Annotated in this window: 57 protein-coding genes (2 of these 57 cut by a window edge); 24 read left to right on the top strand and 33 right to left on the bottom strand. The window is 73.0% G+C overall.

Annotated features, from left to right (window positions below; translation table 11 throughout):
- The 8 genes from serS to ACLWS4_RS27385 form a co-directional block, all read right to left on the bottom strand.
- Positions 1-239: the 5' portion of a serine--tRNA ligase gene (gene serS, locus ACLWS4_RS27420; RefSeq protein ID WP_074002021.1), read on the bottom strand. It extends 1,036 nt beyond the left edge of the window; the window shows 239 of its 1,275 coding nt (coding positions 1-239); it begins with the start codon at positions 237-239; the stop codon falls past the left edge of the window.
- 507 nt (positions 240-746) lie between these two features.
- Positions 747-1,682: a prephenate dehydratase gene (gene pheA / locus ACLWS4_RS27415; RefSeq protein WP_049652857.1), complete on the bottom strand. Its 936-nt coding sequence runs from the start codon at positions 1,680-1,682 to the stop codon at positions 747-749.
- Positions 1,683-1,842: 160 nt separating this feature from the next.
- Positions 1,843-3,159: an iron uptake transporter deferrochelatase/peroxidase subunit gene (efeB, locus tag ACLWS4_RS27410; RefSeq protein ID WP_416875493.1), complete on the bottom strand. Its 1,317-nt coding sequence runs from the start codon at positions 3,157-3,159 to the stop codon at positions 1,843-1,845.
- A gap of 14 nt (positions 3,160-3,173) precedes the next feature.
- On the bottom strand, positions 3,174-5,210 hold the full coding sequence (locus ACLWS4_RS27405) for a FixH family protein (protein ID WP_416875492.1): 2,037 nt from the start codon (positions 5,208-5,210) through the stop codon (positions 3,174-3,176).
- A 13-nt stretch (positions 5,211-5,223) separates the two neighbouring features.
- Entirely contained in the window at positions 5,224-5,739 is a 516-nt protein-coding gene (locus ACLWS4_RS27400; protein ID WP_053112532.1) for a copper chaperone PCu(A)C, read from the bottom strand.
- On the bottom strand, positions 5,736-6,395 hold the full coding sequence (locus ACLWS4_RS27395) for an SCO family protein (RefSeq protein ID WP_049660017.1): 660 nt from the start codon (positions 6,393-6,395) through the stop codon (positions 5,736-5,738). Before ACLWS4_RS27395 ends, ACLWS4_RS27400 begins: the two co-directional genes overlap by 4 nt.
- A 78-nt stretch (positions 6,396-6,473) precedes the next feature.
- On the bottom strand, positions 6,474-7,223 hold the full coding sequence (locus ACLWS4_RS27390) for a YcnI family protein (RefSeq protein WP_387828206.1): 750 nt from the start codon (positions 7,221-7,223) through the stop codon (positions 6,474-6,476).
- A 185-nt stretch (positions 7,224-7,408) separates the two neighbouring features.
- Entirely contained in the window at positions 7,409-8,233 is an 825-nt protein-coding gene (locus ACLWS4_RS27385; RefSeq protein ID WP_079272020.1) for a hypothetical protein, read from the bottom strand.
- A 229-nt stretch (positions 8,234-8,462) separates the two neighbouring features.
- Here ACLWS4_RS27385 and ACLWS4_RS27380 point away from each other — a divergent pair, with 229 nt between their 5' ends.
- On the top strand, positions 8,463-9,113 hold the full coding sequence (locus tag ACLWS4_RS27380) for an ATP-binding protein (RefSeq protein WP_416875491.1): 651 nt from the start codon (positions 8,463-8,465) through the stop codon (positions 9,111-9,113).
- A 211-nt stretch (positions 9,114-9,324) separates the two neighbouring features.
- On the opposite strand, the gene ACLWS4_RS27375 is transcribed toward ACLWS4_RS27380, so the two are convergent.
- From ACLWS4_RS27375 to ACLWS4_RS27365, 3 genes are all read right to left on the bottom strand, one after another.
- Positions 9,325-9,723 carry a hypothetical protein gene (locus tag ACLWS4_RS27375; protein ID WP_147409137.1) on the bottom strand — a complete coding sequence of 133 codons (399 nt, stop codon included), beginning with the start codon at positions 9,721-9,723 and terminating at the stop codon, positions 9,325-9,327.
- A gap of 68 nt (positions 9,724-9,791) precedes the next feature.
- Positions 9,792-10,097, bottom strand: coding sequence for a hypothetical protein (locus tag ACLWS4_RS27370; RefSeq protein WP_380777657.1), 306 nt, complete (start codon positions 10,095-10,097; stop codon positions 9,792-9,794).
- Positions 10,098-10,417: 320 nt separating this feature from the next.
- Positions 10,418-11,782, bottom strand: coding sequence for a hypothetical protein (locus tag ACLWS4_RS27365; RefSeq protein WP_380777658.1), 1,365 nt, complete (start codon positions 11,780-11,782; stop codon positions 10,418-10,420).
- A 224-nt stretch (positions 11,783-12,006) separates the two neighbouring features.
- Between ACLWS4_RS27365 and ACLWS4_RS27360 the strand changes: the two genes are divergently transcribed.
- The 7 genes from ACLWS4_RS27360 to ACLWS4_RS27330 all read left to right on the top strand — a co-directional run bounded on the left by ACLWS4_RS27360 (position 12,007) and on the right by ACLWS4_RS27330 (position 18,486).
- Positions 12,007-12,435 carry an ATP-binding protein gene (locus ACLWS4_RS27360; RefSeq protein WP_380777659.1) on the top strand — a complete coding sequence of 143 codons (429 nt, stop codon included), beginning with the start codon at positions 12,007-12,009 and terminating at the stop codon, positions 12,433-12,435.
- Complete coding sequence (locus ACLWS4_RS27355) at positions 12,432-12,617, top strand: hypothetical protein (RefSeq protein ID WP_380777660.1); 186 nt, start codon at positions 12,432-12,434, stop codon at positions 12,615-12,617. The genes ACLWS4_RS27360 and ACLWS4_RS27355 overlap by 4 nt, the downstream gene beginning before the upstream one ends.
- A 368-nt stretch (positions 12,618-12,985) precedes the next feature.
- Positions 12,986-14,908, top strand: coding sequence for a nucleotidyltransferase domain-containing protein (locus tag ACLWS4_RS27350; protein ID WP_416875490.1), 1,923 nt, complete (start codon positions 12,986-12,988; stop codon positions 14,906-14,908).
- Positions 14,905-16,038, top strand: coding sequence for a hypothetical protein (locus ACLWS4_RS27345; RefSeq protein ID WP_416875489.1), 1,134 nt, complete (start codon positions 14,905-14,907; stop codon positions 16,036-16,038). The genes ACLWS4_RS27350 and ACLWS4_RS27345 overlap by 4 nt, the downstream gene beginning before the upstream one ends.
- Positions 16,016-16,810 carry an SDR family NAD(P)-dependent oxidoreductase gene (locus ACLWS4_RS27340; RefSeq protein ID WP_380777663.1) on the top strand — a complete coding sequence of 265 codons (795 nt, stop codon included), beginning with the start codon at positions 16,016-16,018 and terminating at the stop codon, positions 16,808-16,810. The genes ACLWS4_RS27345 and ACLWS4_RS27340 overlap by 23 nt, the downstream gene beginning before the upstream one ends.
- Positions 16,811-16,854: 44 nt before the next feature.
- Positions 16,855-17,286, top strand: coding sequence for an NUDIX hydrolase (locus tag ACLWS4_RS27335; RefSeq protein WP_416875488.1), 432 nt, complete (start codon positions 16,855-16,857; stop codon positions 17,284-17,286).
- Positions 17,287-17,517: 231 nt separating this feature from the next.
- On the top strand, positions 17,518-18,486 hold the full coding sequence (locus ACLWS4_RS27330; RefSeq protein ID WP_416875487.1) for a hypothetical protein: 969 nt from the start codon (positions 17,518-17,520) through the stop codon (positions 18,484-18,486).
- A gap of 16 nt (positions 18,487-18,502) precedes the next feature.
- On the opposite strand, the gene ACLWS4_RS27325 is transcribed toward ACLWS4_RS27330, so the two are convergent.
- The 9 genes from ACLWS4_RS27325 to ACLWS4_RS27285 all read right to left on the bottom strand — a co-directional run bounded on the left by ACLWS4_RS27325 (position 18,503) and on the right by ACLWS4_RS27285 (position 27,458).
- Complete coding sequence (locus ACLWS4_RS27325; protein ID WP_416875486.1) at positions 18,503-19,063, bottom strand: hypothetical protein; 561 nt, start codon at positions 19,061-19,063, stop codon at positions 18,503-18,505.
- Positions 19,064-19,136: 73 nt separating this feature from the next.
- The gene (locus ACLWS4_RS27320; RefSeq protein ID WP_416875485.1) at positions 19,137-20,990 is read right to left on the bottom strand and encodes a DEAD/DEAH box helicase family protein; all 1,854 of its coding nucleotides are present in this window, start codon (positions 20,988-20,990) and stop codon (positions 19,137-19,139) included.
- A gap of 630 nt (positions 20,991-21,620) precedes the next feature.
- A complete protein-coding gene (locus ACLWS4_RS27315; RefSeq protein WP_416875484.1) occupies positions 21,621-22,880 on the bottom strand; it encodes an ABC transporter permease in 1,260 nt (419 codons plus the stop codon).
- Positions 22,877-23,605 (bottom strand): ABC transporter ATP-binding protein, encoded by a 729-nt coding sequence (locus ACLWS4_RS27310; protein ID WP_049657146.1) that lies wholly within the window; start codon positions 23,603-23,605, stop codon positions 22,877-22,879. Before ACLWS4_RS27310 ends, ACLWS4_RS27315 begins: the two co-directional genes overlap by 4 nt.
- On the bottom strand, positions 23,602-25,176 hold the full coding sequence (locus ACLWS4_RS27305; RefSeq protein ID WP_416875483.1) for a peptidoglycan-binding protein: 1,575 nt from the start codon (positions 25,174-25,176) through the stop codon (positions 23,602-23,604). The genes ACLWS4_RS27310 and ACLWS4_RS27305 overlap by 4 nt, the downstream gene beginning before the upstream one ends.
- Positions 25,177-25,215: 39 nt before the next feature.
- The gene (locus ACLWS4_RS27300; RefSeq protein ID WP_416875482.1) at positions 25,216-25,791 is read right to left on the bottom strand and encodes a hypothetical protein; all 576 of its coding nucleotides are present in this window, start codon (positions 25,789-25,791) and stop codon (positions 25,216-25,218) included.
- Complete coding sequence (locus tag ACLWS4_RS27295) at positions 25,788-26,711, bottom strand: hypothetical protein (RefSeq protein ID WP_416875481.1); 924 nt, start codon at positions 26,709-26,711, stop codon at positions 25,788-25,790. The genes ACLWS4_RS27300 and ACLWS4_RS27295 overlap by 4 nt, the downstream gene beginning before the upstream one ends.
- A gap of 99 nt (positions 26,712-26,810) precedes the next feature.
- On the bottom strand, positions 26,811-27,149 hold the full coding sequence (locus tag ACLWS4_RS27290) for a hypothetical protein (protein ID WP_416875480.1): 339 nt from the start codon (positions 27,147-27,149) through the stop codon (positions 26,811-26,813).
- 84 nt (positions 27,150-27,233) lie between these two features.
- Positions 27,234-27,458: a response regulator transcription factor gene (locus ACLWS4_RS27285; protein ID WP_049657156.1), complete on the bottom strand. Its 225-nt coding sequence runs from the start codon at positions 27,456-27,458 to the stop codon at positions 27,234-27,236.
- Between the two features lie 239 nt (positions 27,459-27,697).
- Here ACLWS4_RS27285 and ACLWS4_RS27280 point away from each other — a divergent pair, with 239 nt between their 5' ends.
- Positions 27,698-27,928, top strand: coding sequence for a hypothetical protein (locus ACLWS4_RS27280; RefSeq protein ID WP_049657159.1), 231 nt, complete (start codon positions 27,698-27,700; stop codon positions 27,926-27,928).
- 20 nt (positions 27,929-27,948) lie between these two features.
- Positions 27,949-29,289, top strand: coding sequence for an amidase (locus ACLWS4_RS27275; protein WP_416875479.1), 1,341 nt, complete (start codon positions 27,949-27,951; stop codon positions 29,287-29,289).
- On the opposite strand, the gene ACLWS4_RS27270 is transcribed toward ACLWS4_RS27275, so the two are convergent.
- Complete coding sequence (locus ACLWS4_RS27270) at positions 29,286-29,927, bottom strand: TetR/AcrR family transcriptional regulator (RefSeq protein WP_416875478.1); 642 nt, start codon at positions 29,925-29,927, stop codon at positions 29,286-29,288. The genes ACLWS4_RS27275 and ACLWS4_RS27270 overlap by 4 nt on opposite strands.
- A 165-nt stretch (positions 29,928-30,092) precedes the next feature.
- On the opposite strand from ACLWS4_RS27270, the gene ACLWS4_RS27265 reads away from it, so the two are divergent.
- Both ACLWS4_RS27265 and ACLWS4_RS27260 read left to right on the top strand, forming a co-directional pair.
- On the top strand, positions 30,093-30,959 hold the full coding sequence (locus tag ACLWS4_RS27265; RefSeq protein WP_117488906.1) for an alpha/beta hydrolase: 867 nt from the start codon (positions 30,093-30,095) through the stop codon (positions 30,957-30,959).
- Positions 30,956-31,564 (top strand): TIGR03086 family metal-binding protein, encoded by a 609-nt coding sequence (locus ACLWS4_RS27260; RefSeq protein WP_074002032.1) that lies wholly within the window; start codon positions 30,956-30,958, stop codon positions 31,562-31,564. The genes ACLWS4_RS27265 and ACLWS4_RS27260 overlap by 4 nt, the downstream gene beginning before the upstream one ends.
- A gap of 90 nt (positions 31,565-31,654) precedes the next feature.
- Here ACLWS4_RS27260 and ACLWS4_RS27255 read toward each other — a convergent pair whose 3' ends face one another.
- The gene (locus ACLWS4_RS27255) at positions 31,655-31,798 is read right to left on the bottom strand and encodes a hypothetical protein (protein WP_158077691.1); all 144 of its coding nucleotides are present in this window, start codon (positions 31,796-31,798) and stop codon (positions 31,655-31,657) included.
- A gap of 203 nt (positions 31,799-32,001) precedes the next feature.
- Between ACLWS4_RS27255 and ACLWS4_RS27250 the strand changes: the two genes are divergently transcribed.
- Positions 32,002-32,823 carry a protein phosphatase 2C domain-containing protein gene (locus tag ACLWS4_RS27250; protein WP_063780134.1) on the top strand — a complete coding sequence of 274 codons (822 nt, stop codon included), beginning with the start codon at positions 32,002-32,004 and terminating at the stop codon, positions 32,821-32,823.
- 59 nt (positions 32,824-32,882) lie between these two features.
- Here the strand turns inward: ACLWS4_RS27250 and ACLWS4_RS27245 are convergent, their stop codons facing one another.
- The gene (locus ACLWS4_RS27245) at positions 32,883-33,842 is read right to left on the bottom strand and encodes a pirin family protein (RefSeq protein ID WP_049651061.1); all 960 of its coding nucleotides are present in this window, start codon (positions 33,840-33,842) and stop codon (positions 32,883-32,885) included.
- Positions 33,843-33,965: 123 nt separating this feature from the next.
- Positions 33,966-34,469 carry an SseB family protein gene (locus ACLWS4_RS27240; protein ID WP_049651062.1) on the bottom strand — a complete coding sequence of 168 codons (504 nt, stop codon included), beginning with the start codon at positions 34,467-34,469 and terminating at the stop codon, positions 33,966-33,968.
- Between the two features lie 213 nt (positions 34,470-34,682).
- Between ACLWS4_RS27240 and ACLWS4_RS27235 the strand changes: the two genes are divergently transcribed.
- Both ACLWS4_RS27235 and ACLWS4_RS27230 read left to right on the top strand, forming a co-directional pair.
- Positions 34,683-36,512, top strand: a complete 1,830-nt coding sequence (locus tag ACLWS4_RS27235; protein ID WP_380782591.1) for an acyl-CoA dehydrogenase — start codon at positions 34,683-34,685, stop codon at positions 36,510-36,512.
- A 326-nt stretch (positions 36,513-36,838) separates the two neighbouring features.
- Positions 36,839-38,146, top strand: coding sequence for a M18 family aminopeptidase (locus ACLWS4_RS27230; RefSeq protein WP_074002034.1), 1,308 nt, complete (start codon positions 36,839-36,841; stop codon positions 38,144-38,146).
- 72 nt (positions 38,147-38,218) lie between these two features.
- Here ACLWS4_RS27230 and ACLWS4_RS27225 read toward each other — a convergent pair whose 3' ends face one another.
- The gene (locus tag ACLWS4_RS27225) at positions 38,219-40,048 is read right to left on the bottom strand and encodes an NHL domain-containing thioredoxin family protein (RefSeq protein WP_416875477.1); all 1,830 of its coding nucleotides are present in this window, start codon (positions 40,046-40,048) and stop codon (positions 38,219-38,221) included.
- A gap of 55 nt (positions 40,049-40,103) precedes the next feature.
- Positions 40,104-40,616 carry a GNAT family N-acetyltransferase gene (locus tag ACLWS4_RS27220; RefSeq protein ID WP_416875476.1) on the bottom strand — a complete coding sequence of 171 codons (513 nt, stop codon included), beginning with the start codon at positions 40,614-40,616 and terminating at the stop codon, positions 40,104-40,106.
- Between the two features lie 128 nt (positions 40,617-40,744).
- On the opposite strand from ACLWS4_RS27220, the gene ACLWS4_RS27215 reads away from it, so the two are divergent.
- A complete protein-coding gene (locus ACLWS4_RS27215; protein WP_416875475.1) occupies positions 40,745-41,233 on the top strand; it encodes an LURP-one-related/scramblase family protein in 489 nt (162 codons plus the stop codon).
- Positions 41,234-41,369: 136 nt separating this feature from the next.
- A complete protein-coding gene (locus ACLWS4_RS27210) occupies positions 41,370-41,792 on the top strand; it encodes a DUF350 domain-containing protein (protein ID WP_074002038.1) in 423 nt (140 codons plus the stop codon).
- A 40-nt stretch (positions 41,793-41,832) separates the two neighbouring features.
- On the opposite strand, the gene ACLWS4_RS27205 is transcribed toward ACLWS4_RS27210, so the two are convergent.
- A complete protein-coding gene (locus ACLWS4_RS27205) occupies positions 41,833-42,180 on the bottom strand; it encodes a winged helix-turn-helix transcriptional regulator (RefSeq protein ID WP_416875474.1) in 348 nt (115 codons plus the stop codon).
- 105 nt (positions 42,181-42,285) lie between these two features.
- On the opposite strand from ACLWS4_RS27205, the gene ACLWS4_RS27200 reads away from it, so the two are divergent.
- Together ACLWS4_RS27200 and ACLWS4_RS27195 are read left to right on the top strand one after the other, a co-directional pair.
- Positions 42,286-43,203, top strand: coding sequence for an NAD(P)-dependent oxidoreductase (locus ACLWS4_RS27200; protein WP_416875473.1), 918 nt, complete (start codon positions 42,286-42,288; stop codon positions 43,201-43,203).
- 23 nt (positions 43,204-43,226) lie between these two features.
- On the top strand, positions 43,227-43,796 hold the full coding sequence (locus tag ACLWS4_RS27195; protein ID WP_079272023.1) for a GNAT family N-acetyltransferase: 570 nt from the start codon (positions 43,227-43,229) through the stop codon (positions 43,794-43,796).
- 53 nt (positions 43,797-43,849) lie between these two features.
- Here ACLWS4_RS27195 and ACLWS4_RS27190 read toward each other — a convergent pair whose 3' ends face one another.
- Together ACLWS4_RS27190 and ACLWS4_RS27185 are read right to left on the bottom strand one after the other, a co-directional pair.
- Positions 43,850-44,254 carry a type II toxin-antitoxin system VapC family toxin gene (locus ACLWS4_RS27190; RefSeq protein ID WP_049651072.1) on the bottom strand — a complete coding sequence of 135 codons (405 nt, stop codon included), beginning with the start codon at positions 44,252-44,254 and terminating at the stop codon, positions 43,850-43,852.
- Positions 44,251-44,529, bottom strand: a complete 279-nt coding sequence (locus ACLWS4_RS27185; protein ID WP_416875472.1) for a type II toxin-antitoxin system Phd/YefM family antitoxin — start codon at positions 44,527-44,529, stop codon at positions 44,251-44,253. Before ACLWS4_RS27185 ends, ACLWS4_RS27190 begins: the two co-directional genes overlap by 4 nt.
- A gap of 364 nt (positions 44,530-44,893) precedes the next feature.
- Here ACLWS4_RS27185 and ACLWS4_RS27180 point away from each other — a divergent pair, with 364 nt between their 5' ends.
- The 3 genes from ACLWS4_RS27180 (at position 44,894) to ACLWS4_RS27170 (ending at position 47,942) form a co-directional block, all read left to right on the top strand.
- A complete protein-coding gene (locus ACLWS4_RS27180; protein WP_416875471.1) occupies positions 44,894-45,853 on the top strand; it encodes a hypothetical protein in 960 nt (319 codons plus the stop codon).
- A gap of 96 nt (positions 45,854-45,949) precedes the next feature.
- Entirely contained in the window at positions 45,950-46,987 is a 1,038-nt protein-coding gene (locus ACLWS4_RS27175) for an NAD(P)/FAD-dependent oxidoreductase (RefSeq protein ID WP_416875470.1), read from the top strand.
- A 40-nt stretch (positions 46,988-47,027) separates the two neighbouring features.
- A complete protein-coding gene (locus ACLWS4_RS27170; RefSeq protein WP_416875469.1) occupies positions 47,028-47,942 on the top strand; it encodes a class I SAM-dependent methyltransferase in 915 nt (304 codons plus the stop codon).
- A gap of 54 nt (positions 47,943-47,996) precedes the next feature.
- Here the strand turns inward: ACLWS4_RS27170 and ACLWS4_RS27165 are convergent, their stop codons facing one another.
- A complete protein-coding gene (locus tag ACLWS4_RS27165) occupies positions 47,997-48,836 on the bottom strand; it encodes an alpha/beta fold hydrolase (RefSeq protein ID WP_416875468.1) in 840 nt (279 codons plus the stop codon).
- Between the two features lie 75 nt (positions 48,837-48,911).
- Between ACLWS4_RS27165 and cutA the strand changes: the two genes are divergently transcribed.
- Positions 48,912-49,280: a divalent-cation tolerance protein CutA gene (gene cutA / locus ACLWS4_RS27160; RefSeq protein ID WP_416875467.1), complete on the top strand. Its 369-nt coding sequence runs from the start codon at positions 48,912-48,914 to the stop codon at positions 49,278-49,280.
- 7 nt (positions 49,281-49,287) lie between these two features.
- Here the strand turns inward: cutA and ACLWS4_RS27155 are convergent, their stop codons facing one another.
- A complete protein-coding gene (locus ACLWS4_RS27155; protein ID WP_049651080.1) occupies positions 49,288-49,938 on the bottom strand; it encodes a response regulator in 651 nt (216 codons plus the stop codon).
- Positions 49,902-51,242, bottom strand: a complete 1,341-nt coding sequence (locus tag ACLWS4_RS27150; protein WP_241852822.1) for a sensor histidine kinase — start codon at positions 51,240-51,242, stop codon at positions 49,902-49,904. The genes ACLWS4_RS27155 and ACLWS4_RS27150 overlap by 37 nt, the downstream gene beginning before the upstream one ends.
- A 267-nt stretch (positions 51,243-51,509) precedes the next feature.
- Between ACLWS4_RS27150 and ACLWS4_RS27145 the strand changes: the two genes are divergently transcribed.
- Positions 51,510-53,561, top strand: a complete 2,052-nt coding sequence (locus ACLWS4_RS27145) for a serine hydrolase domain-containing protein (protein ID WP_416875466.1) — start codon at positions 51,510-51,512, stop codon at positions 53,559-53,561.
- 114 nt (positions 53,562-53,675) lie between these two features.
- Here ACLWS4_RS27145 and metG read toward each other — a convergent pair whose 3' ends face one another.
- Positions 53,676-54,228: the end of a methionine--tRNA ligase gene (gene metG, locus ACLWS4_RS27140; RefSeq protein ID WP_416875465.1), read on the bottom strand. 1,181 nt of this gene lie beyond the right edge of the window; the window shows 553 of its 1,734 coding nt (coding positions 1,182-1,734); its start codon lies beyond the right edge, outside the window; it ends in the stop codon at positions 53,676-53,678.

Here is a 54,228-nt window from a genome sequence, read left to right as displayed (position 1 = left end):
TCGGCGGCCAGGTCCTTGGTGCGCTGGAGCAGGGCGGCCTTCTCGTCGCCCTTGGCCTGGGCGACCTGCTTGCCGAGCACCCGCTGCTCGCTGCGCAGTTCGTCGAAGCGGCTGCCCGAGGACCGGCGCCGCTCATCGGCGGAGAGGAGGGCGTCGACCAGGTCGACGTCCTCGCCACGGACGCGCTGCGAGGCGCGCACTCGGTCAGGGTCCTCACGGAGCAGGCGAAGGTCAATCACAGGCCCAAGCGTACCGGGAGACCGTTCCTCCACCGGTACGGCTTTTTCCCTGGGGATAACTCGTCCGCGCCTGTGGATAACTCCTGTGGGGAACTTCCCGTCGCCGGGTTATCCACAGGCCGGGCCCCGGACCTGTGGATCAAAGGGGAGGATTGCCTTCCGCGTGAACGAACCAGGGAATTGAGGTTTCAAACCTCAATCAACCTTCTCGGGTGAGGGAATTGAAGCACTCGGACGGGTGATTTGCTGGCAACCGGGTGACTCTGGTCCGATTGGTCATCTCTGCGACGCAAACCGATGGTCCGACCGGGTCTGGGCAATGGCTATACCGGTTTGTCGACTCGTCCCCAGGCCTGTGGATAACTCCGGGCTGTGGACAGCGGGGAGCCCTGTGGACAGTGGTCTCCGGCCCCGACGGCCCCTGTGGACGACGGTGCGGTCACCCGCCCGGGCCGCCCGGGCCGGGCGAAAACAGTCGGAAAAGTCCGGAAGGACTCGAGGAGAAGCTCAGATGTCCCCGCGGCCGTCGAGCGCGCGGGAGAGCCAGTCCGCCGCCGAGGTGAAATCCCCGTCCGAGGTCCCCGGCCGGCGGTGGGTGGACTCCTGCCGGTCGGCGCGCGGATAGGAGCCGAGGTACCGCACCTGCGGGCAGATCCGCTTGAGCCCCATCATCGCCTCGCCGACCCGGCGCTCGGACAGGTGCCCCTCGCAGTCGATCAGGAAGCAGTAGCTGCCCATGCCCTCGCCGGTCGGGCGGGACTCGATCCGCATCAGGTTGACCCCGCGCACCGCGAACTCCTGGAGCAGTTCCAGCAGCGCGCCCGGGTGGTCGTCCGGCAGCCAGACCACCATCGAGGTCTTGTCCGCGCCGGTCGGCGAGGAGACCCGCCCCGGGCGGCCGACCAGGACGAACCGGGTGGCCGCGCTCTTCGCGTCCGCGATCTCCTTGACCAGCGGCTCCAGCCCGTAGATCGGCGCCGCGAACTCGCCCGCGAACGCGCCGTCGTAGCGGCCCTCGGCGACCAGCCGGGCGCCGTCCGCGTTGGAGGCCGCCGACTCCCAGTCCGCCTCCGGCAGATTGGCCGCCAGCCAGCGCCGCACCTGCGGCTGGGCCACCGGGTGGCTGGTCACCGTCTTGATCCCGGACAGCTCGGTGCCCGGCCGCACCAGCAGCGCGAAGGTGATCGGCAGCAGCACCTCACGGTAGATCATCAGCGGTGTGCCGGAGGCGAGTTCGTCGTTGGTCGCGGTGACCGCGCCCTCCACCGAGTTCTCGATCGGGACGAACGCCCCGGCCGCCTCCCCGCCGCGCACCGCGTCCAGCGCCAGCGCCACCGAGGACAGCGGCACCAGCTCCCGGGTCGCCGCCTCGGGCAGGGTGTGCAGGGCCGCCTCGGTGAACGTGCCGGCCGGTCCGAGGTAGGTGTAGCGGGTGGCCGACATGACGCCTCCGTGGGGTTCCGGGGTACTGCGCGGGCAGGGTGTGCCGAAGCAGTCACCCTAACGATTCAACGGCCCCGGCGGCCAAGCGTTCCAGTGGCCGGGACCGCGGCGGTGGATCCCGGGGGTCCGCCGTCGGACCCCCGGGGAACCGTCCGGGGAACTACCCCTCCAGCAGCTGCCGGCCGAGGTAGCCGCCGGGCGGCGCGCCCGGCGGCAGCGCGTACAGGCCGCTCGCCTCGTGCCGCAGGAAGCGGGAGAGGCCGTCGCCCCGGGAGAGCTTGCGCTGCACCGGGGTGAAGCCCTTGCCCGGGTCGTTCTGGAAGGCGAGGAAGAGCAGCCCGGCGTCCGGTGATCCGTCCGGCAGCAGCCCGTCGTGGTACGAGAAGCCGCGCCGCAGCATCGCCGCCCCGCCGTTGGCCGCCGGGGCGGCGACCCGGATGTGCGCGTCGGCGGGGATCGCCAGGGTGCCGTCCGGGCCCTGCGCTGCGAGGTCGACCGGGGAGCGCTCGCCGGCCCCGGCGGGCGCGCCGAGCGGGGCGCCGTCCGACTTGCGCCGCCCGATCACCCGTTCCTGCCGGTCGACCGGCAGCGCCTCCCAGTTGTCCAGCAGCATCCGGATCCGCCGGAACACCAGGTACGAGCCGCCGGCCAGCCAGGCCGGCTGGTCGCCACCGGCGGCGCAGAACACCTTGGCGGCGAAGCCGTCCTCGTCCGGCCGGGGGTTGTTGGTGCCGTCGATCTGGCCCATCAGGTTGCGCCCGGTCACCGGCTGGGCGGCGGCGCCGGGGGTGCGGGCGAAGCCGGCCGACTGCCAGCGCAGCGCCGCCGTACCGGCCGCCAGCCGCTGGAGCACCCGCAGGGCGTGCACCGCGACCAGGGCGTCGTCCGCGCCGATCTGGACGAACAGGTCGCCGTCGCCGCGGGCCGGGTCGAGCGCGTCGCCGGGGAAGGCGGGCAGCGGTGCGAGCCCGGGCGGGCGGCGGTCGGCCAGCCCGGCCTTGTCGAACAGCGCGGCGCCGAAGCCGACCGTGACGGTGAGCGAGCAGGGTCCGGCGTCCAGCGCGACCTGGTTGTCGAACTCCTCGGACGGCTCCCCGGCGGTCAGCCGGTCGGCCGCCTTGGTCCAGCGCTGGAGCAGGGTGCGCAGCCCGTCCCGGCCGACGCCCTCGGCCAGGTCGAAGGCGGCCAGCTGGACCCTGGCCTGCGGCGGGTCGGTGATCCCGGCCTGGTGCTCGCCGCGGAACGGCACCCGGGCCGCGCCCAGCGCGCCGCCCGGGCCGGCCTCGGCCCGGCCGCTCCGGTCGGGACGGTCGTAGGCGACCGCCCCGGCGACGCCCGCGCCGGCCCCGACCAGCAGCCCGGCCCCGGCGGTGCCGAGCAGCGCCCGCCGGGTGAAGCCCGCGGGCCCCGCCGAAGCGTGGTCCGCCGGGCCGTGGCCCGCCGGGGTGCGGCCCGTCGAAGCGTGGTCCGTCGACATGTCGGTCACCCCGCTCACCCGATCTTGAACTGCTGGGTCGGGGTGGTCTGGTCGATGTCGGAGGAGCGGATCTGCACCGACACCACCCAGGTGCCCGCCAGCGGCAGCTGCGCGGTGCCGCTCCAGCGGCCGGTGCCCTCCGGGGTGAGCGCGACCGGCAGCGGGCCGAGGTCGCGGTCCGGCAGGGTGAAGGCGAGCTCCACCTCGGGGACGTCCACCGGCTGCCCGTCCGCGCCGTCCAGCGCGAGCTTCACCTCGTTCGGCCCGGTCCGGGCCGGGTTGAGGGTGACGGTCGCGGTGCCCTTGGCGTTCGGCGTCCGGCCCTTGGTGTCGTACGGGAGCTTGAGGTCGACGGTGCGGCCCGGCTCGGTCTGCGGCGCCGCGGCGGCCCCGCCGGCGGCCGGAGCGGCGGCCGCCCCGGCCTTGACCTCGCCCGCCACCCGCCCGGGCGGGGAGTTGGTGAGCATCGTGGTGACCACCAGCACCGCCACCGCGACCAGCGCCTCGACCAGCACCGAGCGGCGCAGCCCGGCCCGGGTCGGGGTCAGCCCGCGGTCGCGTCCGGCGCTCCGCAGCGCGGCCCGCTGGCGCTCCAGCTGCGCCTGCCGGGCCGGGTCCTCGCTGTGCGCCGCCACGGCGACCGGCTCCGGCAGCTCGGCCGGTGCGACCTCGACCGCCTCGGCCGGGGCCGAGCGCAGCCTGGCCAGCCAGGAGCGGGAGATCCAGGCGACGCCCAGCATCGCGGCCACGCAGCCGCTCTTCACCAGCAGCAGCCGCCCGTACTCGGTGCCGGTCAGCGCGCCCCAGCTGCCCAGGCCCCGCCAGGACTGGTAGATCCCGGTCCCGGCCAGGACGGCCACCGAGCCGAAGGCGATCTTCGAGAAGCGGTCCACCACCTCGGCGCCGACGCCCTCGCGGAGCGCGACCAGCAGCGCGGCCAGCCCGCCCAGCCAGAGCGCCATCGCGATCAGGTGCAGGATGCCGAGCGGCAGCGCCAGCCAGACCTGGATGCCCACCGAGGCGTGGTCGGCGCCGACCCAGGTCGCCGAGAGGGCGACGGCCAGCACCAGTCCGGCCACGCCGAGGCCGAGCCGGGCCTCGCGCTGCGGCCGTTCGGCGACCCGCCGCTCCAGCGCGCGCAGCTCGGCGGCCTCGGCGTCGTCCTCCGAGGGCGCAGCGCCCGCGAGGCCGTCGGTGCCGGCCTCCTCCTCGTCCCGCGGCTTCGGCACGACCGGCCGCGGCGGCTGCCCCAGCTGCCCGACCAGCAGCGACAGGAACACCCCGCCCGCCGCGAGCAGCAGAAGCCGGGCGGCCAGCGCGGTGCCGATCCGCTCGTCCAGCGTGGCGCGCACCAGCGACAGGTCGAAGGCCTGCCCGATCCCGGAGCCGCGCTCGTACGGGCCGCGCAGCATCAGTACCGCGACGGTGGAGACCAGCAGCGCCGTCCAGCCGGTCATCAGCAGCCGCTGCACCCGGCGCCGGGCGGTGCCGGCCGGCCAGCAGAGCAGCACGAAGGCGGCGACGCCGACCAGCAGCGCGAAGGCGGCGTACGCGACGGTGCGCCCGGTGCCGTACAGGGCGGCGACCAGGCCGTCGGCCTCGGCGCCCTGGAGCGCGGTGGCCGACACCGAGGTGTCCGAGGGCGCGCCGATGGAGAAGGTGAACGCCCCTCCGACCGGGTGGGAGTCGTCCGAGACGGCCCGCCAGGCCACCGTGTAGGTGCCGTTGGCGAGTCCGTCGCGCAGCCCGACCCGGGCGGTGTTGCCCTTGCCGTCGGCGTGCGCCGGGTTGCCGGTGTCCACGGCCTTGCCGGCCGGGTCGAGCACCCGGACGGAGTCGCCGGAGAGCGAGACGGACTCGCTGAAGGTCAGCGTCACCGCCTGCGGGGCGGTGGCGACCACCGAGTTCTGCCGGGGGTCGGTGGAATCCAGGGTGGCGTGCGCGGAGGCCGGCCCGGCGCCCGCGAGCATCAGCGCGAGCAACGCGCCGAGCACTCCGAGCACCCCGGCGATCCGGCGGTGGGTGGCCTTCTCCAGGCCGGCCGACTGCATGGTGGCGGTCCCCTTAACTCTGGCCGGGGCGGTAGGTGAGCTCCTTGACCGGCACCTTGACCGAGATGGTGCCGGACTTGGCGAAGGTGAGGTCCAGCTCCAGCTCGTCGCCGAGGACCGGGGCCTTCTGCCATCCCATGATCATGAGGTGGTTGCCGCCCCGGGCGAGCTGCAGCGCGCCGTGCGCGGGGACGTCGAGGCTGTCCACCTGCTCCATGGTCGACGCGCTCGAGCGGTGCATGGTGACCGACTCGGCGGCCGGGCTGCTCACCTTGAGCAGCTGGTCCTGCCCGCCGTCGTTGCGGACGGTCAGGTAGCCGGCCGCCATGCCGCCGGCCGGGGGGAGCGGGATGTAGGAGTCGGCGACGCTGAGCCGGGCCGGTCCGGCGGCGGCACCGTCCTGGCCGCCCGCGCCGCCGCCCGTCCCGCAGGCGGCCAGGATGGCGCCGCCGCCCAGGGCCGTGGCGACGACGGCGCCGAGCAGGGCGCTGCGGCGGAAGCGGCCGGTCCCGGTCTGCGCCGGGGTCACGCCGCGACCCCCTTGGCGAGCAGCGGCAGGTCGTGCTCGTAGGTCTTCTCCTCGGTGCCGCTCATGTAGAGCACGTGCGCCTTGTCGTCCGAGGGGAGGAAGGCCAGCACCTGCGCGCCGTGGGTGGAGGTGACCGTGCCGTCCGCGTTGACGACCGGGTCCTCGATCATGATGCCGAGCGACCTGGCGGCGGTCTTCACCTTGGCCAGGTCCCCGGTGAGGCCTATGAAGTCGCTGCCCATCGAGTCCAGCCAGGTGCGCAGCACCTGGGGGGTGTCGCGCTGCGGGTCGGTGGAGACGAAGACGACGTTGACCTTCTGCCGCTCCTCCGCGGGGAGCGCCTTCATCGCGACACCGATGTCGCCCATGGTGGTCGGGCAGACGTCCGGGCAGCTGGTGTACCCGAAGAACAGCAGGGTGGCCTTGCCGTTGGTCTGCTGGCGCAGGTCGAAGGGCTGGCCGGCGGTGTCGGTCAGCTGGAGGTCCGGCTTCTCGAAGTTCTTGGCGAGCTTGGTGCCCTGGTACGGGGTGTCCTCCTTCTGCCGGGTGACCTTGGCGGCGGTGGAGCCGCCGCCGGAGGAGCCGCAGGCGGAGAGGGTCAGGGCGGCGGCCAGCGCGAGGGCGGCCGCGCCGGCCAGGCGGGTGGTGCGGGGCATGGGAGTTCCGATCGTGCGGGGTGGGCCACCGGTGGGGCCCGTACCCGTGGTCCGGGTACGGGCCCCACCGGCGTGGGGTCAGGAGGCGGTGTTGCCGCTCTTGCGGCGCAGGCCGAGCACACCGACGGCGGTGCCGATCACACCGACGACGATGCCGACCACGCCCAGGGTGCGGGCGGTGGAGTCGCTGGACTTGGCGTCGCCGGCGGCGGCGGCCTGGTCGGAGCTGCCCCCGTGGGCGCCCGCGGCCGGGGAGGCGGTGACGCCGTGGCCGTCACCCTCGGCGGCCTTGGTGAGCTTCAGGACGGGCGCGGGCTTGGCCGGCTCGGGCTGGCCGTCCTTGGTCTCGTCGATCCAGCGGGCGATGTCGCCGTTGTCGTAGGTCTGGAGGGTCTTGAAGACCAGGTTGTCGGTGTCGGTCGGCAGCGGGCCGAGCGAGACCCGGAACTCCTGGAACTGGCCGGGGGCGATCTTGGTGCCGGCGTCGGCGGTCCAGGTGATCTTGGAGACGGCCTCGGTGACGTCGTTGCCGTGCACCTTGATCGGCTTGTCGAGCTTGGCCTTCTCGACCGCGGCGGTCCAGCCCGGCAGCGGCAGGGTCCGGACCGAGGCCAGCGGGTGGTCCAGCGGGAGGTTGACCTCCAGCTTCACCGTGCCCGCCGTGTCGCTCTCGTTCGGCACCCGGAAGTCGACGGCCGTGTAGCCGCCCTGGGCGGCCGCACCCGGGTTCACGGTGACGTGCGCGAAGGCGGGGCCGGCCAGCGCCACCACGGACGCGGCGGCGGTGAGGGCGACGGCGGCGAGACGGCGGGCGGGAAGGGAACGCATGATGCGGGTCTCCGATCGGAGCTCGGCGGCAGCCGGAACCGGCGACGGACGGGAGCCGTGCCGCGGGGGCCGCGGGGGTGGGGACGCGGGGGTGGAGCCTCGGGCCGCCCCGGTGGTCGGGGGAACGGCCGGACGGTACGCACGCCGGGCACCCGGGACGGCCGAGGGCCGCCAGGAAACGCCGGTCAGTACGCGAGGGCCCCGCACGGCGGGCCGCGCCGCACCACGCTGTGCCGCAGCACGGCACCCGCCGGGAGCGGGCTCTCCCCGCCCCGGGCACCGAACCGGCGGGCCGGGCCGGCCGTCCCGAACAGACCGCGCAGCAACGCGGCCACCAGCGCGAACGCCGTACGCAGCGGCGCCGCCCAGTGCTCCCGGGCGGCCGTGGCGGCCACCCGCAGCAGCTGCCACAGGGCCGCCTCGCCGCGCCGCAGCCACCAGCCCGCGACCAGCGCGGCGCCGAGGTGCCCGGCCAGCATCGACGGCGTCATGCCGAAGACCCCGGCCTGCCACCAGGGAGCGGCGGCGAACGCGTGCGGGTCCAGGCCAGCGGAGGAGACCAGCTGCTCCGGGGACGGGCTGCCCGGCAGGCCGAGCAGCGTGCCGGGGCGGGCCTCGTTGCAGATCAGCCGGCCGGCCACCTGCGGCACCGTCAGCGGACCGGAGCCCCCGTGGTGCATGCCGGCCATGGAGCCGCCGAAACCGTTGAAACCGTGGAAGAGGCAGTGCAGTCCGAGCTGCCCGGCGCCGAGCGCCCCGGCGATGGCCGCCAGCGAACGCTCCCGCCCGCCGCAGACCACCGCGAACGCCAGCACCGCGGCGAAGCCCAGCGCCAGCGCGGTCGGCGGCACGTTCCCGCCACCCGCCAGGGCGTGCCCGGCGGCGGCTATCAGGGTGCACACCAGCGCGAACGGGACCGCCCGGGCAAGCCGCAGGTCCCAGGCGGCGGACCCCACCGGCTGGGCCGGTCCGGGGGCGCCCGGGAGCGGGGCGGCGGCGAGGGCAGTCATGGCCGGGCCATCCTCTCATTGCGTACGCCGCCGACACGGGCAGGGTGGGAAATCCCTACGAATGCCCCTTTCGGCGGCGCGTGCGAGGGGGCGTACGCGTCGCCCGGCACAGACCCCGGCCCCCGGTCCATCCGCCGAACGGGCGGTAGCGGCCCCCGGGCACGGTTCGCCGGGGAATCGCCCGGAGATACCTAGTTGTATGTGGAGCCGCAGCCAGGAGGGACCTCCCGTGGACATCTGGTGGACTCTGCACCTCAAGCGCGACCCGGCCAGCGTTCCGCTGGCCCGGCGCATCCTGCTCGGTGCGATGGCGACCGCGGGCGTCGACCCGCAGATCGCGGACGACCTCGGCGTCGCCCTCACCGAGGCCTGCGCCAACGCCGTCGAGCACGGCGCCACCGGGCGGCCCGACGACGGCTTCCAGGTCACCGCCTCGATCTGCGGCGACCGGCTGCGGATCGAGGTCACCGACTCGGGCCCCGGCCTGCCGGCTCCCGCCCCCGCCGGGGCCGCTGCCGCCGTCCGCCGCACCCCCGCCCTGGACCAGGCCCGTCCGGCGGCGGCCGGCCGGGCGCCCCGCCGCACCCGCCGCGGCCGCGCCACCGTCCCGGCCCGCGTCCTCGCTGCCTACGGCCCCCGCCGTGACGGCCACCCGTACGACACCCACGTCCTGCCCTGTCGCCCCAGCGTCCCCACCCTGCGCCCGGTCGACCTGGACACCCTCCCCGACCTCACCGCCGAGTCCGGCCGCGGCCTCTTCCTCATCCACGCCCTCACCGACCACGTCCAGCTGCGCAACCACCCGCTGCGCGGGGCGATCGTCAGCTTCGACAAGATCCTCAAGTGGCAGGACGGGGCCCTGCTCCAGGCGGCCTCGTAACGCTACTGTGGCCCTGAACTGCGAAAACGGCACGAGCCTGACCTCACCCGCGCCTACTTCGACGAGCACTTCACTGCACCGGAGCGCGAGTGGGAGAGCTTCGACGCGGCAATGCTGAGCTTGGGCTTCGACTGGCTTCTTATGGGTTCGACATGGGACTGGTCCCAGTGGGCCTCGGGCCGTTGCTGCCCAGCAACGGCCCGAGGCCAGGTCAGTTCTCGCTCGTTCCCTGGGGAGGTGCCGCCAGCCCCTGGTTTGCGGGCTCTCGGCGTGCACGGTAGGCAGCCTGTCGGCAGGCGTCGGAGCAGTACTTCCTGGGCCTGCCGCCGACTGGACCAGCGGGGGGCAGCACGTTGCGTTGGCAGGTGGCGCATTCGCGTAGAAGGGCACGTTCGAGCTTTTCGAGCTGGCTCACCAGGGCGGGCGGTACGCCGTCTGCCAGCTCGGCTACGAGCTGGTAGCCGGCGGGGTGCCGGAGGATCGAGATTCGCTTGTGGATCTCCCGTTCCATGTCCCGCCAGGCCCTGCCGCCAGTGGCCCGGGCGATCTCGGCGTCGGACCAGAGGGCGGACGCGAAGGCGAGCAGCGCTTGTTCGACGTGCTGGCTCACGCCGCTGTCCAGAGCGGTGGTGAACGCTTCGACCTGGTCCTGAACGGGGTCGCGATGGGGGCGGCGCCTCACTGAGCGTCCGTGGCGGAAGTGGATCGAGTCAGCTCCCCGGCGATGATGGCGGCTTGTACAGGTGTAGGGGTCTCGGTCCGTTGGATCGGGATGGCCGGGGTAGGGCTGATGGGGCGGTTCCGGGGCACCAAGTCCTGGAATGCCCTGACGACGGACGCGAGTGCGGTGAGGACCTTCGGGACGTCGGTCGGTGGGGCTTTCCTGATCGCCACGCAGCCGAGGATACCGATCACAGCAACGGCGAGGGCCAGGCCGATCGGGGTGGCCGCGAGTGCGATCCACATGCCGGTTTCGAAGGTCACGCTTTCCTCCTGGAAACGCGTGAAGGCCCCTGGGGGACCAGGGGCCTTCATGGTGATTGCGACGGTGCGCGGGAAGCAAAAAAGCCCCGCCGGGGCGGGGCCGATCCAACGGCAGTATGCCGTCTGGGCACAGTTGTACCGCTGGCATCAGCGTGGCAGAAAGGGTGACTGATCGTCAAGTCGCGGCTTCTCGCTGGTCAGAGGCCGATTTCTCGATGCATTCTTCATGGTAGCGGTTTCGTAACGCAGGGTTGAGGGCTTCTGGCCGGAACGATCTGAAAGCCCTTCACCGGTCCTGCGGGAGGGTGGCGTCAGGCTGATCACGTCAGGAAAGAGGCTGCCCGTTCGTCGAGTTCCTGAGCTGCCGAGACGCCGCGGCTCTTGAACTGGGCGAGGCTCTTGCGCATCTCCATCACCGAACGTCGGGTGCGGACGGACTGCACGCCGGCCATGGCGTCGAGCGCCCTGTTCCAGGTCCCGCATGCCTGCTCGATACCGCCGTCAGCGAGTTCCATCTTGGCCTGGTCCACCAGGTCGAGCGCGAGGATCCTCGCGTACGTCGAAGCCGGGCGGTTGGCCGCTGCCGCCGCGTAGTTCTCTGCGGCGCCCTTCCGGTCGCCGAGCCGGGAGAAGACCTTGGCACTGCGGGAGTTGACCGTGGCGCGAGCCGGGCCCCAGGAGAGCGCCCAGTATGGCATCGCGTCGCCGCCTGCGGCCTCCAGCAGGTCCCGGGCCCGCTGGACGGCTTGGACAGCGGGGCGACGCTGGTTGGTGGCCGCCAGGCCGTGGGCGTGGGTGATGGTGAACAGGGCCTCCGTCGAGGCGTCCACGCGGCCGACGACGCGCGACAGAGCCGTCTCCGACAGCGCGAAGGTCTTGGAGGGGTGGCGGAGCTTCATGCCCTGCTGGGCGAGGGTGCGCAGGACGAAGGCGTCGTGGCCGACGATCCCGGACTCGACGGCGAGGGCGTAGGACTGGTGGTAGTAGCGCTGGGCGAGGCCCTGCTCGCCGGCGTCGTACGCCTTCCATCCGGCCAGGTGCACGCCGACCGCTGCGGCGGAGAGCATCTGCTGACGGTCCTCGTGGGTGCGGAAGGTGCCCCGGCACAGGGCCGCAACGTCGGATCGAAGGTACTGGATCAGGGCGGAGCGGCCGTGCTGGCCGCCGTGGCGCTCGTCGATCTCGGTGAACATGCTGATCATGTCGCGGACCGCAGCGACCTCGGCGGCTCCGGCGACGGCGCCGCCTCGGACGGCCGCGGTGCGTTCCGCGCTCTCACGGACGTAGTCCAGCGGCAGGTGCATCGCGGCGACGGAGTACGCCGAGGCGGCCAGGAACTTGCGTCGGTCCAAGTCAGCTCTCCACACCCGTGCGAGGACGCCCACCGGGTCGGGGCCGATGGACAGCCCGAGGCCCGGATCGGATTCTTCCACCGACCGTAGCCCGAGTTCGGCTGGGGTGTAGAGCCGTCCCGTCTTGCGGAACAGCGCCTCACAGATGAAAGCGGGAGTGTCGCCCTCCGGATCGGCGCCACGCAGCCACTTGTGGACCGTGGACGGGTTCGTCCGCAGGTGGACACCGACCTCGGCCGCCACTCGGACGACGCCCCGGGCGAGGGCGTCGAAGGTCATGTCAGCGTCGTTGATGGCCGCTTCGAGCTGGTGATTCGTCACAGGCTGTGCCATGACCACTCCCTTCCTCGGCGCCGGGTGGCAGTAAACACGGTAAAGACAACCGGCCCTCCGAGGCAGGGACTTGGATGAAGGAACGCCGGTTGACTTGGTGTCAGCCGCTTGGGTCGAGAGTCGATACCGGCTCCGGGGAAGCACCGGGCGGCTGACTCCGACCGCTGCCGCCCGGACAGCCCCCGCTGTCCGGAGCAGACAGCCCTGGCGACCAGGAGCGGACCGTGACTACTGAGATCCTGACCAGAACGGGACCACTCGCACGGCCCACGACGGTCGAGCTGCCGTACGCGCCGCAGTCTGCCTCCGCGGCACGTCGGCTGGTCCGCGACGCGCTCGCGGACTGGGCACTGGGCTACGTGGCCGCCGACGCCGAGTTGGTCGTCACGGAGCTGGTCTCCAACGCGGCCAAGACCGGCTGCCTGACCGCTATGCAGGTCGGCGTCGCCCTGGTGGTCAACCGCGCCGGCCAGGCCGTGCGGATCTCCGTACGGGACGGGTCCTGTGTCCTGCCGGTCCTGATCGGCGCCGCCCACGACGCGGAGTCCGGACGCGGCCTGGCCCTGGTCGATTGCTTGGCCGTTGTCTGGGGCGTCGACCTGGAGCCGCACGGCAAGACGACGTGGGCGGACATCGACGTGGAGCGGGCGTGAGCGGCCGACACCGCAGCGCGGACCGCGGCCCGGTAAGCCACGTACTCGCCGGGCTGTGGGTGCTCGGCCACGCCGTCGTCCTCGGGCTGCTGTCCATTCCGATCCAGCATGCCGTCGAGGCGGACGCCATGGACCGCGCTGGTTCCTCGGCGTCGGTGCCGGACACGCCGCCGCCCGCCTGACCCCAAGACCCCCGCCTCGGCATCCGCCGCACACCGGCCCGAGGCGGGACCGGCGGCTCCGGGTGAACCCCCGCAGTCGGAGCCGCCCACCTTCGCCGGCCTCGGCGACCTGCCAGGCCGGAAACCCTCACACCGAAGGGAGATTCGCCGTGCCGCAAACCGCCGCTCCGATCTTGGAGGCCCCCCAGCCTCCGCCGCCCCAGCCTCCGCCGCCCCCGCCGCCTCCGCCCCCGGCCCCGCCGACCCCGCAACCGCCGTACCCGGGCCGGTAGCCCGATCCGGCCCTCGGCCGGGCGCCCCTGCGGCGTCCGGCCGAGAGCCGCCCACCGCCCCACAGACATTGCGCAGCCCAGCCCTCGGAGGAAATCGTGTCCATCTCCCCTGAGCAGGACCCCACGCCTTCCCGGCCCGTGACGATCGCGATCAGCGGTCCCGACAACGTCGGCAAGACCAAGCAGATCGGCATTCTGGCTCGCCGCCTCGGCTCCGCCGCCCACGCCACCGGACGGCTGGACGACTACGACACGCGCTGGGACGGCATCAAGGCCACGGGCATGGGCGCCTGGTGGTTCGAGCGCGGCCCGATCGAGGAGGTCGCCGACGTCCTCGTCAGCTCCTACCTGGAGCGCTCCCGCAGGCCCGCCGCCGCGCCCGTCCGCCTGATGGACCGGGGCATCCCGATGCTGGAAGCCTCGCTGGCCGCCACCGTCGCGGTGCGCGAGCGTCTCCGCCCCGATGGGGCCGCCGACCGGGCCCGCAAGCTGCTCGACGCCTACGCCGCCGACGTGCGAGCCGCCGAAGCCGCCGAGCACGGCATCGTGCTCCTGCACGATGACGACCCGGTGATCGGTACCTCCCGCAGCCTCTCCCACGAGCGTCACGTCACCCCGACCTACGCGGACTACCAGCGGCACCTCCACCTGCAGATGCACCGGCTCATCGCCGAGGGCAGGTGGGCGGAGACCACCGTGGTCGGCGAGCACCGGGTCATGGCCGTCCAGGACGAGATCCGCCAGCGCTTACACCCGATCACCCCGCTCGTGCCGCCCCGCGCCCTGCCCGGGGTGCGGGTGATCGCGCTCGGTGGCATGTCGGAGAGTGGCAAGAGCACGGCGGGCGAGTACCTGCGGGTCAGGCACGGGTACGCCCGCCTCAAGATCGGCTACCTGATCGAGGACGCCGCCCAGCGCGCCGGCACCGCCGACCCGTATGAGCTCCCGGCTGTGGTGCGGGCCGAGCTGCTGGTCGACGGCCTCGACCGCTACTGCGCGGCCCATCACTTCCTCGACCACGTCACCATCGAGTCGCTGCACGACCAGGACGCGACCGCCGAGCTGCGGCGGATGCTCGGCGAGCAGCTGACCGTCGTGTACGTCGACGCGATGCCGGAGGTCCGTGCCGAACGCGGCACCGCTGGGCCTGAGGACGTGGTCGAGCGCGACGCCGTCAAGGCCCGCCGTGGCGCAGCCGGGATTGCCTCGCTCGCGCAGGAGGTCATCGACAACAACCACACCCGTCTGCACCTGGAGCGCCGCCTCGACGGGATCGCCCTGGCCCGCCGGTGGCCGCTGCGCAGGCCGGCCACCACGCCGGTGAACATGCTGGGCCTGCCCGTCCACCTGGAGTCCTACCTGTCCGAGCTGCTCGACCGCACCACCGTCCAGGTGCCGCCCGTCATCGACCTCCTCGCCGTGACCGGCAGCGGCGCCCGAGGCAAGTACCAGCACGGGTGGTCCGACCTGGACGTCTTCGTCGTCGCCGAGCAGGACAGCCTCCCCAGGCTCCGGCAGGCCCTCGCCGAACTCGAAGCCGAACTCGCTGGCGTCAAGCTCGGCCTGACCGTGCTGACCCAGGACGAGTGCCGCACCGGGGCGGTCACCTCCCGCCTGCTGCACGTCCTCATGCTGATCGGCTCCGGCTCCCTCGTGCCGCTGTGGTGCCGTCCCGGCCTGGCCCTGCCCGCCCCGGACGCAGCCGGCGATGTGGCGGCCAGCGTCGAGGCCGGTGTGCAGGCCGCCATCGAGATCCGCCGCCAGATTCTCAAGGGAGCCCCCGACCTCCGCGCCCTGTTCAAGATCACCGCTCTGCTGGCCAAGGTGATGCTGCGCTTCGAGGGCACCGAGCGTGCCTCGGACGACGATGCGCTGGGCGTCTTCCTCGACCGCGAGCCCGCCACCGACGCCGATCTGCGTCGCCAGGCCCGCGAGGACCGCGAGAAGGCGGTGGAGCTGGCCAACACCGTCCTGGGCCACTGGCTGGCCACCATCGCGCTGCCGACGAGCCGCGCATGAACGACCCCACCACCACCTCGGTCCCGGCCTTCCGCAAGATCCTCGCCCCCGCCGCAGCGGAGGCCGAGGTCCAGGGCTGGCAGGCCACCGCCCGCACACTGCCGGTGCCCCAACTACTGAGCCACAGCTGGGCAGGCGGCAAGAACGTAGTGGCTTACGAGGACGTGTTCGCCACCGGTCGCTGCACCATGCTGCTCGGCGACGTCATCGCCACCGCCGACCGGCACCCGAGTGCCTTGCCTCGGGTCACCGCGCTGATCGACGCCGTCTGCGACAGCCTGCTCGCCGCCGTCGCCGACAGCGGAAGTACCGCGCCGCTCTCGGACTGCGTGCCCGGCCTCTACCTGGACCGCATCCGCCCCGGCGGGCGGATCGACACCTGGTACCTGTCCGGCCGCCTCACGGTCCCCGCCCCACGCACCGACCAGCGGCTGCCTGTGCACGCCCTCACCGGCCACATCCTCGTCGTCAACGGCGTCCCGATGCGGCTCGACCTGCCCGCCATCGTCTGGGAAGCCCGCGAAACGCTCTGCTCCGCCCGTACCTGGGCCACCGCGCTCACCCAGGGCGACCCGACCGAACCGAACATCGCCGACCCGCTGTGCTGGCTCGACTTCCAGTACGCCGGCCGCAACACGCTCGCCGGGGAAATCGCCATCCTCCTCTGGTACTTGCTCGGCATGGGCGGCTGGCTCGTACCGACCTATCAGCCCGAGGTGTACGCCCGCACCCTCCCGCTGCACCTGCCGCCGGTCACCACTCCGCACCTCGAACACGTCGACCACGACGAGCGCCACCGCCGCCTGGAAGTCCGCTACACCTGGGCGGTCGGCGCCGGACGCCAGGCCGCAATCGACCGCCTGCTGAAGCGTGTTCGCGCCGACCTCGCGCCCGCCGCCGGACTGGCCCCGGACCGCTTCCTCGCCCAGATCCGCCACTTCCTCACCCTGCGGATCCTTGGCGTCATCCCGCCCGGCCGCCTCACCGGCCACGACCTCCTCCTGCTCCTGGCCAAGCTCGCCGAGACCCAGCAGCCCGAGAGCGTCGACGAGACCTTCACCCGCACCCAGCCTGCTCCGGCCACCGGCCTCGACGATCGGACCGACGATGACCACACCCACGCCGCTTGAACTGCCCATCGCCGCCCTGCCGCTCCAAGGTCGGGTCGCGCTGGTCACCGGCGGAGCCACCGGTATCGGCGCCGCCATCGGACGAGCCCTGGCCGCCGCCGGAGCTGCCGTCGCCGTCAACCACCTCGCGCAGATCAACCAGGCCCGCACTGTGCTCGCCGACGTACGGCGAGAGGGCCGCAGCGGCATCGAGGTCAACGCCGACCTCACCGACCCGAACGCCGTCGCCGCGCTGGCCAGCCAGGTCGAGTCCGAACTCGGGCCGGTCGACATCCTCGTCAACAACGCGGGCACCTACCCTCGCATCCCGTGGGACGAGCTCGGCGAGGACGACTGGGCGCGCGCCATCGAGTCCAACCTGACGATCCACTACCGCACTTGCCGGGCCATCGGCCCCGGTATGGCTGAGCGCCGATGGGGCAGGATCGTCAACATCGGCAGCGTCAACGCCCGCGCCGGCCGCCCCGGACTCACCGCCTACAGCACTGCCAAGGCCGGACTCCTCGGCCTCACCAGGTCGCTGGCCAGGGAACTTGGACCGGCCGGGATCTGCGTGAACACTGTCGTACCCGGGGCCATTCAGGTCGAGGCGGAGAACGACCTGCCCGCCCACCACCGAGCCCGCCCCGAGGACCAGATCCGCCGTCAGTGCGTTCAGCGCCGGGGTCGCCCCGAGGACGTCGCCGCCGCCGTCGCCTTCCTCGCCGGCCCCAGCGCGTCCTTCATCACTGGCCAGTCGTTGCACGTCGACGGCGGCTGGCTCCTCCACTGACCCGCCCCACACCACCGAGACCACCGAGACAGGAAGAGACCACCATGCAGCACCGCGTCCGCGCCGTCCTCCTCACCCCGAACGACACCATGCTGCTGATCAAGCGCATCCGCCCTGGCATCAACCCGTACTGGGTGATCGTCGGCGGCAAGATCGAACCGACCGACACCAGCCCCGAAGAGGCCCTTCTGCGCGAGGTCCGCGAGGAGATCGCAGGCGAGGCCCAGGTCATCAGCCTCCTCCACACCATCGAGACCGACGACGAGCGTCAGGACTTCTACCTCGCCACCGTCGAGAAGTGGAGCTTCGAAGAGCGCACCGGGCCGGAGTTCAGCCAGGAGGGCCGAGGCGAGTACCTCCTGGAGGAGATCCCCCTGACCGCCGAGGCCCTCGACGCGGTCAACCTCCTGCCCCAGGACTTCACCGCCGTCCTGCGCGACGCCGTCGAACGCGGAGAACTCCTCACAGCTCGCTGATCGCAAAGGCGGATGGGGCGGCTCAGCCACCCGACATTCGCGCGCAACCCGCGACGGCGACCGCACACAGCTCCGCCAAGAAACGACAGCCCTTGATGTGATCAAGACCGCTGCGGCAAAAGGACCTTGGCGTGGCGGGTGACGTGGTACGTTCCGTGATCCAACTAAAAATAGGTGACCCCGGCAGCGCGCCAACGCTCCGGGGTCCGGCAACAGGAGTACGACCTCCCGATGCGCGTCCATCGTACCGAACACGTACGTAGCTTCACCGTGCTACCCAACGGCCTGCTGCAGGATCGGCGGCTGTCCTACACGGCCCGCGGCCTGCTCGCGGACCTCCTCTCCCGCTCGGACGGCTGGCGGGAGGACGGCCGGCACATGGCCGACACCAGCCCGCAGGGGCGTGGCGCGATCCGCAAGGCCCTGAAGGAACTGACCGAGGCCGGGTACTACCGGGTCGAGAAGATCCGTATGTCGGACGGCACGATCCGCACCGAGACCCACGTCTACGACACCCCGCAGCTCACGGTGCTGCCGGGTGTCACCCGTCCGGTCTCCGGTGAGGCGAGCACCGGCCGTACTGGCGTCCCTCTTGTAAAGAACCAGTACCAAGAACCCTCCCACCCCGCCGAGCAGGCCGACCAGCAGTCGGCCACCAGCGGGGAGGCCGCCGACCGGCCCGAAGGGCGGGAGGAGGGCCACACCATCGACAAGGAGACTCCGGTCGTACCGGACGAGCAGGTCTGCGAGGCGGTGGCGACGCTGTTCCGGGTCCTCCGTACTGAGCCGCGCCTACGGCTGGGCGAGGCCGAGGCCACCGAACTGGCGCCGCTCGTCGCCCAGTGGCTGGAGCGCGGCAGCACGGTCCAGGAACTGGCCCAGGCCCTGCTGCCTGGCCTGCCCGTGCCCCTGCACTCCCCGGTCGGCGTGCTCCGCAGCCGCCTGCAGCGCAAGCTGCCACCCGTCCAGGCCCCACAGCAGCCCTCCACGCCCCGGTATGCCGAGTGCGCCAAGTGCCACGACCCCGTGCCGCAGCCGGGCATCTGTCGCTCCTGCGCTGGCCTTGTCGCTCGAAAGGCCGGGACTGGCGATGGCGTCGCTGTGGCCGCTGCCGGTGCCGCCCGTGTCCGTGCTGCGATGTACTCCGCCCGTACGAGAGTGGTCGTTGCCGGCAGTGCCACTGCCTTGATCGCTAAGTGATTAGTAGGTGCCAAGTTCAGTCTTCGTCTACGTGTTGCGGCGACGAAACGCGCAGGAGAATGCCTAACGCGTGTTCGACCTCAGCTGCCTGCTCGGGGCCCAGTTTCTCCAGTAGCTTGCGGGCGATGCCTTGAGGGTCTTGTAGGGGGATCGTCGTTTGTGCCTTCCTCCATCCGGCCTGTACGGCTGCGGAATGTGGCCGGATCTCTCCGGCGCTCACCAAGGCATGGAGGTCGGGCCGTTCACGTTCCAACCTTCTCACGAGGGCCTCGACGTTGTTTGCCGTTTTCTTCTTCCCCGCTGGCGGGCAGTCGCCCTCGCCGTTGTCGCGTGTGACAGTGGCGAGGGCGGGCTCACCGCATTTATTCGACATTAGCTCGTAGAAGCGTGAGAGAAGGTCGATCCTTCCGTTGATCAATCGCTCGATAAGGTTAAGGTCAGCTCCTAGCCCTTTGAGTGGAAGTGTGTGAACAAAGTCTTCGAACTGGTCCTCGGTATAGGTGACATGGTCGCCGAGTTGCGTGGTGAAGTCTCGCCAACCTCCGCTGACCAAGAGCTCCTCCAGGAGTTTGGGCACGGTACCGAGCGAGACGGCTCCCGATCGGAGGGACGACCCGAGCGAGGCGACAAGTTGGCCGTTCTCCCGCCGGTCATTTGACACAGACGGTCCTCCTGCGGTCGGCTGCGGCTTCCTGCTCGATGGACGAGGTGAGGAAGGCGATGATCGTCTTCAGAGTGGAGCTGGAGCACTGTGCGCGGTACTCGAAGCGCTTAGCAAGTTCGGCGTTGATAACCCTTTGGCGCTTCCCGCGATACTCTTTGGTGTCCATACCGGTAGCGCGTGCCTGCATCCGCGCAAGCCTATAGACGAGCCTCTTCACCTCATCGCGGAGCATCTGCTTCATCCGGTACTTCGGCGGTTCCGGTGGTGCGGCTGGGACCGCCACACCCAACACTTGGGCGAGGACACCCTTGGACTCCAGGACCGACAGCAGGTGCCTTGTCCAGGTCGTGGGCATCCCACTGTCGCGGCACAATTGCTCACCCGGAAGGTAGACCGCTGACGACACGCCGACCCCTCGCCGATCGGACTGATAGAACTCGGCGGAGCCCACCTCGACGGTCTGTTCGAATGGCAGGGTCGCCTGGCCGCTGCCGGCATCCCCGTGCTCGCACAGGGCATCGCGGGCTTCGGGATCAGCATGCGGATCAGCGGCACCCGCCTGTGCGGGCACCGTCGCCTCTTGGTCCTTCATGGCTTCATTAGCTGGACAGCTTTCGTGCTTCCACTCGTCGCTGTCATCATCATTTCCGTCGAGCGCCATGGAGAAGTCTCGAAGCTGTTGCTCGATGTCAGCGGCGTGTTCCATGAGAACCGAAACCGCCGGGATGATCACGTGTGCGTCGAACCCCGGACCGCACTCTGGTCGGACCCTCACGAATCGTCCGACGAACTGGCGGAAGTACAGCGGTGTTTTCCAGCGGCTCAGGTAGCAGCCAACCATCAGGCGCGGGACGTCGACGCCTTCGGATACCATTCGGATTGCCACAAGCCACATCCGTGATCCGTCCTTGCGAAACGCGTCGAGCTGGTCGACAGCGTCATCCTTCTCGCTGGTCACTATCGTCGGCGGCTGACCACTGATGCGCTCTAGGATTTTACCGATGGCCTCAGCCGTCTCAAGCGAGTCGGTAACAACCAGACCCCCGGCGTCGTGTACGTCGCGCCGCCGTTCCATCAGCAGTTCGTGGGCGCGGGCGAGTAGCCCAGGTGTCCAAGGCTGATTTGGATCGAAGACGGCGTCGAACATTTTACCCAGTTCTCTTCCTTTTCCGCTGTCCTTGAGGCTGACCGTGACTTCCGTCATGACGTCACGGTAGCGTAGCTCGGCGTCGTAGGAATGGAATTCGACTGCGCGGCAAATCCCATCGGCGACCGCATAGCCGTACTCGTAGGCAAAGTCGACGTCGACCTCGCCGGTATCTGAGTCATAGGTGCACCAGGGGATGCGGGCGTCGTCCGAGCGCCATGGTGTGCCAGTTAGCATCAAGATGCGTTCGGCCCCCTCCGATGCTCGGATCGTGCCTACGCCCCACGCGCGCTTTTCCCCCAGGTGGTGCACCTCGTCGTGGATGACGATGGTTCGGTTCGTGCTGATGGCCTTGTGCGCGCGCTCTGCTCCCTCTCCTGCGGCCATCTGCGAGTACGTGGCGACGAATCCATCGAATTCCCAATCCTCGTAGTCGGCGGATTCTCTTACCGGAATCAGGTCGAGGCCGAAGCCGGCTGCGACTGCAGCCCACTGCTGTCGCAGGTTATCGCTCGGCACGAAAACTGCGACTTTATTGGTGACGCCCATCTCTTTCAGCTTAGCTGCCACGGCCAAGGCGAACATTGTTTTTCCAGCGCCAGGGGTGAGCATGGCTAGCCATGTCTTTTTGCGGTCAGCCATATACTGGTCGAACGCTTCGCGCTGGCAATTCCTCAGCTCTGGAAGTGGCAAAGTACCGCGTTCCCTTCAGCGGATCGCAACAAAGGTGCTTCAGCTGCTCGTTGAAAAGAGTCGATCATCCGTCCGGCTGGATATGGCCATGTGATCCGTTCGCGGCCTGTGGTCATGCCGTGCTATGCGTCCAGCGCACGACGCTCAACGTGAACTGAGTCAAGGGGCGACCTGACGTTTTCCCGCGTTCGCGTCTCAGTGCCGATCTGCAGCCATCAGCCGTACCGCCCAATCGTCGTCGAGAATGGCCTTGTGCTTCCACGCCGCGCCGACGAATCCACACTTTTGAGCGAGTGGGATGTCAACAAGTTCACGTCCGTTCCTGAGGGCGAACCGACGCAGTAGGCGTATGGGCGATACGGCTGTGTCCTGGCTACGGGATAGGTCTGGCGGCAGCCCGTCAGACAGCCGTCGAGGGGCACATGTGGGGCACATGAGGGCCCAAAGTGCCGCTGACCAGTGCGAACTACTGAAGGCAGTTTCGCCTGGTCAGCGGCACTTGTATGGTCGAATCCGCAGGTCAGGGGCTTGCGTGGGTCAATAGGTCCTCAAATGGCAGGACGATGCGCTGCTGCGGGCGGCTTCGTAGGGCGGGGGCGTTGTAGGGGATGGCGGGGGAGCCGGGGTCGGTCAGTGGCGCAGGGCTTCGGCCGGTTCGACGGCGGCGGCCCGGAGGGCCGGGTAGAGGCCGGCCAGCAGGCCCACCAGGCTGCCGGCCAGGGGTGCGGGCAGGACCGTCCAGGGCTGGAGCAGGGCGGTCCAGTCGCGGGCCAGCGCGACCAGCACCACGACGGCCACGCCGATCGCGGTGCCGATCAGCCCGCCGAGGGTGCCGAGCACGGTGGACTCGGTGAGGAACTGGGCCGCGATGTGCCGGGGCCGGGCGCCGAGGGCGCGTCGCAGGCCGATCTCGCCGGTGCGCTCCAGGACGGCGACCAGCGTGGTGTTGGCGATGCCGACCGCGCCGATCACCAGGCAGATGGCGGCCAGCAGCAGGAACAGCCCGGTGAGGTCGGTGGAGACGGAGTCCCGCAGGGTGTGCGGGTCGGGCGGGGCGAGGGCCTCGAAGTCCTTGGGGGCTTCCGGGCGCAGGGCGGTCGGGGCCTGGGAGGCGACCAGGGCGGCCGCGCCGGTCCGGGTGCGGACCACCATCCGGGCCCGGCCGTTCTCCCCGGGCGGCGGGTTGCCCCAGAGCGTCCGCGCGGTGGTGCTGGGCACCATGACGTCGAGCGCGGTCTCGGGCAGCCGGGCGCTGCCGTCGATGATGCCGATGACGGTGAAGCCGACGCCGTTGACGAACACCGCGGGGTGGGCGTCGAGGCGGCTGATGCCGAGCCGTCCGGCGGCGGCCGAGCCCAGGACCGCGACGCGCAGGCCGCGTTCGCTGTGGAAGGCGTTGTAGACGGTGCCGGCGGAGACCCGGGCCTCGATCGCGTCGAAGCCGCCGGGGGAGAGCGCCAGGACGTTGAGCCCGGCGCCGGAGCCGGTGCCGGGCACCGGGGAGGTGGAGATCTTCGGCTCGGTCAGCGGCGCGCTCCAGTAGACCCCGGCCGCGACCGCGCCGTTGAGCCGGCCCACCCGGCGGTCGGCGTCCTCGGGGAAGTCCATGGCGGCCCGGTGCTGGCCGTTGCCGAGGACCACCTCCGCTCCGCTGCCGACCAGGGTGACCGTGGTGTTCTGCAGGGCCGAGAAGCGCTTGCCGATCTGGCCGGTGGCGCTGGAGGTGAGCCCGAGGACGGCGACGAAGGCGCCGACGCCGAGGACGGTGCCCAGCAGGGTGAGCACCGACCGGCCGGGCCGCTGCACCATGCCGGCCAGCGCCTCGCTCAGCAGGTCGGTCAACCCGAGCCGGGAGAGCGGGACTTCGGTGGACGTGGCGCGCCTCCTCACCGTTCGACCGCCGCCCCGGTCGCGCTCAGCCGGCCGTCCCGGATGGTGATGGTCCGCCGGGCCCGTTCGGCGACCTCGCGGTCATGGGTGATGACCAGCAGGGTCAGGCCGCTCCCGTGCAGTTCCTCGAACAGCTCCATGACCCGCAGGGCCGTCGCCGAGTCGAGGTTCCCGGTCGGTTCGTCGCACAGCAGGAGCGACGGTCGGTTCACCAACGCCCGTGCCACTGCGACGCGTTGGCGTTCACCGCCGGACATCCTGGAGGGCAGGGCCTCGGCCCGGTGGCCGAGGCCGACCTGGTCCAGGACCCGTCGGGCGGCGTCGGCCCGGCCCGCCCTGGCCGATCCGTTGTAGACCTGGGCGAGCATCACGTTCTCCAGTGCGGTCCGGTACGGCAGCAGGTGGAAGGACTGGAAGACGAAGCCGATCCGGCGGCCGCGGAGCGCGGTGCGGCGGGCCTCGGAGAGCGCGCCGGTGTCGATGCCGTCGAGTTCGTACGTGCCGCCGCTGGGCCGGTCGAGCAGGCCGAGCAGGTTGAGGAAGGTCGACTTGCCGGAGCCCGAGGGGCCGATCACGGCGGCGTACTCGCCGCGGGCGACCTCCAGGTCGAGGGGGTGCAGGGCGGTGACCGGCGGTGGGCCGGGGAAGGTGCGGAACGCCCCGCGCAGCCGGATCACCGGGGTGTCGCGGTCGGCTCCGGCGCGGTCTGTCCCGGCCCCGCTCACCGGCCGACCACGACCTGCTCGCCGGGCTTGAGCTCGGCTCCGGCGGCGGGCTTGACCTCGACGAAGCCGTCCGCGGCGACGCCCGCCGTCACCTCCACGGTGCGCCGGGTGCCGTCGGTGCCCGCGACGGACACCGAGGTCCGGCCGTCGACGCCCGAGCTGATGGCCGAGGAGGGCACGGCGAGCACCTCGCCCTGGGTGGAGGCGGCGACCACGGTGATCCGGACGTCCTGGCCCTCCAGGGCCGGGTCCCAGGGGGCGTCGGGGGTGACGACGAGCGGGACGTAGGGGTCGGTGCCGGCGCCCGGGGCCGCCGGTGCCGCGCTGGCGGCGCCGCCCCCACCCCCGCCGCCACCGGGGCTTCCCGGGGTGACGAGCGCGCCCACCGAGCCGACCTTGGCGGCGAGTTGGACGCCCGTGGTCTCGGACAGCACGGTGACGTCCATGCCGGGCTTGACCAGCGGGGCGTCGCCGGGGAGCAGGTGGCCGGTCAGGTTGAGGCCGCCGGCGGTGAGGGTGAGGACCGGGGCCGTCACCTTGTCGCCGACCCTGGCGCCGACGGCGCCCACCCGGGCCGGCAGTGCGGGCAGGAAGACCACCTCGGCGGCGGGCAGTTGGGGGCCGTCCTTGGCCTGGGCGCGGGCCAGGTCCTGCTGCTTGGCGGTGAGATCGGCGCGGGCCCGGGCGAGCGCGGCGGCACCTCCGGAACCGGCGCCACCGGAACCGGCGCCACCGGAACCGGCACCTCCGGCGGGTGCGCCGGTCCCGGTGGTTCCCGGGGCCGGTGCGCCGTTCTTGCCGGCCGCCGGGGCCGTGGTGGCCGCTGTGGCCGCCGCGTTCGGCTCGCCGCCGCCGTCGCGGGCGGGCTGGCTCTCCAGGTCCCGGACGGCCTGTTTGGCCTGGTCCACGGCCTGCTGGGCGGTCCGGACGGCGGTGGCGGTCTGGTCGCCGGTGGTGGCCGCCGGGTAGCCGAGCTTCTGGTAGAGCCTGGCCACGGCGGCCTTGGTGGCGGCCCCGAAGTACCCCTTGTCGTCGCCGCCCGGGTAGTACCCCATGTCCCGGAGCACGTCCTGCAGTTGGCCGATGTCGCCGCCGGACTCGCCCGGTGCCATGTCGCGGTAGGCGGGTGTCGAGCCGGGCAGGGCGATCACCGGCCGTCCGGACACCTCGGCCAGCACCTGTCCGGAGTCCACCGCGTCCCCGCTGTTGACCTTCAGCGCCGTCACGATCGGGGTGCCGCCGCCCGGGCCGCCGGCGCTGGCCGAGACCGCGCCCGGCTGCACCGGGAAGGACTGGCCGGCCGTGAACACCCCGCGCAGGACGGTGGTGTTGGACAGCACCCGCTGCACCACCGGTGCCGTGAGCACCGAGGCGGGCGGCGCCTTGGCGTCGGCGGCGGCCTGCTCCGGCGAGCGGATCAGGGTGGTGGCCCACATCCCGCCCCCGGCGGTGACCGCCGCGACCAGGGCGATCACGACGATCAGCCGCCGCCGTCGACGCGGGGTGGACCCGGCCGGGGTGGCGGGTTCCGCTGCGGTGGCCTCGGGCTCGGGTGTTTCCACGGCTTCCATTTCCGGTACGTCTTCCGGTGCTTCGCGCTCGGACGGGGGTCAGCTGCTGCGGGACGGGGCGGCGGTGCCCCCGGGGCACGGCAGCGGGTTCTGAATGTCGGTGACCTTCCACACCCCGTCGATCCGACGCATCGTCATGATGCTGAGCTGCTCGGGTCTTTGGCCGACCTGGCTGATCTCGTGGCCGGTGCCCGCGTCCACGATCCGCCAGGCGTTCAGGTCGACGCAGTCGTACAGCCGGCGGGCCTCCCCGTCGGTCCGCACGCCGAGCAGCCGGTGCTTCACCTCGCCGCTCATGTGCTGCCCCTCCTGGCGCAGTTGGTCCACCGAGGCGCGCAGGATGGAGAGGTTGGGCTCGTCGGCGTGGGCGTCCAGCGGCGCGGCGGCGACGTCGCCGGCCCGGGCGACCTTCGTCCACTCGTCCCAGTAGGCGAGGTACGGCTGCCGCAGGTCGTCCCCGACCGCGGTCAGCCGCTCGCCGTTCGGGCCGGTGGCGGTGGTGCGGTCCGGGGCGGCCGAGGAGGTGCCGGAGCAGCCCGCGGCGGCCAGGACGGCGGCGCAGGCCAGGGCGGCGGCGGCCGTCCGCGCCGGGCGGCCGGGCCGGGCGCGGCTCACTGGCCGTGCTCCCGCAGCACCGTCGCCGCCTGGTCGAGCTGGGACTGGATGGCGGCGCGGTAGGCCTTCAGCTCGTTGTCGTGCTGCTCGATCAGCTGCTTCTGGATGGCGCTCTGGACGCCGAAGGCGATGCCGGAGAGGTTGGTCTGCCGGGTGCAGGCGACGTCGGCCTTGGCGGTGTCGATCTCCCGCTGGGTCACCGTGGGGCCCCAGGACTCGGTGCTGAGGCTCTCGGGGTTGCCGTAGGCGTAGCCCCGCTGCTTCATGCAGGACGCCCACTCGGTGGTGGCGGCGACCACCCGGGCGTCCGCCTTGGTGCGGTTCATCGACTGGCCGGTGAGGTCCCCGTAGACGTCGGCGGCGGGCGGCTTGTCGCCCTTGAGCTTGCGGTCGGCCTCGCCGGTGCAGCCGCCGGGCGGGGTGCCGCCGCCGGCCGGTTCGCCGCCGGTGGGGGACTTCAGCCCGGACAGCGCGGTGAACTCGGCGGGGTTCATCGGACTGCCGCTGCCGACCTTGGCTCCTCCGGCGGTGCCGGGCTGGTGGAACCCGTACTGGGCGGCCTGCGCCTCGTTGAGGAACCCGTACGGCGTGGGCATGTCGTCCTTGCCGGCCTTGGTGAGGTCGGCGTTGTTCGGCTGCCAGGAGGCGAAGCCGAGCCGCTTCATGCAGTCCTGGGTGAGCAGGCCCTGCGCCTTCGCGATGCCGGTCAGCTCCTGGGGGCTCGCCGCGAAGGCCCGTAGCGGGAGCTGCTGGGTGTCGGCCACGGTCGTCGGGGTGGGCGTCGCGGTCAGGGCGGGCGCGGCGGCCTGGCCGCCGGTTCCGCCGGTGGTCGGGGCGGCGCTCCCGCCGGAGGAGCAGCCGGTGAGCAGGGCGAGCCCGGTGGCGGCGACGACCAGGGCGGTGCGGCGGTGGGACCTCACGAGTGGACCTCATCGGGTGGGCGGGCCGGTAGTCTCGGGCGGAGCCCTCTTCGCCCCATTAGCGGTGGGGCGAAGAGGGCCGTGGTGCGGTGGGGCGGATCAGCAGCGAGTCGTCTGGCCCGTGCGGGCTCCGGAGATGTAGTCCTCGTGGGTGTAGCCCCAGACGCCGGTGTTCCGGTCGGTGTTGCTGTCCCAGTAGGACCAGCCGTTGACGGTCGAGCCGTTGGTGTAGCACCAGTCGTTGGTGCCGTGGCCCGGGTAGCCGATGCCGTTGATGGAGGAGTTGGTGTACGGGCCGCTGCGGATGTTGGCGGCGGTGGTGTAGTCGCTGACGTAGAGGGCGTTGGCGGCCCCGGTGCCGAGGGTCAGCGCGGCGACGGCGGCGGCCGCCACGGTGGCCACGCGGCCCATGCGGTTCTTGAGCATGGTGAGTCCCATCTCTCTTGGTGCGGAGGGTAGTTGCCGATGCCCCGAGTGGGGCCAGGACATCTCAGCACCGGGCCGGACGGTCCACCAGTGTCCTCAGGTACAGTCCTCCAGCCGGAACAGCAGGGCCGCCTGGGCCAGTTGGATGCGCGAGCACACGCCGAGCTGCTCGAACAGGGCGGCGGTGTGCGCCTTGACGGTCCGCTCCTCGATCCGCAGTTCGGCGGCGATCTCCTGGTTGGACAGGTCGGTTCCGATGAGTTCGAGGACTTGGGCGCGGCGCTGGGAGAGCCCCCTGACCCGGTCGGCCGCCGCGCGCATTCTCGAAAGATGATCGATCGTCAAAAGCTGTGCATCGCCCATCGGTTCCCCCCGTAGCCGAGTGTGGAGCGTACGCACGACAAGTCTCGGCCGGGCGGTAGGCCCAGTCAACGTGGATGTTACGGAGAGAGACGCTCCGGATGTCCGCGGTGATCCGGCCGGGGGTGGGCCGTACGGGCCGCCGACCGGCGGTTCCGCTCCGGTTGCCGGGTGCGCGCGGCGGTCGGACGATGGGGGGCATGATGCACCAGATGCGGGCCGAGTACGGCGCCGGCGGCGAGGCCGGCGGGGTGCGGCTGTGGCACATGGTCCGGGGCGAGGAGAGTGTGGCGATGTGCGGCCGCGAGCTCGACCCGGCCGCGCGGGTGCGGGAGGCGGTGGACTGGGGGAAGACCCCGGAGCTGTGCTGCCACACCTGCGGGGCGTACTTCCTGCGCGAGGCGCCGTACCTGGCGGCCGAGCACCCGTAAACGGCGCTACCGTGCTCGGCATGGAGGAATCCCTCGTCCGGCCGTCGCCGTTGACCGATGAGGCCGCCGGGCTGCGTGCCGGTGTGCCGGAACTTCCCGAGTACGTGGACCGGTTGTGCGCGCTGGTCGAGCGGGTGGACCCGCTGATCCACGCGTTCGTGCCGGAGCCCGGGCGGTACGACCGGCTGCGGTCGCGGGCGCGCGAGCTGGCCGTGCGGTACCCGGAGCCCGACCGGCGGCCGCCGCTGTACGGGGTGGCGGTGGGCGTCAAGGACATCGTGCACGTGGACGGGCTGCCCACGCACGGCGGTTCGGCGCTGCCGCCCGGGGTGCTGGCCGGGCCGCAGGCCGTGGTGGTGGACCGGCTGCTGGCGGCGGGGGCGATGGTCGCGGGCAAGACGGTGACCGCCGAGTTCGCCGCGAGCGCCCCCGGTCCGACCCGCAATCCGCACCGTCCGGGGCACACCCCGGGCGGCTCCAGCAGCGGTTCGGCGGCGGCGGTCGCGGCCGGGCTGGTGCCGCTGGCGATCGGCACCCAGACGGTCGGCTCGGTGATCCGCCCGGCCGCGTACTGCGGGGTGGTGGGCTTCCGGCCGACGTACGGGCGGATCCCGATCGCGGGGGTGATCCCGAACGCGCCGAGCCTCGACACCCTGGGGACCTTCACCGCCGACCTGGCGGGCGCGGCCCTGGCGGCCCCGCTGCTCTGCGACGACTGGCGGGGCGACGGCCGGCTTCCCTCCCCGGACCGGATCGGCGCCGGGGAGGTCCGGCCGCCCGTGCTCGGGGTGCCGGACGGGACGTACCTGGAGTGCGCCGAGCCGGCCGCGCTGCGCGCCTTCGAGGAGCAGCTGGCCCGGCTGGCGCGGGCCGGGCTCAGGGTGCGCCGGGTCGAGCTGTTCCCGGACTTCGCCGAGGTCGTCCGGCAGCTGCAGATGGTCAACCGCTTCGAGCTGGCCCGTAGCCACGCCGACTGGTTCGCCCGCTTCGGCGGGCTCTACCGGCCGGAGACGGCGGCGGGCATCCGGGTCGGCCGGGGCGTCGCGGCCGAGGACCGGGAGGCCGCCCTGCGGTTCCGGGAGCGGCTGCGCGAGCGGGTGGCCGCGGCGGGCGCGGCGGCCGGGGTGGACCTGTGGCTGGCGCCCTCGGCGACCGGCGGGGCGCCGGAGGGCCTGCACAGCACGGGGGACGCGGTGATGTCGCTGCCGTGGAGCTTCCTCGGGCGCCCGGCGCTGAGCCTGCCGGCCGGGCGGACCGGGGACGGGCTGCCGCTGGGCCTTCAGGTGGTCGGCGCGCCCGGCGGGGACGAGCTTCTGCTGGCCCAAGCGGCGTTCGTTGAAAGGGTTCTGACGGAGCGTTAGGCGAGCGCCGGGTCGGCCGGGTCGGTCGCCTCGGCGCGCAGCAGGCGCAGCAGCAGGCGGCCGGCCCGCTCGTACGGGGTGTCCTCGTCGTGCAGCACGGCCTGGGAGTTGGCCGTCTCCAGGACGGCGATCAGGGCGAAGGCGAGGTCCCCGAGGTCGGTGTCGGGGCGCAGGGCGCCGGCCGCCCGGGCGGCGGCGAGGGTCTCGACGACGGTGTCGGACCACTCCCGGGCGCAGCCGGCCAGGGCGTCCCGGACGGCGCCGGGGCGGGCGTCGAACTCGGCGGTGACCTCGTAGAAGAAGCAGCCGCCGGGGAACACCCGGGCGCGGGAGTAGGCCAGCCAGCTCTCGCAGAGGGCACGGGCCCTGGCGAGGCCGGGCGGGGTGTCGGCGACCGGGGCGACGACGGCGTCGGCGAAGATCCGGCGGGCGGCGCGGATGGTGGCCAGCTGCAGCTCCTCCTTGGAGCCGAAGCCGGCGAAGACGCCGCTCTTGCTGAGCCCGAGGTCGGTGGCGAGGCGGCCGATGGAGAGCGCGTCCAGGCCCTCGACGGAGGCGATCCCGACGGCGCGGCGCAGCACCGCGCGGCGGGTCTCCTCGCCGCGCAGGACCCGTCCGTCCGTGGTCGTTCCGGCCATCGTCCGCGCCCCTGTTCCGCTCGTCTGTTCCGCTCGCCCTGCGTGCCGCCCAGGGTAGTGGGTGCATCGGGGTGGCCCCGGAGAACCCTAAAACTGCACGAACGGTCGTGCTAATATCTCGCCGCGAACGAGGCAGGACAAGGAGCGCGAGAGCAGGGAGACCCGATGGACCCGACCCGCGGACTGATCCGTACGACCCTCAACCCCACCGCCCGGATCGCCCCCGGCCTGGCCGGGCGGGCCGCCTTCGAGCTGTTCACGCACCCGGTCCGGCGCAGCCGGGTGCGCGCGTCGGAGCGGGAGGTGCACGGACGGGCGGCCACCGAGCGGCTCGCCGTGAACGGCAAGGCGGTGGTCGGCTACCGCTGGGGCAGCGGCGAGCGGCCGGTCCTGCTGCTGCACGGCTGGCGCTCCCGGGCCTCCCGGTTCGCCCCGTATGTGCCCCGGCTGCGGGCGCTCGGGCTGAGCGTCGTCGCCTTCGACGCGCCGGGCCACGGCGACTCCGGCGGCCGGACCACCGGCGTGCCGGAGTACCGCGAGCTCGCGCTGAGCCTCCAGGAGCGGTACGGGCCGTTCGAGGCCGTGCTGGCGCACTCGCTGGGCGTCTGCGCGGCCTTCGGGGCGCTGGCCGACGGCCTGCGGGCGGGCCGGCTGGCGGCCGTCTCCGGGGTGTCCCGGGTGGGCTTCTTCCCGGCCGCGTTCTGCGCCGGGCTCGGGTTGGACGCCGAGGTCGAGCGGGCGCTGCGGGAGCGGATCGAGCGGGAGCTGTTCGGCGGGGACGCCGGGGGCTGGGAGCGCTTCGACGCCGCCCGCCGGGTCGAGGCGGTCGGCGGGCCGGTCCTGGTCGTGCACGACGAGGGCGACACCGTCGTCCCGCCGAGCGAGGCGTACCGGCTGCGCGAGGCGTACGGGGAGCGGCTGGAGCTGACCATCACTCAGGGCCTGGGCCACAGCAGGATTATCGCGGAGCCGACCGTTGTTGATCAGGTGATCGGATTCATCTCTGCCGGCCGGGAGGTCGCTGTCGTATGAGGATCGTCGAACTGCACGCACAGGCCATGGAGTTGGCCGTTCAGGTGGTGGACGGCCTACGGCCGGACCAGCTCGACCTGCCCACCCCCTGCGCGGGGTGGACACTGCGCAAGCTGCTGGAGCACTGCGTCGGCCAGCACCAGGGCTTCGCCGCGGCCGCCCGCGGCGCCGGGCCGGACCTGGCGCTGTTCGCGGACGCCCCGCTCGGCGCCGACCCGGCGGGCGCCTTCCGGCGCACCGGGACCGACCTCACCGAGGCCTTCCGGGAGGCGGCCACCGCGGACCGGCCGATCTGGCTGGCCGAGATCCGCGACGGCGGCCCCTTCCCGCTCACCCAGGCGGTGGGCTTCCACCTGCTGGACACCCTGGTGCACGGCTGGGACGTCGCCGCCGCGCTCGGCACCCAGGACGCGCTGGTCGCGGCGGTGGACGGCGACGACGCGCTGGCCACCGCGCTGCTGACGGTGACCGAGGCCGTCCCGAACACCGAGGAACACCGGGCGCCCGGCCGGGCCTTCGCCCCGGGGCTCGAACCCGGCGGCGGCACCGGCCGGTTCGACCGCGCCCTGGCACTGCTCGGCCGCGACCCGGCCTGGAAGCCGTAACGGCCCTGTCGGCCCCGGGGTTTCCGGAACACAGGGGATTCCGGAAACCCCGGGGCCTGCCTTCGACCCGCGTCCGCGGTCGGGCAGGCCCTACGGGCGGCGGGCGGCCCCGGCGCCCCGGCTCTCGGGGCCGCGCTGCTCGTCGGGGAAGCGCGGGCCGCCGATCAGGAAGAGCAGTGCGGCGGTCGGGAAGCCGAGCGAGGCGGCCAGCAACACGATGAACTCCCAGAACATCTTCCGCTCCTCGTCAGTCGCGGGCCGCCCGGACACCCGAAGGTGATCCCAAACCCGACCCGCTCCGATTGGCCGAATCGTCCGGTCACTGTCCGACGGTATGGCCGAATCACCCCGGCTGCCACCGGGCGCCGGCCCCCGGCCCGCGCCACACCGGCGCACGGGTCTGGGCGCGGGCCGGGGGCGGCGGCCACACTGTCGGGATGCAGCTACAGCTCGCAGGGGAAGCACGGCGGCCCGACCGCGAGAGCGAGGACTTCGCGGTGGCCTCGCCGGAGGCGCTGGTCCTGCTGGACGGCGCGAGCTCGCCGGTCGGCCTGGAGTCCGGGTGCCGGCACGGGACGGCCTGGTACGTGCGCCGGCTGGGCGTGCACCTGCTCGCCCGGCTCACCGACCGGGCGGACCGCTCGATCGCCGACTGTCTGGCCGACGCCATCGTGGAGACGGCCGCGCTGCACGGGGGCCGCTGCGACCTGGCCCACCCGAACACCCCCGCCGCGATGGTCGTCGCGGCCCGGCGGCACGGCGAGGCGCTGGAGTACCTGGTGCTCGGCGACTCCCTGCTGGTGCTGGAGTTCAAGGACGGCCCGCCGAAGGTGATCGGGGACAACCAGCGCTTCCCCGGCGGCGAGGAGCTGCGCCGGCAGGTCTGGGAGACCGTCCCCGGCTCGGCCGAGCGGGCCGCGCTGCACCTGGAGTACGTGCTGGCCGTGCGCGCCGCCCGCAACCGGGGCAACGGCCCGTGGATCGCCGCCGCCAGCCCGCGGGCGGCCGAGCACGCCGAGACCGGCTCCGTCCGGCTGGACCGGCTGCACGCGCTGGCCGCCCTCACCGACGGCGCCTCGCGCTACACCGAGCGCTTCGGGCTGGGTAGTTGGGGCGACGTGCTGCGGCTGCTCGCCGAGTCCGGGCCGGGCGAGCTGATCGCCCAGGTCCGGGCGGTGGAGCGGGCGGACGCCGGCTGCGAGCGCTGGCCGCGCGGCAAGACGCACGACGACGCCTCGGCCCTGTACGCGCTGCTGTAGGCGGTGGACGCGTGAGGGCCCGGACCGGGTGCGGTCCGGGCCCTCACGAGCGGGCGGGCTCAGTGGCCGTCGGCGGGGATGGTGCCGAGGCGGCCGGCCTGGAAGTCCTCCATGGCCTGCTGGAGCTCGCGGTGGCTGTTCATCACGAACGGGCCGTAGTGGGCGACGGGTTCGCGGATCGGGAGGCCGCCGAGGAGGACGACCTCGAAGTTGTTGTCGCGGGAGTCCTGCTTCTCGTCGGCGCGCAGGGTGATCGAGTCGCCGTCGCCGAAGACGACGGCCTGGCCCCGGTGGAAGGGGCGGTGCTCGGTGCCGGCCGAGCCGTTGCCGGCGAGGCCGTAGGCGAGGGCGTTGAAGTCGGCGCGCCAGGGCAGGGTGATCTGGGCGCCGGGGTTGATCGAGGCGTGGATCATGGTGATCGGGGTGAAGGTGGTGCCCGGGCCCTGGTGGCCGTCCAGCTCGCCGGCGATGACGCGCAGGAGCGCGCCGCCGTCCTCGGTGCTGAGCAGCTTGACGCTGCCGCCGCGGATGTCCTGGTACTTCGGGGTGATCATCTTGTCCGAGGCGGGCAGGTTGACCCACAGCTGGAGGCCGTGGAAGAGGCCGCCGGACTGCACCAGGGACTCCGGCGGGGTCTCGATGTGCAGCAGCCCGGAGCCGGCGGTCATCCACTGGGTGTCGCCGTCGGTGATGGTGCCGCCACCGCCGTGCGAGTCCCGGTGGATGAACGTTCCGTCGATGATGTACGTGACGGTCTCGAAGCCGCGGTGCGGGTGCCAGGGGGTGCCCTTGGGCTCGCCGGCCGCGTAGTCCACCTCGCCCATCTGGTCCATCATGATGAACGGGTCGAGGTACTTCTGGTTGATCCTGGCGAAGGCGCGGCGGACGGGGAAGCCCTCGCCCTCGTAGCCCTCGGGGGCGGTCGCCACGGTGAGGACCGGCCGTGCGCTCGTGACGGCGGGGTCCGGCGTGGTGACGCGCGGGAGGGTCAGCGGGTTGTCGACGGTCACGGCGGGCATGTCGGCCTCCTTCGGGGGTGTCTGGCCTACATCCATGAGGTTAGTTCAATCCTCAACAACAAGCAAGTTGAAAGTTGAACTATGTAGTGACGAAGGAGCGCGGGGCTCCTCGTCCAGCATGGGTCAGCCGTACATCCGGCGCATCGTGAAGTCGACCATCTGCTCGACGGCCTTGGCGTCGAACACCATCCGGTGCTCGCCCTCCATGTCCAGCGCGAAGCCGTAGCCGGTCGGCAGCAGGTCCAGGACCTCGGCGCCGGTGACGGTGAAGTGCTTGGAGTCCTTGCCGGCGTAGCGGCGCAGCTCCTTCAGCGAGCTGAACATCGGGATCACCGGCGTCGGGGTGTTGTGCAGCGCCAGGAAGCCGGGGCGGTCGCCGCGGGGGCAGTGCACCTTCGAGGTGATGAAGATCGCCTGGAAGTCCTCGACCGCCATCGAGCCGGTGGTGAAGGCCCGGACGGCGTCCGCGAGTGAGGGCGGCGAGGGTTCGGGGTACAGGGACTGCTGGGGGGCCTGCGACTGCCCGCCGTAGGCGTCGGGTCCGGGCATGCCGTTCATGCCCTGCTGCGGTCCCGCCTGCTGCTGGTAGGGGTCGCCCGGGTATGTGTTCTGGTCATATCCGTACACACGGACAGGCTAGCGGGAGCGCACCCCTCTCCGCTGGCACCGATCCTGACAAGGAGTGGCCGCGTCGGCTGTGGGACGTGACCACGTTCATAGCGGATTCGCCGGCGGGGGCTTGCCCAAGTTACCGCTGGGTAGCATCATGATGCCTACTGGTGGGTACGGGACGCCGGAACGCGGCGGTCTCCCGGAAGCGACGAACCGGAGATAACGGCCATGGGTCACTACAAGTCCAACCTGCGGGACGTGGAGTTCAACCTCTTCGAGGTGTTCGGCCGCGAGCAGGTGTACGGCACCGGACCGTTCGCGGACATGGACGTCGAGACCGCGAAGAACATCCTCAGCGAGATCGCGCGCCTCGCCGAGAACGACCTCGCGGCGTCCTACGCCGACACCGACCGCAACCCGCCGGTCTTCGACCCGGAGACCAGCACCGCGCCGATCCCGGCCACCTTCAAGAAGAGCTACCAGACCTTCATGGACGCCGAGTGGTGGCGCCTGGGCATCCCGGAGTCGATCGGCGGCCAGGTCACCCCGAACTCGCTGATCTGGGCCTTCGCCGAGCAGATCCTGGGCTCCAACCCGGCCATCTGGATGTACTCCTCCGGCCCGGCCTTCGCCGGCGTCATCGCCGAGGAGGGCACCGAGGAGCAGCTCGAGGTCGCCAAGCGGATGACCGACCGCCTGTGGGGCTCCACCATGGTCCTCACCGAGCCCGACGCGGGCTCCGACGTGGGCGCCGGCCGCACCAAGGCGATCCAGCAGGAGGACGGCTCCTGGCACATCGAGGGCGTCAAGCGCTTCATCACCTCGGGCGAGCACGACATGTCCGAGAACATCATCCACATGGTGCTGGCCCGCCCCGAGGGCGGCAAGCCGGGCACCAAGGGCCTGGGCCTGTTCATCGTCCCCAAGTTCGACTTCGACTGGGAGACCGGCGAGCTGGGCGAGCGCAACGGCGTCTACGCCACCAACGTCGAGCACAAGATGGGCCTCAAGGCCTCGAACACCTGCGAGATGACCTTCGGCGCCAAGCACCCGGCCAAGGGCTGGCTGCTCGGCGACAAGGTCGACGGCATCCGCCAGATGTTCAAGATCATCGAGTTCGCCCGGATGATGGTCGGCACGAAGGCCATCGCCACCCTCTCCACCGGCTACCTGAACGCCCTGGAGTACGCCAAGGAGCGCGTGCAGGGCGCCGACATCTCGCAGTTCCTGGACAAGACCGCCCCGCGCGTCACCATCACCCACCACCCGGACGTGCGCCGCTCGCTGCTGACCCAGAAGGCCTACGCCGAGGGCATGCGCGCGCTGGTGCTGTTCACCGCGTCCACCCAGGACGACATGATGGCCGCCAAGCTGCGCGGCGAGCACGACGAGGCCGCCGAGCGCCTCAACGACCTGCTGCTGCCGATCGTCAAGGGCTACGGCTCGGAGAAGTCCTACGAGCAGCTCGCCCAGTCGCTGCAGACCTTCGGCGGCTCCGGGTACCTCCAGGAGTACCCGATCGAGCAGTACATCCGGGACGCCAAGATCGACACCCTGTACGAGGGCACCACGGCGATCCAGGGCCAGGACTTCTTCTTCCGCAAGATCGTCAAGGACGGCGGCCAGGCGCTGACCGCGCTGTCCGAGCAGATCCAGAAGTTCGTCGACTCGGCCGCCGGCGGCGACGCCCTGGCCGCCGAGCGCAAGCTGCTCGGCAAGGCCGCCGAGGACCTGGCGGCCATCGTCGGCAAGCTGATCGCCGACCTGACCTCGGTCGAGCAGGACGTCAAGAACATGTACAAGGTGGGCCTGAACACCACCCGCCTGCTGATGGTCTCCGGCGACGTCGTGGTCGGCTGGCTGCTGCTGCGCCAGGCCGTGGTGGCCCTGGCCAAGCTGGAGGCCGGCGCCTCCGAGAAGGACGTCCCGTTCTACCAGGGCAAGGTCGCGGCTGCCCGCTTCTTCGCCAAGAACGTCCTGCCGACCGTTGCCCCGCAGCGCCTGATCGCCGAGGGCATCGACAACGAGATCATGGACCTGGCGGAGGAGGCCTTCTAGGCCCGTCCGGGACCGCCGGGCCCGTCCGGGCCCGCGCACCCCTCGAACCGCCTGACACACCCTCGCACCGAAGGGCCCGGCTGCCACCGGGCCCTTCGGTGCGTCCGGGGCCGTGGCCGGGGCGTGCGTCCGGCGCCGTGGTCCGGGCGTGCGTCCGGGCGTGCGTCCGGCGGCGGAAAGCTCCGACCGTGCGCGGCGGTTCACGGTCGTGTCCGGGTCGTGCACCGAACCAGGTGTTCCGAATGCCCTGTCCGTGTACGGGCATATGCTCAGGTGCGAAGCCGACTCCCCATCCGGCTTCGGCCCTCACTCGACCCAGGAGCAGCATGTCGACCGCCGCCCGCCAGGCATTCTTCGACCGGACGCACAGCGACGACCTGATCGCGTTCCTCGGCACCTCACCCTCCCCGTACCACGCGGTGGCGAGCGCCGCGGAACGGCTGGAGAAGGCGGGCTTCCGGCAGGTCGCCGAGACGGACGCGTGGGACGACGCGGCCGGCGGGCGCTACCTGATCCGCGGGGGCGCGCTGATCGCCTGGTACCTGCCGGAGGGAGCGGGCCCCGAGACGCCGTTCCGGATCGTCGGCACCCACACCGACTCGCCCAACCTGCGGGTCAAGCCCGTGCCGGACACCGGCTCGGAGGGCTGGCGGCAGGTCGCCGTGGAGATCTACGGCGGCGTCCCGCTGAACACCTGGCTGGACCGCGACCTCGGCCTCTCCGGCCGGCTCGCGCTCAAGGACGGCACCGCCCGGCTGGTCCAGCTGGACGAGCCGCTGCTGCGCGTGCCGCAGCTCGCCATCCACCTGGACCGCCAGGTCAACGAGGGCATGAAGCTCGACAAGCAGCGCCACCTCACCCCGATCTGGGGCCTCGGCCCGGTCGACGAGGGCGCGCTGATCTCCTACGTCGCCCAGCGGGCCGGTCTGGACGCCGCCGACGTGGCCGGCTGGGACCTCATGACCCACGACGTCCAGCCCGCCTCCTACCTGGGCCGCGACCGCGAACTGCTGGCCGCCCCGCGCCTGGACAACCTGCTCTCGGTGCACGCGGCCACCGCCGCGCTCGCCGCCGTCGCCACCGCCGAGGGCGCCGCCAGCCTGCCGTACATCCCGGTGCTGGCCGCCTTCGACCACGAGGAGACCGGCAGCGAGTCCGACACCGGCGCGCAGAGCCCGCTGCTCGGCACCGTGCTGGACCGGACGGTCCACGCGCGCGGCGGCACCACCGAGGACCGGGCCCGGGCCCTCGCCGGCACCGTCTGCCTCTCCTCGGACATGGGCCACGCCGTCCACCCGAACTACAGCGAGCGGCACGAGCCGGGCCACCACCCGATGCCGAACGGCGGGCCGATCCTCAAGGTCAACGTCAACAACCGCTACGCGACCGACGGCGTCGGGCGGGCGGTGTTCGCGGCCGCCTGCGAGAAGGCGGGCGTGCCGTGGCAGACCTTCGTCTCCAACAACGCCATGCCCTGCGGTACGACGATCGGCCCGATCACGGCGGCGCGGCTGGGCATCAAGACGGTGGACTGCGGCATCGCGGCGCTCTCCATGCACTCGGCGCGCGAGCTGTGCGGCGCGGAGGACCCGTACCTGCTGGCGAGCGCGCTCAAGGCCTTCCTGGAGGGCTGACGGCGGACGCGGAAGGGCCCGGCGGTCGTCCGCCGGGCCCTTCCGCGCTGTTCGGGTGCGGGTCGTTCCGGGTTACTCCATCCCGGCCAGGACCAGCGGGAGGCGGCGGGCGCCGTCGGCGACCAGCTTCACCGGCACGCCCCAGTCCTGCTGGTGCACGTGGCAGGCCGGGTACTCGATCTCCGGGTCGTCGTCGCAGGAGGCGGCCATCGCCGAGACGTGCAGCACGCCCTCGGCGACCTCGGCGGAGAGCACCAGCTCACGGGAGAGGTCGGTGTCCGCGCCCGCGCCGGAGACCAGCAGCTCGGGCGGGGTCGAGCTGACCAGCAGCCGGGTGGACGGGCCGTAGCGCTCGTCCAGCTTCTGGCCGTTCGGCGCCTCGAAGACCACGTCCAGCCGGAAGGCGCCCGGGGCGACCTCGGTGGCCGCGCGGCGGGTGCGGTGCGCCACCGACTCGACCCGCACCGCCTCCTCCGGCAGCCGCAGCCTGGTCAGCCGGTGCCGGGCCGACTCGACCACCACGATGTCGCCGTCCACCAGCACCGCCCCGGAGGGCTCGCGCAGGTCGGTGGCCAGCGTGCTGACCTCACCGCTGGCCGGGTCGTAACGGCGCAGCGCGTGGTTGTAGGTGTCGGCGACGGCCACCGAGCCGTCCGGCAGCACGGTGACGCCCAGCGGGTGCTGGAACAGCGCCTGGTCGGCCGCGCCGTCGCGGTGGCCGAAGTCGAACAGGCCGGTGCCGACGGCGGTCCGGACCGCCCCTGTTTCACGTGAAACCCAGCGCAGCGCGGAGGTCTCGGAGTCGGCGACCCAGAGCCGCTCGCCGTCCGCGGAGACCGCGAGGCCAGACGGCTGGGCGAACCAGGCCTCGGCGGCGGGCCCGTCCACCAGGCCCTCGTTGGTGGTGCCGGCCGCGACCGTGACCGTGTCGGCGGCCGGGTCGAACGACCACAGCTGGTGCACGCCGGCCATCGCGATCCACACCCGGCCGTCGAACCAGGCGACGTCCCACGGCGAGGAGAGGTCCACCTCGCGGGCCGGGCCCTCGGTGGCCGAGCCCTGCCACCACTGGCGGCCGGTGCCGGCCAGGGTGGTCACCAGGCCGTCGGCGAGGCGGACGCCGCGCAGGGCGTGGTTGACGGTGTCGGCGACGACCACGTCGTACGCCGAGCCCTCCGGCAGCAGCGCGAGGCCCTGCGGCTCGCTGAACCGCGGGCCCTCGCCGTCCGTGCCGTCGCCGTCCACCAGTCCGCGCTGCCCGTCGCCGATCCGGCGCACCACCGTCTCGCCGTCCTCGGCCAGCTCGACCAGCGAGTGGTGGCCGGAGTCGGCGACCAGGAAGTGGCCGTTCGGCAGCCGGACCGCCTTGCCGGGGAACTTCAGGCTCCCCGCGGTCGGCTCCGGCGCCACGTACGGGCCGTCGCCGCGGCGCAGCGTGCCCTTCGCGGCGTGCTCGGCCTCCAGCTCCTCGACCAGCCGGGCCAGCGCGTGGGCATGCCCCTCACCGGCGTGCTGGGCGACCACGTAGCCCTCCGGGTCGATCACCACCAGCGTCGGCCAGGCCCGGACGGCGTACTGCTTCCAGGTGGCCAGCGCCGGGTCGTCCAGCACCGGGTGGTGCACCTCGTAGCGGGCGACGGCGTCGACCACGGCCTGGTGGTCGGCCTCGTGCACGAACTTCGGCGAGTGCACCCCGACGATCACCACGGTGTCGCGGTGCGCCTCCTCCAGCTCCCGCAGCTCGTCCAGGACGTGCAGGCAGTTGATGCAGCAGAAGGTCCAGAAGTCCAGGATGGTGATCTTGCCCCGGAAGTCGGCGAGCGTGAGCTCCTTGCCGCCGGTGTTCAGCCAACCGCCTGCCCCGACCAGTTCGGGGGCGCGTACACGTGCACGAGATGCCATGCGTCAATCAAACCGCACGCCCGCTGCCCGCATTCCGGTGCGGGGCCGCGAGCGGTTACGGCCGGGTGAGGTCGGCCTGCCAGCGGGTCTCGCCGTCCTGGGTGTGGGCGGTGCGGCGCAGGCCGAGGGCGGTGGCGATCCTGGCGGAGGCGTGGTGGTCGGGGTGGATGTGGGCGACGGCGGTGGTGGCGCCGGCGGCGGTGAGGTGGGCGAGCAGGGTGCGGGCGGCCTCGGTGGCCAGGCCGCGGCGCTGCCAGGGGGTGCCGACCACCCAGGCGAGTTCGGCCCCGTCAGGGCGGACGGTGGTCTGCACGTAGCCGGTGAGGGCGCCGTCGGCGCGCAGCCGCAGCACCCAGTTGCCCCAGGCCTCGGCCGGGTCGGGGGAACCGGCGGCGAGCCGGGCGCAGCGGGCGCGCAGCTCCTCGACGGTGGCCGGGCGGCCGCCGGTGAAGGAGTGCAGGGCCGGGTCGGCGAGCGCGGCCGCCAGCTCCTCGGCGTGCCCGGGGGCGATCGGCAGCAGGTCGAGGCGCTCGCTGCGCAGCTCGGCGGTGGTGAGGTCAGGGTGCATGGCCGTATTGAAGGGGATCGGGGGCCGTTGTGCGACGGGGTTTCCGGTCGGCCGTCCCGTGGCGGTGCTTTCCCGTGGCCGGGGGTCCGGGGTCGAATGGGGCGGACGTCAACACGAGGAGGTCGCAGGTGCGGTACCTGGTCAGGGAGAAGCTGTTCGCGGTCGGCGACGACTACTGGATCGAGGACGACCGGGGCCGCAAGGCGTACCTGGTGGACGGCAAGGTGCTGCGGCTGCGGGACACCTTCGAGCTGAAGGACGCGCACGGGCGGGTGGTCGCGGTGGTGAAGAAGAAGATGCTCACCGTCCGCGACGCGATGAAGATCGAGGACGCCGACGGCGAGGTGGTCGCCACCGTCCGGGAGAAGCTGTTCACCCCGTTCCGGGACAAGTACCTGGTGGAGCTGGCCTCCGGCGGCGAGCTGAAGATCCACGGCAACCTGATCGACAAGGACTACCGGATCGAGAACCAGCACGGCGACGACCTGGCCCGGATCAGCCGCAAGTGGTTCCGGATCCGCGACACCTACGGGGTGGAGATCGCCGACGGCGCCGACACCGGCCTGCTGCTGGCCGTCGCGGCCTGCGTCGACCACCTGGTGCACGAGGACGACTGACCCGTCCCCGGTTTCCGGATCCCGGTCCGCCCCTCACCCGGGTGGGGTATCTTTTGCCAACCCTTGACCAAGGCGGTCGGGGGCCCTGACCAGCCGGTCGGGGGCTGGCGTGAGCGGACCGGGGGCTGGAACCACGATGAACGACATCCTGCACGGGCTCGGTGCGGCGGCGGCCTACGGCGCCCTCGGCGTGGTGCTGCTGCTCCTCGGCATCGGCCTGGTCGACCTGCTGACGCCCGGCAGGCTCGGCCACCAGATCTGGGTCGAGCGCAACCGCAACGCCGCCGTCCTGCTCAGCTCCGCGCTGCTCGGCATCGGCGGCATCGTCTTCACCGCGATCATGTACACCTACGCCGACTTCGCCAAGGGCCTGCTGTCGACGGCCTGTTACGGCCTGCTCGGGCTGGTGCTGATGGCCGTCGCGTTCTGGCTGGTGGACCTGCTGACGCCGGGAAAGCTCGGCGCGATCCTGGTCGAGCCGGAGCCGCACCCGGCGGTGTGGGTGTCCGCCTCCTGCAACATCGCGGTGGCGGCGGTGGTGTCGGCCGCGATCGCGTAGGGCCCGCGCCATGCCGGGTACGGCGCACCGGGTGGTGGCGCTACGCCGGGTACGGCGCCCCGCCCAGGAGGTGCTCCCGGCCCCAGGCGCCCAGCGGCCCCAGCGCCGTGTTGAGGCGGCGTCCCGCCTCGGTCAGCGCGTACTCGACCCGCGGCGGCACCTCCTCGTACGCCTCCCGGTGCACGATGCCGTGCGCCTCCATCTCGCGCAGGTGCGCGGCCAGCACCTTCTCGGTGATCCCCGGCAGCAGCCGGCGCAGCTCGCCGAAGCGGCAGCGCGGGCGCTCGCCCAGGGCCCAGAGGATCGACACCTTCCACTTGCCGCCGATCACGTCCATCGCGGCGTCCGTCCCGCAGATGTACGCCCCCGGCCTCGGCACGGTCGCCATGCCCACCCCTTCCGAACCTCCGACCTGGATACTGACCCCAGGGTAACCACCCACTCCGAAGTGCGTACTTGATCGTTTCCGGGGGCAGCGCGGAGGCTGACTGCCATGGCAACCAACCCCGTTGAGAACGCGTCCGAGACCACGCCCGCCCTGAACACCCCGTCCACCCCGCTCACCCTGCTCGGCCTCGGCGCGATGGGTACCGCGCTGGCCGGGGCCTGGCTCGCCGCCGGGCACCCGCTGACCGTCTGGAACCGCACCGCCGCCCGCGCCGAGGGGCTCGCCGCCCGCGGTGCCGCCGTCGCCGCCACCGCCGCGGAGGCGGTCGCCGCGAACCGGCTGGTCGTCGTCTGCCTGCTCGACGACGCCTCCGTGCCGGAGGCGCTGGACGGCGTCGACCTGACCGGCAAGGACCTGGTCAACCTGGTCACCAGCACCCCCGCGCAGGCCCGCGCCCGCGCCTCCTGGGCCGAGGAGCGCGGCGCCCGCTACCTGGACGGCGGGATCATGGCCGTCCCGCCGATGATCGGTGTCCCGGCGACCGGGGCGTACGTGTTCTACAGCGGCTCGTCCGAGCTGTTCGAGGAGCACGGGGCCACCCTCGCCGTCCCGGCCGGCACCCGGTACGTGGGCGCGGACGCCGGGTACGCGGCGCTGCACGACGTGGCGCTGCTCAGCGGGATGTACGGGATGCTCGCCGGGATCGCGCACGCCTTCGCGCTGGTCCGCGGCGAGGACGTGGCGCCGAGCGAGCTGGCGCCGCTGCTGGGCGGCTGGCTCGCCGCGATGTCCGGCTCGGTGGCCAGGACCGCGGAGCAGCTGGAGAGCGGCGACTACACCCAGGGCGTGGTGTCCAACCTGGCGATGCAGGTGGCCGGCCGGCAGACGCTGCTGAGCACCGCCGAGGAGCAGGGGGTGAGCGCCGAACTGCTGGAGCCGTACTTCCGGTTGATGGAGCGCAGGCTGGAGATCGGCGGCGGCGAGGAGGACCTGACCGGGGTCGTCGACCTGCTGCGACGGTGAGGCCCGGCCGGTAACGTACCGGCATGGCAGACCTCGAAGAACGCGCCACCGTCGTCGCGTCCCACTCACGGCAGGCCGGAGCGGGGGTGCTGGTCCGACCGCGCCGCGCCGACGACCTCGCCGACTGCGTCCGGGTGCTCGGCGACGTCCACGCGGCCGACGGCTATCCCGCCGACTGGCCCGACCGCCCCGCCGCCTGGCTGACCCCGGACGGCCAGCTCGCCGCCTGGATCGCCGAGTCGGACGGCCGGCTCGCCGGACACGTCGGCCTCGCCCGCAGCACCCCGGACGACCTCGCCCCCGCCCTGTGGGGCCACCGCACCGGCGGCCGCCCGGAGCTCACCAGCGTGATCGGCCGCCTCTACGTCGCCCCCACGGCGCGCGGCCACCTCATCGGCGCCCGGCTGCTGGCCTGCGCCGTGGCGCACGCGCGGGCGCTCGGCCTGCACCCCGTGCTCGACGTCCTCGCCACCGACACCGCCGCCGTGGCCCTCTACCGCCGCCTCGGCTGGACCCACCTCGGCAGCGGCGACCAGCGGTGGGCCTCCGGTCGCACCGTCACCGTCCACTGCTTCGCCGCCCCGAGGGGATGAGCCCCGGCCCGCCCGGCCCCGCCCAGCCCCGACAGCCGGGCGGGGCTGGGCGGCTATACCGCGATGACCTCGATCCCCTGCTCCAGGCCGATGAAGTCGTCCGCGTTCCGGGTGTAGAGCGGTAGGCCGTGGGCGGCGGCGGTGGCAGCGATCATCAGGCCCATGCGGCGAGGGCGGGGGTCGCGCTTGGCCTGGATCGTGAGTGCGATCAGTGTTCCGAATCGCCGGGCGGCCTCACGGTCAAACGGGAGGGCGGTGAACTCCGCCTCCACGTCGGCCAGCCGTTGGGCCCTGGCCAGCATCTGCACTGGGTCCTTGGCCATGGCGACACCCTGGGAGAGCTCGGCCAGCACCACCGAGGGCACGGCTACCTCGAACGGCAGGAGTTCCGGATCGATCTGCGGCAGATCGATCACCACACAGGTGTCGAGCAGGCCGCACTGGCGTCGTTCGCTCACGCGCGCTCCCACGGGGCGCCGCCGCCCTCGACCCGGTCCTCGTCGCCGTAGAAGGTGTCGGCCTCGGCCCGCAGCTGTGCGGCGTCGACGGCGGGTGCGCTCCGCCACTTGCGCTGGAGTTCTTCCACGGGGACGAACCGTCGGCGGTTGCTGATCGGTCGGACTTCGGCGATCTCCGTGCCGTTGCGGGTGACGTGGTAGATCTCGCCGGCTTCGACGTCGTCGAGTACGGCCTTGGACCGCGCCGCGAGTTCGCGCTGCGTGATGGTCTTCATGGTGCCAGTGTATCGCGCCGTAATACGCTGTGCCACGCTTTCCCGTCCCGGCTGGTCGTCGAGGCCAGGCAGGACGATGGTGGCGCCGTGGTCCACGGTGCGCAGGCCGGTGACCGCCGGGCTGGCCGTCGAGCGGGTCGCTGGGGAGGCTCGCGGCACCGGTGGTCCGGGCACGGTCGTCGTGGTCGAGGCTGCCGATGAAGCCTCGCATGGGGTTGTTCCCCTGGTGCTGGCTCAGTTGTGCGTCGGGGACTGCGAGTTGGAGTGATATCCGCCGCGCGTGGTGCGGGGTCCCCCGGGTGGGGGAGGGGGATCACCGTGCCGGGGGAGGGGCGGGGCGGGTGGCGCGGGTGAGCCTGGCGGCATGGTGAGAAGCGGGTGGGCGGTGGCCGGCTGGGGGCTCGGGTACGCCGGGTTCGGGGCGGGGTGCGGGCTGAGCGGGACGGCGCTGTTCGGCGCGCACTGGCCGGGGTGGGTCGTGGCCGGCGTGGGGCTGCTCTCGGCCGTCGCCGGAGCGTTGGTGGCGCGCCGGAAACCGGTGCGGCCGCAGCGGCTGCTGTGGCTGCTCTGCGGGGCGGCCGCGGTGGGGGCCTGGAGCCTGCTGATGGACCTGGTGACGCTGGTGTTCGGCCAGCGGGTGGACAGCGTCCCCGACACGGTGGGGCGCGCCCTGGCGGCGCTGGGGGCGGTACTGCTGGCCAGGGTCGCCCTGGGACTGCGGCCCGGTGCCCGTGCCGGCCGGGGCGGGCAGGCCGCGCCGGCTCCCACGGCGGCCCCGCCGCTCGTCCAACTCGCCGCCTGGACAGGGACTCTGGCGTTCGTGCCGTACGTGCTGATGAAGCTGGTCTGGGCGCTCGGCGGCAGTTTCGCGGGGATCAGCGGTGACCGGATGTACGCGAGCTATGTGCGCAACGGCTCCTCCGGGCTCTGGCTCGCCCTGGAGCGTTGGGGACTGGACGGCACGATGCTGCTGGCGCTGCTCGGGGTGTTCCTGCTCTGGGGGCTGGTCCGTCCGTGGGGGCAGGTCTTCCCGCGCTGGACCCTGCCGCTGCGCGGCCGCCGGGTGCCGCGCTGGCTGCCGCTCACCCCGGCCCTGCTGGGTGCGGCCACGCTGGCGCCGTACGGGGTGGTCGGGGTCGGCTACCTGGGGCTGTGCACCGCCGGGGTGACGCGGATCAGGCTGGGCGAGTTCGCCGGTGAGCAGAGCGCGCTGGAGGTCGCCTGGGTGGGGATGTGCGGGTTCGCCGGGTACGGGGTCGCGCTGGCGGTAGCCGCCCGGTCGTACTGGCGGCGGACGGGGGCGCGGGCCGCCGAGGTGCGCTGAGGGCGGGGTCGGCTCGGGGCCGGGGTTTGCTGAGGTGGCAACATTGCTTGCCGATCCGGTGGGGTGGGCCGCAGCCTGGCGGTGGAGGTGAGCGCCATGGGCGAGACGACCGGGACGACCAGGACAGCCGGGGTGACCGGGATCAGGGGGAGCGAGCGCTACGACGTGGTGGTGGTCGGCGCCGGTGCGGCGGGGCTGAACGCCGCGCTGGTGCTGGGCCGGGCCCGGCGCCGGGTCGCGGTGGTGGACGCCGGCGAGCCGCGCAACGCGCCCGCCGCCCACATGCACGGCTACCTGAGCCGGGACGGCATGCCCCCGGCGGCGCTGCTGGCGGTCGGGCGGGAGGAGGTCGCCCGGTACGGGGCGGACCTGATCGACGCCCGGGTCGAGCACATCGAGCCCGCCGGTGCCGATGCCGATGCCGGTGCCGGTCCGGCCGGGTCCGCGGCGCCGGGCTTCGTGGTCCACCTGGCCGGCGGGCCGGTGCTGCACGCGCGCCGGGTGGTCGTCGCCACCGGGCTGCGGGACGGCCTGCCGGAGCTGCCCGGCCTGGTCGAGCGGTGGGGCCAGGATGTGCTGCACTGCCCGTACTGCCACGGCTGGGAGGTCCGCGACCGCCCGCTCGGTGTGCTCGGCACCGGCCCGGGGGCGGTCGACCAGGCGCTGCTGCTGCGGCAGTGGTCGGCGGACGTGGTGCTGCTCGCGCACACCCTCGCACTGACCGACGACGAGCGGGAACGGCTCGCCGCCCGGGACGTCCGGGTGGTCGAGGGCCGGATCGTCCGCCTGGTCTCCGACGACGGGCGGCTGCGCGGCGTCGAGCTCGCCAACGGGCAGGTGGTGCCGCGCGAGGCGGTGTTCGTCTTCCCGCAGCCGGTGCCCCGGGACGCGCTGCTCTTCGGCCTCGACTGTGCCCGGGACGACAACGGCTGGGTCACCACCGACCGGACCGGCCGCACCAGCCTCCCCGGCGTCTGGGCGGTCGGCAACGTCGCCGACCCGCGCGCCCAGGTGGTCACCGCCGCCGGGATGGGCGCGGCGGCCGCCTTCGCGCTCGACCACGACCTCGCGGCGGAGGAGGTCGAGCGGGCCGTCGTGCGGTACCGCGCGTCCGGCGCCGCCGTGCCCGCCTGAGCGGGGAAGCTTTCGTCAACCCACGATCGGAGAAACCCTGATGTCAGCGCACCAGCACGACCACTCCCACTCCCACGGCCCGTCCCACGGGCACTCCCACGGGCACTCCCACGGGCACGTCCCCGCCGCCGACTTCGACTGGGACGCGCTCGCCGCGCACCTGGAGCTGGAGGGCGACCTGCGGGCCGGCGCCGTCACCGAGGCCGGACGGTGGCTGCTCGGCCTGCACGGCGAGGGCGCGGTTCGGCGGGTCCTCGACGTCGGCAGCGGGCCCGGGGTGATCGCCGGACTGCTGGCGGAGGTCTTCCCGGCGGCCGAGGTGGTGGCCGTCGACCAGTCGGCCGCCCTGCTGGAGCGCGCCCGGGTCCGCTCCGGTGGCCGGCTCGGCACCCGACAGGCCGACCTGCCCGCCGAGTTCGACAAGCTCGGCGAGGCCGACCTGATCTGGTCCGGCAACGCCATCCACCACCTCGGCGACCAGCAGGCCGCGCTCACCTCGCTCGCCGGGGCGCTGCGGCCCGGCGGCCTGCTCGCCGTCGCCGAACGCGGCCTGCCCGCGCGCTACCTGCCGCGCGACTTCGGCCTCGGCCGGCCCGGCCTCCAGGCCCGGATGGACGCCGCCCACGAGGACGGCTTCACCACCATGCGGGCCGAACTGCCCGACAGCACCGAGGAGATCGAGGACTGGCCGGCCATGCTCGGGCGGGCCGGGCTGACCCCGACCGGCACCCGCACCTTCCTGGTCGACCACCCCGCCCCGCTCGCCGGCCCGGTCCGCGCTTACCTGCACGTCCAGCTGACCCGGCTGCGCGACCGGCTCGCCGAACAGCTCGACACCGAGGACCGGGCCACCCTGGACGCCCTGCTCGCCGAGGACGCCCCCACCGGGATCCTGCACCGCCCGGACGCCTTCTACCTCTCCGCGATGACCGTCCACACGGCCCGCCGGGACTGACCCGGCGGCCTCGCGGGTTGGCGGGGGCGGGTGTGGGACGTGCGGCCCGTCGCTTCAGGGTGCGAGGAAAGCGGCCACCGTACGGCTGAAGGCGGCCGGGTCGTCGAGCCACGGGTAGTGGCCGGCGGCGGGCTGGACGGCGGTACGGGCGTGGCGGAACAGCGCGGCCGTGGCGCGGACCGCCCCGGGCCTCGGGTCGGGGTCGTACTCGCCGGCCAACAGGAGTGCCGGGGAGGCGAGTTCGGCCACGGCGGCGCGGACGTCGGCGGGTTGGAAGCCGCCGCCGTGGTAGGCCGCGGCGGCCTCCGGGTGGCTCTGGGCGGTGCGGTCGGCCTCGTGGGCGCGGGCGGCGGCGTCCCAGGTGCCGTGGAAGAGCGGTGCCACGGCGTCGGGGTCGGCGGCGCCGCCAGCGAAGGCGGTGCGGACGGCGGCCCGGGCGGCCGGGTACCACTCCTCCTCGGCGAGGCCGCGGGCCTCGGCCGCCTCGCGGTAGTCGTCCTCGGAGGAGGTGCCGCCGAAGATCCGGAGGCTGGGCGTGACCAGCACCAGCCGACCGGTGCGTTCCGGGTGCCGCAGCGCGTACAGGGTGGCGAGCGAGCAGCCGGCGGAGTGGGCGAGGAGGTCCACCCGGTCGAGCCCGAGGTGGGTCCGGAAGGCCTCGACGTCCGCCACCTGCCGGTCGACCCGGTGGTCCGCCGGATCGGCCGGGCGCTCCGAGCGGCCCGTGCCGCGCAGGTCGAGGACGTGCAGGGAGCGGTGCGCGGAGAGGCAGCCGAGGTCGCCGAGGTACGCGGCGTCGCGCATCGGGCCGCCGGCGAGGACGAGCAGCGGCTCGCCCCGGCCGAGCACGCGGTAGCCGAGCCGGGTGCCGTCGGGGCCGGTGAAGGTGGTCATCGGCCGATCGTGGCAACCGCCGTCCGGCCGGGGCAACGGGAATTCGGCCGACCCGTTCCGGGGTACCGTCGGCGCATGACAGCGAGTGAGCGGCGCTTCGTCGTGGTGACCACGACCCACGAGAGCGAGGAGCGGGCCCTGGCCCTGGCGTCCGCCGTGGTGCGGGAGCGGCTGGCGGCCTGCGCCCAGGTGTACCCCGTACGGTCGGTGTACTGGTGGGACGGCGAGGTGCAGGACGCCGAGGAGTGGCGGATCGACCTCAAGACCAGGGCCGAACTCGTGGACCGGCTGGGCGCGTTCGTGGCCGGGCGGCACTCCTACGAGACGCCCGAGCTGGTCGCCGTACCGGTGACGGGCGGCAGCCGGGGCTACCTCGACTGGGTGGCCGCGGAGACCACGCCCGAGGGAACCACGCCAGAGGAAACCCAGGGCGCCGAGGACTGAGGACGGCTCAGGGCGCGACCTGGAGGAAGGCGAGCACGGCCAGCACCCGCCGGTGGTCCTCCTCCGAGGGCGGCAGGTCGAGCTTGAGGAAGATGTTGGCGGTGTGCTTCTTCACCGCCCGCTCGGTGATCACCATCCGTTCGGCGATCGCCGCGTTGGAGCGGCCCTCCGCCATCAGGCCCAGCACCTCGCGCTCACGCGGCGTCAGGCGGTCCAGCGGCTTGTTGCGTTCGTTGCTGCCGACCAGCATGGCGATCACCTGCGGGTCGAGCGCGGTGCCGCCGGCCGCCACCCGCTGGACCGTCTCCACGAACTCGTCGGGGTCGAAGACCCGGTCCTTCAGCAGGTAGCCGATCGCGCCGGTGCCGTCGGCGAGCAGCTCCTTGGCGTAGAGCTGCTCGACGTACTGGGAGAGCACCAGCACCGGCAGCCCGGGGATCCGCCGGCGGGCCTCCAGGGCGGCCTGGAGGCCCTCGTCGGTGAACGTCGGGGGCAGCCGTACGTCGACGACGGCCACGTCCGGGCGTTCGGTGAGCAGGGCCTCCAGGAGGGCCGGTCCGGTGTCCACCGCGGCCACGACCTCGAAGTCGTAGGCCTCCAGCATCCGGACCAGTCCGTCCCTCAGGAGGAAGAGGTCCTCGGCGAGGACAACTCGCACGGCAGCTCCATCGTCAGGGTCGTGGGGCCGCCGAGCGGGCTGCGGACGGCCAGGACGCCGTCGAAGGTAGCAAGCCGCCGTTCCAGGCCGCGCAGCCCGGTGCCGCGCGAGGGGTCGGCGCCGCCGGTGCCGTCGTCGGTGACCTGGGCCTTCAGGGTGCCGTCCTGGTACCAGAGTTGGACGTCGACCCGGCTCGCGCCCGCGTGCTTGGCGGCGTTCGTCAGGGCCTCGGAGACGGCGAAGTAGACGGCGGACTCGACCGGCGCCTCGGCGCGGCCGGGCAGGTCGGCGGTGACCGTGACGTTCAGCGGGCTGTCCATGCCCAGGGCCCGTACGGCGTCGGCCAGTCCGCGGTCGGCGAGGACCGGCGGGTGGATGCCGCGGACCAGGTCGCGCAGCTCGTTGAGGGCGGTGGCGGAGGCCTGGCGGGTCTCGGCGAGCAGCTGCTTCGCGGCCTGCGGGTCCCGTTCGACCAGCCGCTCGGCGACGCCCAGGTTCATCCCCATGGCCACCAGCCGGGCCTGCGCGCCGTCATGCAGGTCCCGTTCGATCCGGCGCAGTTCGGCGGCCTGGGCGGTGAGCGCGTCGCGCCGGGTCTCGGTCAGGTGGACGACCTTGCGCTGGGCGGCCAGCGCCTCGGCGCGGGCGGTCGGGCCGAGCAGGGCCCCGGCCAGCGCGGTGTGGCCGCGCAGCGCGCCGGGGGCGATCGCCGGACCGGCCAGGAGGGTCGGGACGGCGAGCAGGACGGCGATCCGGGCGCTGCCCGGGTCCGTCACGTGCACCCACCAGTACCAGGTGTTGCCGTCGGCCGAGGCGATCGGCTCCCAGAGCCAGGGCTGTAGCAGGCCGAAGAGGCCGAAGGCGACCAGGGCCGGCGGGAACAGCGCCACGGTGAAGCCGATCACCGGGTCGACCAGCAGCCAGAGCAGGTCCCGCCAGGTGGCCGGGTCGCCGAGCAGGGCCCGGCAGCGTTGCCAGGCGCCCTTGAGGCCCGGCTCGGCCGGCGGCAGCGGCCGGTACGGCTCGCGGACCGCGACGCCGGACCAGCGGGCGGCCAGCGTGCGGCGGCGGCCGGCCAGGGCCCGGACGGCGAGGACGGTGGCCGGCACCAGCAGGACGCCGAGGCCCACGCCCAGCAGGACGGCGGTGACCGTGGCGGCGACGAGCAGCAGCAGCTGCGGCACCGCGAACCCGGCCAGCGCCGTCGCGCGCAGCAGGTCCCGTACGGCCCGGCGCGCCCGGTCGAGCGGCGTGCCCGCGCTCACCCCGGCGGCCTCGGCGCCGTCCCCGACTTCCTTGCCCACGCTGCCCGTTGTCACTGTCCGTCCCCCTCCGTACCGGCCTCGCGGCCGCCGTCCCGACCCTGCGGACCACCAGACTGCCCTACCCCGCCGCCCTGTTCACGGGGCCTCGGCCCCCTCTCGGCGGTACCTGGGTACACCCTCCGATCGACGCCCAGGGGCCCTGCCCCGGCCCACCGTCCCCGGCCTAGCGTTCGAGGTGTCCGGAAGCGGCCCGTCAGCGGAGCGCCGGACCCCCGCCAACCACCGCAATGATCACGGGAGTTCGCCATGTCCAAGCGCTTCGCCGCCGGCCGTCCGCTGGTCCGTCTGGTCCTGGTGCTGGCCGCCCTCGGCCTCTTCCTCCACGGCCTCACCCCGGCCCACGCCGCCGGGCACGCGTCCGGAACAGGTGCGCCGACGGCCGGAAGCGGCGCGCCGACGACGCGAACAGGCGTGCCGACGGCCGGAACCGGCGCACCGCCCTCCCCGGCCGACCCCGTCCAGGTGAGAGCCCTGTTCGACGAGCTGCTTCCCCGGCTGCTCGCCGAGCACCGCATCCCCGGCGCCGCCGTGACGGTGGTGGCCGGCGGGCGGAAGGTCTTCTCGGGCGGCTACGGCGTCGCCGACACCCGGACGAACCGGCCCGTCGACCCGGCGCGGACCGCCTTCTTCATGGGCTCCGACGCCAAGGTGTTCACCGCCGTCGCCGTCCTCCAGCAGGTCGCGGCGGGAAAGCTGGACCTGGGCACCGACGTCAACCGCTACCTGACCGCCTTCAAGGTCAGGGACGGCTACCCGGGCCGCCCGGTCACCGTCGAGAACCTGCTCACCCACACCGCGGGCTTCGACGACAGCTTCATGGGCCTCGCTCAGGCCGGGCCCGAGCGGGTCGAGGGCCTCGGCGCCTCGCTCGCCGCCCACCAGCCGGACCGGGTCCGCGCCCCCGGCACCGCCGCCGCGTACGACAACTACGGTGTGGCGCTGGCCGGTTACCTGGTCGAGACGGTCTCCGGGCAGCCCTTCGACCAGTACGTCTCCCAGCACGTCCTCCAGCCCCTCGGGATGGACCGCACCACCTTCAGCCAGCCCCACCCCGCCGCGATCGACGCCGACCTCGCCCGCGGCCACCGCCCCGAGGGCGACGGCCAGACCGGGACCGCGGGCCTCTACGGCCCCTGGACGCCCACCGGCGCCGCCGCCGTCACCACCGCCGACGACATGGCGAAGCTGCTGCTCGCCCTGCTCCCGCAGGGCGGCCCGGACGCCCGGCGGATCCTCGACCCGGCGACGGCCGAGCGGCTGCTCGCCCGCCACTACGGCCCCGACCCGCGCCTGCCCGGCCTGGCCTACCTGCTGGAGCAGCGCACCCACGGCAGTGAGCAGCTGCTGGTCAAGGACGGCGACGTGCCCGGCTTCCACAGCAACCTCGCCCTGCTGCCCCAGCGCGGCCTCGGCCTCTACGTGACCCTCAACGGCGACGGCACCGACGCCAGCGGCGGCTGGGCCACCCAGCAGGTGCTCACCGCCTTCCTGGACCGCTTCCTGCCCGCGCCCCCGGCCGCCGCGACCGCGCCGCTCACCGGCGGCCTGGACGCCTACGCCGGCGACTACCGCTCCACCCGCACCAGCCACGCCGACCTCACCCGGGCCGCCGCCCTGATGGCCTCTCCGCACGTCACCGCCGAGCACGGCCGGCTCACCGTCACCGGCCCCGTCACCCGGGACCCGGAGGCGGCCGAGACGCACTGGGAGCAGCTCGAACCCGGCCTGTTCCGGCAGGTCGGCGGCACCGCGCGGATCGCCTTCCAGCGGGCCGCCGACGGCACCCTCACGCTGCTCACCGACGCCGACCCGACCATCGCCTACCAGCGGCTCGCCTGGTACCAGGCACCCGGCCCGCACCAGGCGGTCGCCGTCGGCAGCCTCGCCGTCCTCGCCCTCACCCTGCTCGGCTGGCCGGTGGCGGCGGCGGTCCGCCTGGCCCGCCGCCGGGGCCGGGCCGACCGGCCGGCCGTACGGCTGCTCGGCTGGACCGCCGGGGCGCTGCTGCTCGCCGCCACCGGCTGCTTCGCCCTGCTGACGGCGGACGCCAACGCGCTCAACCAGACGCTGTTCCTGGGCGATTCGCCGCTGCTGACGGTGGTCCCGGCCCTGGTCGTGACGGCCCTGGCGCTCTCCCCGGTGATGGCGCTCTGCACGGTGCTGGCCTGGCGCGGGCGCTGGTGGAACCTGTTCGGGCGGCTGCACTACACGGGGCTGACGCTGGCGGTGCTGCTCTTCCTGCTCCTCGCGGGGGCGTACGACCTCACCGGGACGGGCGCGCTGGACCTGCTCGGCTGAGGGCGGCGCGCCGGCAGGACGGTACGGCGGTACGAGAACGGCGGCGGGGCCCGGGAATCACCCCGGGCCCCGCCGCCGTCACGCAGCCGTCCAGCCGCTCAGCCGTCCCGCCGCTCAGCCCGCCGAGCCGCCGAAGCGCTCCGTCCAGGCCGCCAGGTCCTCGTCCGTGATCTTGGCGAACAGCACCGGCGGCACCGTGAACGCCGTCCCGGCCGGCACCAGGTCCAGCGCCCGCGCCTCCTCCGGGCCGATCCAGTCGCGGGTGGCGGCCGGCGAGTCCGCGGGCAGCGCGAAGGCGCCGCGCATGGCCGCCGCCGTGGTCGGGATGAACGGCTCGGAGACCACCGCGTACAGGTGGATCAGGTTCATCGCGGTGCGCAGGGTCAGCGCCGCCGCCTCCGGGTCGGTCTTCACCTGGAGCCAGGGCGCCTTCTCGTCCAGATACGCGTTGCCCGCGCTCCACAGCGCGCGCAGGGCCTGCGCCGCCTTGCGGAAGTTGAGCGCGTCCAGCTGGGCCTCGTACTCGGCGAGGAGCCCGGCGACCTGCTCGCCGAGGCGCTGCTCGGCCCCGCCCGGGGCGTGGCCGCCCGGGACGTCGTCGCCGAAGCGCTTGCGGCTGAAGGTGAGCACCCGGTTGACGAAGTTGCCGAGGGTGTCGGCGAGGTCC

It is taken from the genome of Kitasatospora sp. SC0581 (assembly GCF_048159585.1).
Lineage (GTDB): Bacteria > Actinomycetota > Actinomycetes > Streptomycetales > Streptomycetaceae > Kitasatospora.
This window is presented reverse-complemented; position numbering and strand designations above follow the sequence as displayed.

Coding starts and splice junctions, on each gene's coding strand:
- ACLWS4_RS27330 (WP_416875487.1), top strand. CDS start 17,518: ATGCGCGTCCATCGTACCGAACACGTACGTAGCTTCACCGTGCTACCC.
- ACLWS4_RS27335 (WP_416875488.1), top strand. CDS start 16,855: ATGCAGCACCGCGTCCGCGCCGTCCTCCTCACCCCGAACGACACCATG.
- ACLWS4_RS27145 (WP_416875466.1), top strand. CDS start 51,510: ATGTCCAAGCGCTTCGCCGCCGGCCGTCCGCTGGTCCGTCTGGTCCTG.
- efeB (WP_416875493.1), bottom strand. CDS start 3,159: ATGTCGACGGACCACGCTTCGACGGGCCGCACCCCGGCGGGCCACGGC.
- ACLWS4_RS27340 (WP_380777663.1), top strand. CDS start 16,016: ATGACCACACCCACGCCGCTTGAACTGCCCATCGCCGCCCTGCCGCTC.
- ACLWS4_RS27230 (WP_074002034.1), top strand. CDS start 36,839: ATGTCGACCGCCGCCCGCCAGGCATTCTTCGACCGGACGCACAGCGAC.
- ACLWS4_RS27200 (WP_416875473.1), top strand. CDS start 42,286: ATGGCAACCAACCCCGTTGAGAACGCGTCCGAGACCACGCCCGCCCTG.
- ACLWS4_RS27280 (WP_049657159.1), top strand. CDS start 27,698: ATGATGCACCAGATGCGGGCCGAGTACGGCGCCGGCGGCGAGGCCGGC.
- ACLWS4_RS27345 (WP_416875489.1), top strand. CDS start 14,905: ATGAACGACCCCACCACCACCTCGGTCCCGGCCTTCCGCAAGATCCTC.
- ACLWS4_RS27265 (WP_117488906.1), top strand. CDS start 30,093: ATGGACCCGACCCGCGGACTGATCCGTACGACCCTCAACCCCACCGCC.
- ACLWS4_RS27170 (WP_416875469.1), top strand. CDS start 47,028: ATGTCAGCGCACCAGCACGACCACTCCCACTCCCACGGCCCGTCCCAC.
- ACLWS4_RS27180 (WP_416875471.1), top strand. CDS start 44,894: ATGGTGAGAAGCGGGTGGGCGGTGGCCGGCTGGGGGCTCGGGTACGCC.
- ACLWS4_RS27195 (WP_079272023.1), top strand. CDS start 43,227: ATGGCAGACCTCGAAGAACGCGCCACCGTCGTCGCGTCCCACTCACGG.
- ACLWS4_RS27175 (WP_416875470.1), top strand. CDS start 45,950: ATGGGCGAGACGACCGGGACGACCAGGACAGCCGGGGTGACCGGGATC.
- ACLWS4_RS27385 (WP_079272020.1), bottom strand. CDS start 8,233: ATGACTGCCCTCGCCGCCGCCCCGCTCCCGGGCGCCCCCGGACCGGCC.
- ACLWS4_RS27185 (WP_416875472.1), bottom strand. CDS start 44,529: ATGAAGACCATCACGCAGCGCGAACTCGCGGCGCGGTCCAAGGCCGTA.
- ACLWS4_RS27290 (WP_416875480.1), bottom strand. CDS start 27,149: ATGGGACTCACCATGCTCAAGAACCGCATGGGCCGCGTGGCCACCGTG.
- ACLWS4_RS27255 (WP_158077691.1), bottom strand. CDS start 31,798: ATGTTCTGGGAGTTCATCGTGTTGCTGGCCGCCTCGCTCGGCTTCCCG.
- ACLWS4_RS27235 (WP_380782591.1), top strand. CDS start 34,683: ATGGGTCACTACAAGTCCAACCTGCGGGACGTGGAGTTCAACCTCTTC.
- cutA (WP_416875467.1), top strand. CDS start 48,912: ATGACAGCGAGTGAGCGGCGCTTCGTCGTGGTGACCACGACCCACGAG.
- ACLWS4_RS27285 (WP_049657156.1), bottom strand. CDS start 27,458: ATGCGCGCGGCGGCCGACCGGGTCAGGGGGCTCTCCCAGCGCCGCGCC.
- ACLWS4_RS27165 (WP_416875468.1), bottom strand. CDS start 48,836: ATGACCACCTTCACCGGCCCCGACGGCACCCGGCTCGGCTACCGCGTG.
- ACLWS4_RS27250 (WP_063780134.1), top strand. CDS start 32,002: ATGCAGCTACAGCTCGCAGGGGAAGCACGGCGGCCCGACCGCGAGAGC.
- ACLWS4_RS27260 (WP_074002032.1), top strand. CDS start 30,956: ATGAGGATCGTCGAACTGCACGCACAGGCCATGGAGTTGGCCGTTCAG.
- ACLWS4_RS27220 (WP_416875476.1), bottom strand. CDS start 40,616: ATGCACCCTGACCTCACCACCGCCGAGCTGCGCAGCGAGCGCCTCGAC.
- pheA (WP_049652857.1), bottom strand. CDS start 1,682: ATGTCGGCCACCCGCTACACCTACCTCGGACCGGCCGGCACGTTCACC.
- ACLWS4_RS27210 (WP_074002038.1), top strand. CDS start 41,370: ATGAACGACATCCTGCACGGGCTCGGTGCGGCGGCGGCCTACGGCGCC.
- ACLWS4_RS27390 (WP_387828206.1), bottom strand. CDS start 7,223: ATGCGTTCCCTTCCCGCCCGCCGTCTCGCCGCCGTCGCCCTCACCGCC.
- ACLWS4_RS27305 (WP_416875483.1), bottom strand. CDS start 25,176: ATGGAAGCCGTGGAAACACCCGAGCCCGAGGCCACCGCAGCGGAACCC.
- ACLWS4_RS27275 (WP_416875479.1), top strand. CDS start 27,949: ATGGAGGAATCCCTCGTCCGGCCGTCGCCGTTGACCGATGAGGCCGCC.
- ACLWS4_RS27395 (WP_049660017.1), bottom strand. CDS start 6,395: ATGCCCCGCACCACCCGCCTGGCCGGCGCGGCCGCCCTCGCGCTGGCC.
- ACLWS4_RS27225 (WP_416875477.1), bottom strand. CDS start 40,048: ATGGCATCTCGTGCACGTGTACGCGCCCCCGAACTGGTCGGGGCAGGC.
- ACLWS4_RS27270 (WP_416875478.1), bottom strand. CDS start 29,927: ATGGCCGGAACGACCACGGACGGACGGGTCCTGCGCGGCGAGGAGACC.
- ACLWS4_RS27405 (WP_416875492.1), bottom strand. CDS start 5,210: ATGCAGTCGGCCGGCCTGGAGAAGGCCACCCACCGCCGGATCGCCGGG.
- ACLWS4_RS27365 (WP_380777658.1), bottom strand. CDS start 11,782: ATGGCACAGCCTGTGACGAATCACCAGCTCGAAGCGGCCATCAACGAC.
- ACLWS4_RS27205 (WP_416875474.1), bottom strand. CDS start 42,180: ATGGCGACCGTGCCGAGGCCGGGGGCGTACATCTGCGGGACGGACGCC.
- ACLWS4_RS27245 (WP_049651061.1), bottom strand. CDS start 33,842: ATGCCCGCCGTGACCGTCGACAACCCGCTGACCCTCCCGCGCGTCACC.